52 protein-coding genes (2 of these 52 cut by a window edge) are annotated in these 56,467 nt (G+C 65.7%); 26 read left to right on the forward strand and 26 right to left on the reverse strand.

Going from position 1 to position 56,467, the window contains the following annotated elements:
• From ACODTW_RS12275 to ACODTW_RS12290, 4 genes are all read left to right on the forward strand, one after another.
• Positions 1-681: the final stretch of a tryptophan halogenase family protein gene (locus tag ACODTW_RS12275; RefSeq protein WP_488946303.1), read on the forward strand. The gene continues 831 nt to the left of window position 1, outside the view; 681 of the gene's 1,512 nt are visible here — the last part of the coding sequence; the start codon falls outside the window, past its left edge; its stop codon occupies positions 679-681.
• Between the two features lie 25 nt (positions 682-706).
• Positions 707-2,335, forward strand: a complete 1,629-nt coding sequence (locus ACODTW_RS12280) for a DUF5597 domain-containing protein (protein ID WP_488946304.1) — start codon at positions 707-709, stop codon at positions 2,333-2,335.
• A 112-nt stretch (positions 2,336-2,447) separates the two neighbouring features.
• Entirely contained in the window at positions 2,448-5,351 is a 2,904-nt protein-coding gene (locus tag ACODTW_RS12285) for a glycoside hydrolase family 31 protein (RefSeq protein ID WP_488946305.1), read from the forward strand.
• A gap of 228 nt (positions 5,352-5,579) precedes the next feature.
• The gene (locus ACODTW_RS12290; RefSeq protein ID WP_488946306.1) at positions 5,580-6,266 is read left to right on the forward strand and encodes a GDSL-type esterase/lipase family protein; all 687 of its coding nucleotides are present in this window, start codon (positions 5,580-5,582) and stop codon (positions 6,264-6,266) included.
• A 36-nt stretch (positions 6,267-6,302) separates the two neighbouring features.
• Here ACODTW_RS12290 and ACODTW_RS12295 read toward each other — a convergent pair whose 3' ends face one another.
• Positions 6,303-8,321, reverse strand: coding sequence for a heavy metal translocating P-type ATPase (locus tag ACODTW_RS12295; protein WP_488946307.1), 2,019 nt, complete (start codon positions 8,319-8,321; stop codon positions 6,303-6,305).
• A gap of 65 nt (positions 8,322-8,386) precedes the next feature.
• Positions 8,387-9,439 (reverse strand): nitrilase-related carbon-nitrogen hydrolase, encoded by a 1,053-nt coding sequence (locus ACODTW_RS12300; protein WP_488946308.1) that lies wholly within the window; start codon positions 9,437-9,439, stop codon positions 8,387-8,389.
• A gap of 101 nt (positions 9,440-9,540) precedes the next feature.
• On the opposite strand from ACODTW_RS12300, the gene ACODTW_RS12305 reads away from it, so the two are divergent.
• From ACODTW_RS12305 to ACODTW_RS12325, 5 genes are all read left to right on the forward strand, one after another.
• Positions 9,541-10,953 (forward strand): aldehyde dehydrogenase family protein, encoded by a 1,413-nt coding sequence (locus ACODTW_RS12305; protein WP_488946309.1) that lies wholly within the window; start codon positions 9,541-9,543, stop codon positions 10,951-10,953.
• A gap of 129 nt (positions 10,954-11,082) precedes the next feature.
• Positions 11,083-12,504 (forward strand): 3-isopropylmalate dehydratase large subunit, encoded by a 1,422-nt coding sequence (gene leuC / locus ACODTW_RS12310; protein WP_488946310.1) that lies wholly within the window; start codon positions 11,083-11,085, stop codon positions 12,502-12,504.
• Positions 12,505-12,508: 4 nt separating this feature from the next.
• On the forward strand, positions 12,509-13,117 hold the full coding sequence (gene leuD, locus ACODTW_RS12315; protein WP_488946311.1) for a 3-isopropylmalate dehydratase small subunit: 609 nt from the start codon (positions 12,509-12,511) through the stop codon (positions 13,115-13,117).
• Between the two features lie 23 nt (positions 13,118-13,140).
• On the forward strand, positions 13,141-14,349 hold the full coding sequence (locus tag ACODTW_RS12320) for a CaiB/BaiF CoA transferase family protein (protein ID WP_488946312.1): 1,209 nt from the start codon (positions 13,141-13,143) through the stop codon (positions 14,347-14,349).
• A 3-nt stretch (positions 14,350-14,352) separates the two neighbouring features.
• Complete coding sequence (locus tag ACODTW_RS12325) at positions 14,353-15,291, forward strand: hydroxymethylglutaryl-CoA lyase (RefSeq protein WP_488946313.1); 939 nt, start codon at positions 14,353-14,355, stop codon at positions 15,289-15,291.
• Between the two features lie 123 nt (positions 15,292-15,414).
• Here the strand turns inward: ACODTW_RS12325 and ACODTW_RS12330 are convergent, their stop codons facing one another.
• Positions 15,415-16,008, reverse strand: coding sequence for a phenylacetic acid degradation protein PaaY (locus ACODTW_RS12330; protein WP_488946314.1), 594 nt, complete (start codon positions 16,006-16,008; stop codon positions 15,415-15,417).
• Positions 16,009-16,098: 90 nt separating this feature from the next.
• Here ACODTW_RS12330 and ACODTW_RS12335 point away from each other — a divergent pair, with 90 nt between their 5' ends.
• Positions 16,099-16,695: a TetR/AcrR family transcriptional regulator gene (locus tag ACODTW_RS12335; protein WP_488946315.1), complete on the forward strand. Its 597-nt coding sequence runs from the start codon at positions 16,099-16,101 to the stop codon at positions 16,693-16,695.
• A gap of 20 nt (positions 16,696-16,715) precedes the next feature.
• Here ACODTW_RS12335 and ACODTW_RS12340 read toward each other — a convergent pair whose 3' ends face one another.
• Positions 16,716-17,372: a fumarylacetoacetate hydrolase family protein gene (locus ACODTW_RS12340; RefSeq protein WP_488946316.1), complete on the reverse strand. Its 657-nt coding sequence runs from the start codon at positions 17,370-17,372 to the stop codon at positions 16,716-16,718.
• Between the two features lie 219 nt (positions 17,373-17,591).
• Here ACODTW_RS12340 and ACODTW_RS12345 point away from each other — a divergent pair, with 219 nt between their 5' ends.
• From ACODTW_RS12345 to ACODTW_RS12365, 5 genes are all read left to right on the forward strand, one after another.
• Positions 17,592-18,056: an ArsI/CadI family heavy metal resistance metalloenzyme gene (locus ACODTW_RS12345; protein ID WP_488946317.1), complete on the forward strand. Its 465-nt coding sequence runs from the start codon at positions 17,592-17,594 to the stop codon at positions 18,054-18,056.
• A 200-nt stretch (positions 18,057-18,256) separates the two neighbouring features.
• Positions 18,257-18,445, forward strand: coding sequence for a hypothetical protein (locus ACODTW_RS12350; RefSeq protein WP_488946318.1), 189 nt, complete (start codon positions 18,257-18,259; stop codon positions 18,443-18,445).
• Between the two features lies 1 nt (position 18,446).
• Positions 18,447-19,505, forward strand: coding sequence for a hypothetical protein (locus ACODTW_RS12355; protein WP_488946319.1), 1,059 nt, complete (start codon positions 18,447-18,449; stop codon positions 19,503-19,505).
• A 17-nt stretch (positions 19,506-19,522) separates the two neighbouring features.
• Positions 19,523-20,518, forward strand: a complete 996-nt coding sequence (locus tag ACODTW_RS12360; protein ID WP_488946320.1) for a hypothetical protein — start codon at positions 19,523-19,525, stop codon at positions 20,516-20,518.
• Positions 20,515-21,606 carry a hypothetical protein gene (locus ACODTW_RS12365; RefSeq protein ID WP_488946321.1) on the forward strand — a complete coding sequence of 364 codons (1,092 nt, stop codon included), beginning with the start codon at positions 20,515-20,517 and terminating at the stop codon, positions 21,604-21,606. Before ACODTW_RS12360 ends, ACODTW_RS12365 begins: the two co-directional genes overlap by 4 nt.
• Here the strand turns inward: ACODTW_RS12365 and ACODTW_RS12370 are convergent.
• The 4 genes from ACODTW_RS12370 to ACODTW_RS12385 form a co-directional block, all read right to left on the reverse strand.
• The gene (locus tag ACODTW_RS12370; RefSeq protein ID WP_488946322.1) at positions 21,567-22,982 is read right to left on the reverse strand and encodes an alpha/beta fold hydrolase; all 1,416 of its coding nucleotides are present in this window, start codon (positions 22,980-22,982) and stop codon (positions 21,567-21,569) included. The two genes, ACODTW_RS12365 and ACODTW_RS12370, sit on opposite strands and share 40 nt — an antisense overlap.
• Before the next feature lie 88 nt (positions 22,983-23,070).
• Positions 23,071-23,967 (reverse strand): LysR family transcriptional regulator, encoded by an 897-nt coding sequence (locus ACODTW_RS12375; protein WP_488946323.1) that lies wholly within the window; start codon positions 23,965-23,967, stop codon positions 23,071-23,073.
• A gap of 68 nt (positions 23,968-24,035) precedes the next feature.
• Positions 24,036-26,270 carry a TonB-dependent receptor gene (locus tag ACODTW_RS12380; RefSeq protein ID WP_488946324.1) on the reverse strand — a complete coding sequence of 745 codons (2,235 nt, stop codon included), beginning with the start codon at positions 26,268-26,270 and terminating at the stop codon, positions 24,036-24,038.
• Between the two features lie 362 nt (positions 26,271-26,632).
• On the reverse strand, positions 26,633-27,319 hold the full coding sequence (locus ACODTW_RS12385; RefSeq protein WP_488946325.1) for a hypothetical protein: 687 nt from the start codon (positions 27,317-27,319) through the stop codon (positions 26,633-26,635).
• 436 nt (positions 27,320-27,755) lie between these two features.
• On the opposite strand from ACODTW_RS12385, the gene ACODTW_RS12390 reads away from it, so the two are divergent.
• From ACODTW_RS12390 to ACODTW_RS12400, 3 genes are read left to right on the forward strand one after another with little or no spacing between them, the layout of a single operon-like run.
• Positions 27,756-28,985, forward strand: a complete 1,230-nt coding sequence (locus ACODTW_RS12390; protein ID WP_488946326.1) for a class I SAM-dependent methyltransferase — start codon at positions 27,756-27,758, stop codon at positions 28,983-28,985.
• Positions 28,985-29,338, forward strand: coding sequence for a hypothetical protein (locus tag ACODTW_RS12395; RefSeq protein WP_488946327.1), 354 nt, complete (start codon positions 28,985-28,987; stop codon positions 29,336-29,338). Before ACODTW_RS12390 ends, ACODTW_RS12395 begins: the two co-directional genes overlap by 1 nt.
• Complete coding sequence (locus ACODTW_RS12400; RefSeq protein WP_488946328.1) at positions 29,335-30,219, forward strand: hypothetical protein; 885 nt, start codon at positions 29,335-29,337, stop codon at positions 30,217-30,219. Before ACODTW_RS12395 ends, ACODTW_RS12400 begins: the two co-directional genes overlap by 4 nt.
• A gap of 70 nt (positions 30,220-30,289) precedes the next feature.
• On the opposite strand, the gene ACODTW_RS12405 is transcribed toward ACODTW_RS12400, so the two are convergent.
• The 10 genes from ACODTW_RS12405 to ACODTW_RS12450 all read right to left on the reverse strand — a co-directional run bounded on the left by ACODTW_RS12405 (position 30,290) and on the right by ACODTW_RS12450 (position 37,235).
• Positions 30,290-30,592, reverse strand: a complete 303-nt coding sequence (locus ACODTW_RS12405) for an EthD family reductase (RefSeq protein WP_488946329.1) — start codon at positions 30,590-30,592, stop codon at positions 30,290-30,292.
• Positions 30,593-30,604: 12 nt separating this feature from the next.
• Complete coding sequence (locus ACODTW_RS12410) at positions 30,605-31,393, reverse strand: enoyl-CoA hydratase-related protein (protein ID WP_488946330.1); 789 nt, start codon at positions 31,391-31,393, stop codon at positions 30,605-30,607.
• Complete coding sequence (gene paaE / locus ACODTW_RS12415; protein ID WP_488946331.1) at positions 31,383-32,462, reverse strand: 1,2-phenylacetyl-CoA epoxidase subunit PaaE; 1,080 nt, start codon at positions 32,460-32,462, stop codon at positions 31,383-31,385. The genes ACODTW_RS12410 and paaE overlap by 11 nt, the downstream gene beginning before the upstream one ends.
• Positions 32,463-32,509: 47 nt before the next feature.
• Positions 32,510-32,995, reverse strand: coding sequence for a 1,2-phenylacetyl-CoA epoxidase subunit PaaD (paaD, locus tag ACODTW_RS12420; protein ID WP_488946332.1), 486 nt, complete (start codon positions 32,993-32,995; stop codon positions 32,510-32,512).
• A 4-nt stretch (positions 32,996-32,999) separates the two neighbouring features.
• The gene (gene paaC, locus ACODTW_RS12425; protein WP_488946333.1) at positions 33,000-33,755 is read right to left on the reverse strand and encodes a 1,2-phenylacetyl-CoA epoxidase subunit PaaC; all 756 of its coding nucleotides are present in this window, start codon (positions 33,753-33,755) and stop codon (positions 33,000-33,002) included.
• Between the two features lie 39 nt (positions 33,756-33,794).
• Entirely contained in the window at positions 33,795-34,079 is a 285-nt protein-coding gene (paaB, locus tag ACODTW_RS12430; protein WP_488946334.1) for a 1,2-phenylacetyl-CoA epoxidase subunit PaaB, read from the reverse strand.
• A 223-nt stretch (positions 34,080-34,302) separates the two neighbouring features.
• Positions 34,303-35,283, reverse strand: coding sequence for a 1,2-phenylacetyl-CoA epoxidase subunit PaaA (paaA, locus tag ACODTW_RS12435; protein WP_488946335.1), 981 nt, complete (start codon positions 35,281-35,283; stop codon positions 34,303-34,305).
• 138 nt (positions 35,284-35,421) lie between these two features.
• Positions 35,422-36,105 carry a DUF4386 family protein gene (locus ACODTW_RS12440; protein WP_488946336.1) on the reverse strand — a complete coding sequence of 228 codons (684 nt, stop codon included), beginning with the start codon at positions 36,103-36,105 and terminating at the stop codon, positions 35,422-35,424.
• Positions 36,102-36,839 (reverse strand): hypothetical protein, encoded by a 738-nt coding sequence (locus tag ACODTW_RS12445; RefSeq protein WP_488946337.1) that lies wholly within the window; start codon positions 36,837-36,839, stop codon positions 36,102-36,104. The genes ACODTW_RS12440 and ACODTW_RS12445 overlap by 4 nt, the downstream gene beginning before the upstream one ends.
• Positions 36,840-36,842: 3 nt before the next feature.
• The gene (locus ACODTW_RS12450) at positions 36,843-37,235 is read right to left on the reverse strand and encodes a hypothetical protein (protein WP_488946338.1); all 393 of its coding nucleotides are present in this window, start codon (positions 37,233-37,235) and stop codon (positions 36,843-36,845) included.
• A 76-nt stretch (positions 37,236-37,311) separates the two neighbouring features.
• Here ACODTW_RS12450 and ACODTW_RS12455 point away from each other — a divergent pair, with 76 nt between their 5' ends.
• Positions 37,312-37,890, forward strand: a complete 579-nt coding sequence (locus tag ACODTW_RS12455) for a TetR/AcrR family transcriptional regulator (RefSeq protein WP_488946339.1) — start codon at positions 37,312-37,314, stop codon at positions 37,888-37,890.
• A gap of 9 nt (positions 37,891-37,899) precedes the next feature.
• Here ACODTW_RS12455 and ACODTW_RS12460 read toward each other — a convergent pair whose 3' ends face one another.
• Positions 37,900-39,117, reverse strand: a complete 1,218-nt coding sequence (locus ACODTW_RS12460; protein ID WP_488946340.1) for a serine hydrolase domain-containing protein — start codon at positions 39,115-39,117, stop codon at positions 37,900-37,902.
• A 297-nt stretch (positions 39,118-39,414) separates the two neighbouring features.
• Between ACODTW_RS12460 and ACODTW_RS12465 the strand changes: the two genes are divergently transcribed.
• From ACODTW_RS12465 to ACODTW_RS12480, 4 genes are all read left to right on the forward strand, one after another.
• Positions 39,415-39,834: a c-type cytochrome gene (locus tag ACODTW_RS12465; protein WP_488946341.1), complete on the forward strand. Its 420-nt coding sequence runs from the start codon at positions 39,415-39,417 to the stop codon at positions 39,832-39,834.
• Between the two features lie 35 nt (positions 39,835-39,869).
• Positions 39,870-41,063, forward strand: coding sequence for an FAD-dependent oxidoreductase (locus ACODTW_RS12470; RefSeq protein ID WP_488946342.1), 1,194 nt, complete (start codon positions 39,870-39,872; stop codon positions 41,061-41,063).
• A 421-nt stretch (positions 41,064-41,484) separates the two neighbouring features.
• Positions 41,485-42,243 (forward strand): maleate cis-trans isomerase family protein, encoded by a 759-nt coding sequence (locus ACODTW_RS12475; protein ID WP_488946343.1) that lies wholly within the window; start codon positions 41,485-41,487, stop codon positions 42,241-42,243.
• Between the two features lie 3 nt (positions 42,244-42,246).
• Positions 42,247-43,155 (forward strand): polysaccharide deacetylase family protein, encoded by a 909-nt coding sequence (locus ACODTW_RS12480; protein WP_488946344.1) that lies wholly within the window; start codon positions 42,247-42,249, stop codon positions 43,153-43,155.
• Between the two features lie 369 nt (positions 43,156-43,524).
• Here ACODTW_RS12480 and ACODTW_RS12485 read toward each other — a convergent pair whose 3' ends face one another.
• Positions 43,525-43,917, reverse strand: a complete 393-nt coding sequence (locus ACODTW_RS12485; protein WP_488946345.1) for a type II toxin-antitoxin system death-on-curing family toxin — start codon at positions 43,915-43,917, stop codon at positions 43,525-43,527.
• Positions 43,914-44,147: an AbrB/MazE/SpoVT family DNA-binding domain-containing protein gene (locus ACODTW_RS12490; RefSeq protein WP_488946346.1), complete on the reverse strand. Its 234-nt coding sequence runs from the start codon at positions 44,145-44,147 to the stop codon at positions 43,914-43,916. The genes ACODTW_RS12485 and ACODTW_RS12490 overlap by 4 nt, the downstream gene beginning before the upstream one ends.
• 392 nt (positions 44,148-44,539) lie before the next feature.
• Here ACODTW_RS12490 and ACODTW_RS12495 point away from each other — a divergent pair, with 392 nt between their 5' ends.
• The gene (locus ACODTW_RS12495) at positions 44,540-45,832 is read left to right on the forward strand and encodes an HD-GYP domain-containing protein (RefSeq protein WP_488946347.1); all 1,293 of its coding nucleotides are present in this window, start codon (positions 44,540-44,542) and stop codon (positions 45,830-45,832) included.
• An 88-nt stretch (positions 45,833-45,920) separates the two neighbouring features.
• Here ACODTW_RS12495 and ACODTW_RS12500 read toward each other — a convergent pair whose 3' ends face one another.
• From ACODTW_RS12500 to ACODTW_RS12515, 4 genes are all read right to left on the reverse strand, one after another.
• Entirely contained in the window at positions 45,921-48,122 is a 2,202-nt protein-coding gene (locus ACODTW_RS12500; RefSeq protein WP_488946348.1) for a TonB-dependent receptor, read from the reverse strand.
• A 332-nt stretch (positions 48,123-48,454) separates the two neighbouring features.
• Positions 48,455-49,969 carry an aldehyde dehydrogenase family protein gene (locus ACODTW_RS12505; RefSeq protein ID WP_488946349.1) on the reverse strand — a complete coding sequence of 505 codons (1,515 nt, stop codon included), beginning with the start codon at positions 49,967-49,969 and terminating at the stop codon, positions 48,455-48,457.
• Between the two features lie 569 nt (positions 49,970-50,538).
• Positions 50,539-50,976: a hypothetical protein gene (locus ACODTW_RS12510; RefSeq protein WP_488946350.1), complete on the reverse strand. Its 438-nt coding sequence runs from the start codon at positions 50,974-50,976 to the stop codon at positions 50,539-50,541.
• Positions 50,977-51,296: 320 nt separating this feature from the next.
• The gene (locus ACODTW_RS12515) at positions 51,297-51,581 is read right to left on the reverse strand and encodes an RHS repeat-associated core domain-containing protein (RefSeq protein ID WP_488946351.1); all 285 of its coding nucleotides are present in this window, start codon (positions 51,579-51,581) and stop codon (positions 51,297-51,299) included.
• A gap of 54 nt (positions 51,582-51,635) precedes the next feature.
• Between ACODTW_RS12515 and ACODTW_RS12520 the strand changes: the two genes are divergently transcribed.
• Together ACODTW_RS12520 and ACODTW_RS12525 are read left to right on the forward strand one after the other, a co-directional pair.
• Positions 51,636-53,843 carry a beta-glucosidase gene (locus ACODTW_RS12520; RefSeq protein WP_488946352.1) on the forward strand — a complete coding sequence of 736 codons (2,208 nt, stop codon included), beginning with the start codon at positions 51,636-51,638 and terminating at the stop codon, positions 53,841-53,843.
• Positions 53,844-53,926: 83 nt separating this feature from the next.
• Positions 53,927-55,870, forward strand: coding sequence for a glycoside hydrolase family 3 protein (locus ACODTW_RS12525; RefSeq protein WP_488946353.1), 1,944 nt, complete (start codon positions 53,927-53,929; stop codon positions 55,868-55,870).
• 9 nt (positions 55,871-55,879) lie between these two features.
• Here ACODTW_RS12525 and ACODTW_RS12530 read toward each other — a convergent pair whose 3' ends face one another.
• A protein-coding gene (locus tag ACODTW_RS12530; RefSeq protein WP_488946354.1) for an asparaginase crosses the window boundary here: on the reverse strand, positions 55,880-56,467 show its 3' portion. Its footprint extends 423 nt past the window's final position; 588 of the gene's 1,011 nt are visible here — the last part of the coding sequence; its start codon lies off the right edge, out of view; the stop codon is at positions 55,880-55,882.

Genomic DNA, 56,467 nt, shown 5'->3' on the forward strand with positions numbered 1-56,467 from the left:
CGCATCGGCAACGGCCATGTCTATTCATCCGCCTTCATGGGGGATGAAGAGGCGGCGGGCCTGCTGCTGGGCCATCTGGATGGCAAGGCGCTGGCCGATCCGCGGCCCCTGCGCTTCACGGCCGGGCGGCGGGAACGGGCGTGGGAACGCAATGTCGTGGCCGTGGGCCTGTCCAGCGGCTTCCTGGAACCGCTGGAAAGCACGTCGATCCATCTGATCCAGATGGCCCTGTTCCGCCTGCTGGCCCTGATGCCCACCGATATTCGCGACCAGGCGACGCGCGATGAGTTCAACCGCCTGACTGAACAGGAATATGAACATATCCGCGACTTCCTGATCCTGCATTACCACGCCACGCAGCGGGATGATTCCGACTTCTGGAATTACTGCCGGACCATGGGCGTACCCGACAGCCTGCGCCACAAGATGGACCTGTTCCGGTCGCGCGGCCGCGTGGCCCGCTTCGACGGGCAGCTGTTCGCCGAAGCGTCCTGGGTGGCGGTGTTCCTGGGCCAGGGGGTGGACCCCGTCGCCTATGACCCCATGGCCGATGTGCTGCCGGAGGTGGATCTGCGCCGGCGCCTGCAGCAGAACCTGGATTATGTGCGCGCGTCCGTTGCCGCCATGCCGACCCACCGTGACTTCCTGAACCGCCATTGCAAGGCGCCGATGGCGGCCTGATCCGCCCTTCACCCAAGGAGCCGAGATGCCGTTTCCCCGATTTTCCCCGCTGCTGGCAGCATCCGCCATCGGCCTGGTCCTGATTGCCGGCCCCGTGCGCGCCGCCGACGCGCCCATGCCCCGGATGGTGACGGAGGACGGGCGCCATGCCCTGCTGGTCGATGGCAAGCCCTTCCTGCTGCTGGGGGCGCAGGTCAACAACTCCTCCAACTATCCGTCGGCCCTGCCCCAGGTCTGGCCGGCGGTGGCGGAGGTGGGGGCCAATACGGTCATGGTGCCCATCGCCTGGGAACAGGTGGAGCCGGTGGAAGGCCGTTTCGATTTTTCCTTTGTCGATACGCTGCTGGAACAGGCCCGCGCCAACAAGGTGCGGCTGGTGCTGCTGTGGTTTGCGACCTGGAAGAATAACGGCCCGTCCTACGCCCCTTCTTGGGTGAAGCTGGACAATGACCGGTTCCCGCGCGTGGTGGAGGGCAAGGGCATTGTCCGCAATTCCCTGTCGCCACATGCCAAGGCCACGCTGGAAGCCGACAAGAAGGCCTTTGTCGCCTTCATGCGCCATCTGAAGCAGGCCGACCCGCAGCGCACCGTGATCATGGTGCAGGTGGAGAACGAGGTCGGCACCTATGGTGCCGTGCGCGACCATGGGGCCGAGGCGGAGAAGCTGTTCCGCGGCCCCGTGCCGGCCGATCTGGTCAAGGCCATGAAGAAGCAGCCCGGCACCTGGGCGCAGGTCTTCGGCAAGGATGCGGACGAGTTCTTCCATGCCTGGCATATCGGCCGCTATGTCGATCAGGTGGCCGAAGCCGGGCGGCGTGAATATGACCTGCCCCTGTATGTGAACGCGGCGCTGCGCGACGTGTTCAACGACCAGGACCCCTATACCTATTCATCGGGCGGGCCCACCTGGAACGTGCTGGACATCTGGAAGGCGGCGGCCCCGCATATCGACCTGCTGGCGCCTGACATCTATCAGGATGCCTATCCCAACTATACCAAAACGCTGGAGCAATATGGCCGGCGCGACAATCCGCTGCTGGTGGCGGAGATGGGCAGCAAGGCGCTGTATGCCCGTTACCTGTTCGCCACGCTGGGGCAGCAGGGCATCGGGTTCAGCCCCTTCGGCTTCGATTATACGGGCTATTCCAACGGGCCGCTGGGGGCGGACAAGGTGACGCCGGAAACGCTGGCCCTGTTCCGGCTGGCCTATCGCGCCGTCACCCCCATCGCGGGTCTGATCGCGCAGCAAAGTCTGAAGGGCAAGGTCTGGGGCGCGTCGGAGCCCGACAGCGAACATAGCCAGACCCTGACCCTGGGCAAGGCCCCGTGGAAGGTCGAAATCTCCTACGGCATGCCGCAGTTCGGCACGGGCAAGCCCCCCGGCAACCCGTCGCCCATGGGCGGGGCCGTCATCGTGGAGATGGGGGAGAATGAATATCTGGTCACCGGTATGCATGCGCGGGTGGATTTCCACACCACGCTGGACGGCCGCGCCACCCAGTTCGAAACCGTGCAGGAAGGCCGCTTCGTCGATGGCGTCTTTGTGGCCGACCGGGTGTGGAACGGCGACCAGATCGATTACGGCCTGAACCTGACCGACCGCACGCCCCTGCTGCGCGTGAAGCTGGCGACGTACAAGGCGCGGGTGCGGTGAGGAATATTTCCGCTTTTCTTCCGTCATCCCGGCCTTCGCCGGGGTGACGGAAATAGGTTCAAGACAGCACATCCGGGTGCCGACAGCATCCGCGTAAGGGAGACCAAAACACATGACTTTCCGTTCCATGATGCTGGCCCGCGCGGCGTTGCTGCCTTTGCTGCTGATGGCGGGCTGTGACGGTGGCGGCAAGGCCACGACCGGCACGACCGTCACCGCCCAGGCCCCCGCCACCGTGACCCCGACGGAAGATGGTCTGGTCGCCACCCTGGCGTCGGGCCCGGCCCGGAAGCTGCGCCTGCAACTCATCAATGACCGTACCATCCGTGTCACGGCCGTGCCCACCGACAGCCTGGACATCCCGGCCAGCCTGATGACCCTGGCGCAGCCGGCCAAGAGTGGCTTCACCGTGGAAGTGGTGGATGGCAAGGTCGCCCGGCTGAAGGCCCCGCGCATCAGTGCCGAACTGGACCTGTTGCGCGGCACGGTGCGGTTCCTGGACAAGGACGGCAAGGAGCTGCTGGCCGAAAAGGACCGCGGCAGCCTGAAGCCGGTGAAGGTGCTGGACCAGGATTACTGGGAAGTGGTGCAGAGCTTCAATCCCGGCACGGACGAGGCCTTTTACGGCCTGGGCCAGCACCAGAACGGGGTGCTGAACTGGAATGGCGAGGATGTGCGTCTGGCCCAGCACAATATGGACATTGCCGTCCCCTTCCTGATTTCCAGCCGCAATTACGGCGTGCTGTGGGACAATAATTCCATCACCCGCTTCGGCGTGCCGCATGATTATGCCGACCTGAATGCGTCCTTCAAGCTGACCGATGCCGAGGGCAAGGAAGGGGCGCTGACCGCCACCTATGCCAAGGATGGTGCTGTTAAGCTGACAAGGCGCGAAGCCGCCATCAACTGGCGCAACCTGGATGACCTGCAGAACTGGCCGGCGGAAGTGGGTGGCAACCGCCGTCCCGACAAGGCGCGCGACACGCCGGGCCAGAAAGTGATCTGGGAAGGCAAGATCAGCACGGACAAGCCCGGCATCCACAAGTTCCAGCTTTATTCGTCGGGCTATGCCACCGTCTTTGTCGATGGCAAGGAGGTGATCCAGCGCTGGCGCCAGAACTGGAACCCCTGGTTCCATAATTTCGAATTGGAGCTGACGGCGGGCACGGCCCATGACATCCGCGTGGAATGGACGCCTGATGGCGGCTATATCGGCCTGCTGCATCAGGACCCGCTGCCGGCCGACGAACGCCACGCCCTGACCCTGTCGGCCGAAGCCACCAAGGCCCAGGATTATTATGTCGTCGCCGGCAGCAGCACCGACGATGTCATCAAGGGCTATCGTGAGTTGACGGGCAAGTCGGTGATCCTGCCGCGCTGGGCCTATGGTTTCTGGCAAAGCCGGGAGCGGTACAAGACCCAGGACGAAATTGTCGATACGGTGAAGGAATTCCGCAAGCGCGGCATCCCGCTGGATAATATCGTGCTGGACTGGAACTACTGGCCCGAGGATAGCTGGGGCAGCCATGATTTCGACAAGGCGCGTTTCCCCGACCCCAAGGGCATGGTGGATCAGGTCCACAAGCTGAACGCCCGCTTCATGATCTCCGTCTGGCCGAAATTCTATCCGACGACGGCCCATTACAAGGAGCTGGACGCCAAGGGCTATATCTATCGCCGTAATGTCGAGAAGGGGGAGCGCGACTGGATCGGCGACGGCTATCTGAACGCCCATTACGATCCCTATGCCAAGGAGGCGAAGGAGATCTATTGGCGGCAGATGCGTGACAAGCTGAATGTGCTGGGCGTGGATGCCTGGTGGCTGGACAATTCCGAACCGGATGTCCATTCCAACCTGCCCATGGACGAGCTGAAGCTGCGCATCGGGCCGACGGTGCTGGGGCCGGGGGCGGCGTACTTCAATTCCTATCCGCTGGCCCACACGACCGCCGTCTATGAGGGCGAGCGGCGCGACGATGGGGCCAAGCGCGCCTTCATCCTGACCCGGTCGGCCTTTGCCGGGCAGCAGCGCAACGCCATGGCCGTCTGGTCGGGCGATGTGGTGTCGCGCTTCGTCGATCTGGAACATCAGATCGCGGCCGGCATCAATACCAGCCTGTCGGGCCTGCCCAACTGGACCACTGATATTGGCGGCTTCGCCCTGGAAAAGCGGTTCGAGGCCACGCCCATGGCCGCGGCCGATCAGGCCGAATGGCGGGAGCTGAACCTGCGCTGGTTCCAGTTCGGCGCCTTCAGCCCGCTGTTCCGCAGCCATGGCCAGTTCCCGCTGCGCGAGATCTGGAACATCGCCCCGGAAGGGTCGGACATCTATAATTCCATGGTCTGGTACACGAAGCTGCGGTACCGGCTGCTGCCCTATATCTACACTTTGGCCGGCGATACCTGGCACAAGGACGGCACCATCATGCGCGCCTTGGTCCAGGATTTCCCCGCCGATCCCAAGGTGAAGGATCTGGGCACCGAATATCTGTTCGGTCCGTCCATCCTGGTGGCACCCGTCTATAGCCAGGGTGCCACCACCAAGGAAGTCTATCTGCCGGCTGGCGCCAACTGGGTGGATTTTTACACGGGTGAGAAGCGGCCGGGCGGGCAGGAAGTGACGGTCGACGCACCCCTGACCCGTATCCCGCTGTTCGTGCGCGAAGGCAGCATCATCCCCACCGGGGCGGCGCTGCAATCCACGGCGGACAAGGATGACGGCACCTTGTTGATCAATGTCTATGCCGGGGCCGACGGGACCTTCGAGCTGTACGAGGATGAAGGCACCACCTATGGCTATGAACAGGGCCAGTTCACCCGCATTCCCTTCACCTGGAACCAGGCCGCCGGCACCCTGACCATCGGCACCCGCCAGGGGAATTTCCCCGGCATGGTGGAGAAACGCGCCATCCAGGTCCGCTGGATCGACGGCAAGAATGACAAGGCCGCCGATTTCGGCGTGAAGGGGGACAAGAGCGTTGTCTATGAGGGCAAGGAAGTCGTGGTGAAGCGGTGAGGGCAGGGGGGAGGGGGGGCGTCGGCATCATCCGAAACGCCCTCTCTCCCGTCATCCCGGCGAAAGCCGGGACCCAGGGGCCAGTTGCCCTACCTCTCAGCAGCTTCCAGCGACGCAGCGTTGAGGTTTGATCCCGTGGCCCCTGGGTCCCGGCTTTCGCCGGGATGACGGGAAAAGAAATTTCAATTAATGAGAATACTCCCCCTCCCATCCCTGCCAGGACCCCCCATGCACCCCACCCGCCGCACCCTTTTCGCCGCCGCCACCCTGCCGCTGCTGCCCGCCCTGCCGGCGCTGGCCGCCGATTGGGCGAACCGGGGGAAATATGCGGAAGCCAACAAGGCCGATGCGGCATTGCCGGCGAAGCAGCGCCGGGTGGTGTTCATGGGCGACAGCATCACGGAAAACTGGGCGCGGCCGGAATATGATGGCGCGTTCTTTCCGGAAAACGGCTTCATCGGCCGGGGCATTTCCGGGCAGGTGACGGCGCAGATGCTGCTGCGCTTTTCCGATGAGGTGCTGGCCCTGAAGCCCAGGGCCGTCCATATCCTGGGCGGCACCAATGACCTGTGTGAGAATGACGGGCCCTATGACCCGGACTTCACCCATGACAACCTGACCGCCATGGCCACGCTGGCCAAGGCCGCCAGGATCAAGGTCTATATCGGCTCCGTCCCGCCCGCCAATCAGGTGCCCTGGCGCCTGAGCGTGGGCGATCCTACCCCGCGCATCCTGGCACTGAATGAATGGATCGCCGGCTTCTGCAAGGCCCAGGGCCACACCTATATCGATTACTGGCCCGTGCTGGCCGGGGCCGACAAGGCGCTGAAGCCTGAACTGGGCGTGGACCCCGTCCATCCCAACCGCGCCGGCTATCTGGCCATGAAGCCGGTGACGCTGCGCCATCTGGGCTAGAGCGGCTTTCCTTTGACTGGAAAACCGCTTCGGCGGCTATTCCTCCCGCCAGGCCAGCAGCCGCAGGGCGTTGAAGACGACCAGCAGGGTCGAGCCTTCATGCAGGGCCACGGCGGGGCCGATGCCCAGACCGAATATCGTGGCGGGCACCAGGAAGGTCACCATACCCAGGCTGACGAGCAGGTTCTGGCGGATGATGGCGCCGGTCTGACGACTGAGCCCCACGGCAAAGGGCAGGCGCGACAGGTCGTCGGCCATCAGGGCCACATCGGCCGCTTCCAGCGCCACATCCGACCCGGCGGCCCCCATGGCGATGCCGATGCTGGCCGCAGCCATGGCCGGCGCATCGTTGACACCGTCGCCCACCATGGCCACGGGGGCATGGTCGCGCAGATTGCGGATGGCGGCCACCTTGTCATCGGGCAGAAGGTCGCCCCAGGCCTCTGTCACGCCGACCTGGGCGGCGACCGCTTCGGCCACGCGCCGGCTGTCGCCGGAAATCATCACGATACGGTCCACCCCCAGGGCGCGTAGCCGGGCCAGGGTCGGGGCGGCTTCGGCGCGCGGGCTGTCCATGACGCCGATGACGCCCAGATCGCGGTCCCCCCTGCGCACGGCCATGGCGGTGCGGCCGGCGGCCCGCAGCTCGTCTGCCGCCTCACGCATGGCGGCAGACAGGGGCGCGATGCCGTCGGTGCCGAACAGTTCCGGCTTGCCGATCAGCACAGGCTCGTCATCGACGCGGGCCATCAGCCCCTTGCCCGTCAGGCTGACCAGATCGCTGGCCGGGGGTGGGGCGGCACCCAGCATGGCGGTGGCGTCGCGGGTGATGGCGCGGGCCAGGGGATGGTCGCTCAACCCTTCCACCGCGGCGGCCGTGGCCAGCAACTCCGCCTCCGTCCCGCCGGGGGCGGCCCACAGGTCGGTCAGGCGCGGCCGGCCCGCTGTCAGGGTGCCCGTCTTGTCAAAGGCGAAGGTGCGGATGCCGCCCAGCAGTTCCAGCGGCCCCCCGCCCTTGACCAGCACCCCGCCGCGCGCGGCCCGCGCGATGCCCGACAGCACTGCACTGGGTGTGGCGATGGCCAGGGCACAGGGGCTGGCTGCCACCAGCACGGCCATGGCGCGGTAGAAACTGTCGCGGAACGGCTCGTCAATGACAGTCCAGGCGAACAGCAGCAGCGTGACCAGGGCCAGCACGGCCGGCACGAACCAGCGCTGAAAGGCTTGCGTGAAATTCTGGGTGTCCGACGTGCGGGTCTGGGCCGCTGCCACCATGCGGATGATGCGCGACAGGGTGCTGTCGGCCGCCGTCCGCGTCACCTCGATCTCCAGCAGGGTGGAGCCGTTGATGGTGCCGGCATAGGCGCGGTGGTGCTGGTCCAGCCGCGACGGGTCGGCCCGTGCCGCTTGCGCATCGGGGACCGGTTCCTTGTCGGCGGGCAGGCTTTCGCCCGTCACCGGCGCCTGATCAATGCTGCCGTTCCCGGCCAGGATGAAGCCGTCGGCGGGCAGGCGGCTGTCGGGCTTCACGATGACGTGATCGCCGATGGCCAGCGCCTCCACCGGCACTTCCTCCACCCCGTCGCTGCCCCGGCGCAGGGCCGTGCGCGGGGCCAGCTCTGCCAGCGCCCGGATGGCCTGTTTGGCCCGGCCCAGCGCATGATGTTCCAGGGCATGGCCCAGACTGAACAGGAACAGCAGCAGCGCCCCCTCGGCCCAGGCGCCCAGGCTGGCGGCACCGGCGGCGGCGACCAGCATCAGCGTATCGATCTCAAACCGCCGCTGCCGCAGATTCTCCCACGCTTCGCCAAGGGTAAAGAAGCTGCCCTGCCCGAAGGCGGCGACATACAAGGTGGTGGACAGCCAGACCGGCGCCGCCGGCAGCAGATGTTCCACGCCATAGCCCGCTGCCATCGTCACGCCGCAACCAATGGCCACCATCAGTTCGGTTTGGGGCCCGCCCATGCCGCCATGATCATGATGGTCATGATGGCCGTGGTCATGATGGTCATGCCCGCCATGGTCGTGGTGACCGTGGGCCGAGGGAGAGGTCAAGGGCCGGCTCCTGCGCTGTGCATCAGCCCGCACTATGGCCCCCCGACGGCTGGGCGCAAAGTGCGTCAGATCACGCCGGCCGCATCCAGGGCCGCAATCACGCGGGCCTGACGTTCGCGGTAGAAGGCGGGACCGTCGGGCGGCAGCACCGACCCATCCGGCCCCAGCATGCCGTTGCGACGCTGCGCCTGCCCCGACCCATAGGCATCGGCGAACAGGGCCAGGGGCAGGCGGGCCGGCATGTTGCCCATGCCCGGCCGCCGGCGCCAGGCGCGCAGGGCGGCGATGTCGATGCTGGCCACGGCCGTCATGCTTTCGCCATAGCCGGCTTCGGCCAGGACCAGCCCCCGGTGATCGATGATCTTCGACCCGGCATCGGTGGAGGCGGCGGGAATGGCGATATCATCGATGCCGGCCGAATTGGCGGAGACGACATAGGCCAGATTCTCGATGGCGCGGGCCTGCTTGGCGATATTCTTGGGCGTGGGCAGGGGGCTGCCGGCCTCGGACGAGGAATGCACAAAGATCTCCGCCCCGCGCAGCGCATGGGCCCGCGCGATTTCCGGATAAAGGATCTCCTCCGACGCGATGGCGGATATCCGCCCGATCTCCGTATCGGCCACGGGGAAGATGGCGTCCCGGCCATAGATATCGATATAGCGGTCCCAGACATCATAGGGGCTGGGCGCGAACATGGAGATCAGGCGGCGATAGCGCAGGACCAGCGCCCCGTCCGGTCCCAGCACGAAACTGGTCTGGAAATAGAGGCCGGGGAAATGCGGGTCGCGTTCATAGGCACTGCCGGCTAGGAACAGGTCGGCCGCCCGTGCCGCCGCACCCAAGGCCGCATATTCCGGCCCGTCCATTTCCAGCGCCGCCTTTTCCGCCCAGACGGAGGGCGGCTCCCCCATGGGAAAGCCCGTCAGGAAATATTCCGGCAGCACCACCAGCCGCACATCCGGCCCGATGAAGCGCTTGGACGCCAGGATCTGATCCTGGATGCGGACGATGGATGCCTTCATCCGCGCCCGCGCCGAAGCGGTGTCCGGGCAGCGGTTGACGGCGTGGCAGGCCACCTGCAGCGCCAACGCCATGTAGGGGGAGGGGGAAAAGGTCACCGAAGCCTCCGTGCTTTTGGCTGGGCGCGGCCGTTTGGCATCTCGCCAGCAACAGTTTAATGATATACCTTTATATCAAACAGAGGCCAGGAGAAACGCCGATGCCCATCGCCGTCCGCAATCCCCGCACCGGTCTGACCGATCATTGGATCGAACCGGCGGATGCGGCGCAGGTCGCGACCCTGGCGGCCCGGCTGCGCGCGGGGCAGACGGCCTGGGCGTCGCTGCCGCTGGACGGCCGGGCCGGGGCGCTGCGCCGGCTGGCGGCGGTACTAGGCGACCATGCCGACGCCATTGTGCAGGCGCTGGAGACCGATACGGGGCGGCGGCGCATTGCGCGGCTGGAACTGGACGGCGTGCGCGGATCGATCCTGGGCTGGTGCGCGGCCACGCCGGGCCTGCTGCCCGATGGCTGGGTGCCGGGGCGGACCAATCCCGCCATCCGGCATGCGCCGCACTGGGTGCCCTATGGGCTGGTGGGCGTGATCAGCCCCTGGAACTTCCCGCTGACCCTGTCGCTGATCGATGCCATCCCGGCGCTGCTGGCCGGCTGTGCCGTGCTGATCAAGCCGTCGGAGGTGACGCCGCGCTTTGCTGAACCGCTGGCGGCGGCCATCCGTGCTGCGGGCCTGTCCGATGTCATCACCCTGGTCCAGGGCGATGGGCAGACGGGGCAGGCCGTCATCGATGTTGCCGACTGCATCTGCTTCACAGGGTCGGTGGCGACAGGGCGCAAGGTGGCGGTGCGCGCGGCCGGCCGTCTGATCCCCGCCTTTCTGGAACTGGGCGGCAAGGACCCGCTGATCGTGCTGGCCGATGCCGATCTGGATGCCGCGGTCACGGCGGCCCTGCGCGGATCGGTGCAGGCGACGGGGCAGGCCTGTCAGTCCATCGAACGTATCTATGTCGCCCGCCCGCTGTTCGATGAATTCGTGAGTCGGCTGGTTCGGCAGGCGGAAAAGGTCCGTCTGAACCATCCGGACATCACCCAGGGGGAGATCGGCCCCATCATTTTTGCCCGACAGGCGGAGATATTGGCAGATCAGATCGCCGACGCCGTGGCCCGGGGAGCCCGGGTGCTGACGGGGGGAACGGTGGAGGATCATGGCGGCCTGTGGCTGCGCCCGACCGTGCTGGTCGATGTCACGCACGACATGGCGGTGATGCGGGAGGAAAGTTTCGGCCCCCTGCTGCCGGTCATGCCGTTCGACAGCGAGGAACAGGCCATCACCCTGGCCAATGACAGCGAATATGGCCTTTCCGCTGCGGTTTTCGCCGGCTCGCTGGACCATGCGGCGTCGGTGGCGCGGCGTCTGGTGGCCGGTGCCGTCAGCCTGAACGACGCGGCCCTGACGGCCCTTTTCCATGAGGCACCCAAGCAGAGCTTCCGTGACAGCGGCGTGGGACCGTCGCGCATGGGGATGGACGGGTTCACCCGCTTCTTCCGCCGTCAGGCCCTGATCGCCCAGACGGGCCGCCCGTCACCTTTGTCAGCGGTGTCGGAAGATGCGTGAAGCGGGTGACAAGCTCGAAACTGCATGCTAATGGTATAACAATAGATCATTTCATGGGCGATATCGGCGGCCGGAGGGGTTCCGGGGCCGCAAGGGTCGGTTGTCGCCCGAGCGAAAGGAATGTGGGGAATGGGGCTGTCACTGGTCGAGAAATTGTGGGACCGGCATCGCGTCGCCGATCTGGGCGACGGGACGGACCTGCTTTATATCGACCGCGTGCTGCTGCATGAGCGCACGGGTTCCATGGCGCTGAAGGGGCTGAAGGAACAGGGCCGCGCCGTGCGCCATCCCGACCGCGCCTTTGTCTGCATGGACCATATTGTCGACACGCTGCCCGGCCGCACGGATGAGACGACGATGCCGGGCGGCACGGCCTTCATCCGCGAAACCCGCGCGGCGGCGACAGAGGCTGGCATCCGCATCTTCGATATCGGCGACAACCGTCAGGGCATCGTGCATGTCGTGTCGCCCGAACAGGGTATCGCCTTGCCCGGCGCCACCCTGGTCTGCCCCGACAGCCATACCTGCACGCAAGGCGGCCTGGGTGCCTTGGCCTGGGGCATCGGGTCGACGGAGGCCGCCCATGCGCTGGCCACGCAGACGCTGGTGGTGAAGCGGCCGCGCACCATGCGTGTGCGGTTTGAGGGGGCTCTGGCCCCCGGTGTGGGCGCCAAGGACATGATCCTGCACCTGATCGCGGCCTATGGGGCCGGCGGCGGGGCCGGCTATGCCATTGAATTCGCAGGCTCCACCGTGGCGGCCTTGTCGATCGAAGCGCGCATGACCTTGTGCAACATGGCGGTGGAGTTTGCCGCCTGGACGGGGCTGGTGGCGCCCGATGCCAAGACCATCGACTGGGTCCATGGCCGCCCCTTTGCGCCGACGGGCGATCTCTGGGACAAGGCTGTCGCCGACTGGCAGGGGCTGGTCAGCGACGAAGATGCGGTCTTCGACAAGGAGATCATCATCGATGCGGCTGCCATCGCCCCCACCGTCACCTGGGGCACCAGCCCGCAGCACGCGCTGCCGGTGACGGGCACCGTGCCCGACCCGGCCCAGGCTGCCGATCCGGCATTGGCCCAGGCGCAGCGCCGGGCGCTGGATTATATGGGCCTGACGCCGGGTACGAAGCTGATCGGCCTGCCCATCGATGGCGCCTTCATCGGCAGCTGCACCAACAGCCGCCTGTCCGACCTGCGCGCCGCGGCCGCCGTGCTGAACGGCCGGCGGGTGGCCAAGGGTGTGCGCGCCATCTGCGTGCCCGGTTCCATGCAGGTGAAGGCGGCGGCAGAGGCCGAGGGCCTGCACCTGATCTTCATGGCCGCCGGCTTTGAATGGCGCGAAAGCGGCTGTTCCATGTGCTTCTTCGCGGGCGGGGAACATTTCGGCAAGGGGGAGCGTGTCGTCACCTCCACCAACCGCAATTTCGAAAACCGCCAGGGTCCGGGCACCCGCTCGCATCTGGCCAGCCCCGTGACCGTCGCGGCCTCGGCCATTGCCGGCCATATCGCCGATGTCCGCGCCTTGTTCCGCCAGGAAGGGGAGGGTTGATCCCATGGAAAAGTTCACCCGCCTGACGGGCGTCGCCGCCCCGCTGTTCCGGCCCAATATCGACACCGACGCCATCATCCCGTCGCGCGAAATGAAGCGCGTGTCCAAGGAAGGGCTGGGGGAGGGCATGTTCGCCGACTGGCGCTACAGCGATGTGGCCGCCCGCGTGGAAAACCCGGATTTCGTGCTGAACCGCCCCGGTTTCCGCAAGGCACCGATCCTGCTGGCCGGGCCCAATTTCGGCTGTGGCTCAAGCCGCGAACATGCCGTCTGGGCGCTGCAGGACTATGGCGTGCGCTGCGTCATCGCCCCCAGCTTCGGCGCCATCTTCCAGGGCAATTGCGTGCGCAACGGCATCCTGCCGCTGGTCCTGCCGGAACCGGCCGTGGCGGCGTTGGCGAAAGTGACCGATCCGCAGGTGCTGACCATCGATCTGGCCGCGCAGAGTGTGCGTGTGCCCGACGGCACGGAACTGCCCTTCACCATTCCCCCGGCGGACAAGGAAATGCTGCTGGAAGGGCTGGACGCCATCGGCATGACGCTGAAACGCCTGCCCGCCATCCAATCATTCGAGGGCGCCTATCGCGCCCGGCAGCCCTGGCTGTTTTTCTGAACCCGATCTTCGAGGTTGTCGACATGTCGCAGGACGACAAGACCCAAGCCCTGCCGCTGGCCGGATTGAAGGTGGTGGAATTCACCCACATGGTCATGGGCCCCACCGTGGGCATGGTGCTGGGCGACCTGGGCGCCGATGTGGTGAAGGTGGAACCGATCGGGGGCGACAATACCCGCCGCCTGCTGGGATCGGGCGCCGGTTACTTCCCCATGTATGGCCGCAACAAGCGCAGCCTGTCGGTCGATCTGAAATCGCCGGAAGGCAAGCAGATCGCCCTGGAGCTGATCGACAAGGCCGATGTCCTGATCGAGAATTTCCGCCCCGGCGCCATGGATGCCCTGGGTTTCGGCGAAGAAGCGCTGAAGGCGCGCAATCCCGGCCTGATCTATTGTTCGGCCAAGGGCTTCCTGTCCGGCCCCTATGAACATCGCGCGGCCCTGGATGAGGTGGCGCAGATGATGGGGGGCTTGGCCTATATGACGGGGCCGCCGGGCCGCCCCTTGCGTGCTGGCGCCTCGGTCATCGACGTGATCGGCGGGCTGTTCGGCGTCATCGGCGTGCTGGCAGCGCTGATCCAGCGCGGAACGCTGGGCCGCGGCCAGACCGTGAAGTCTGCCTTGTTCGAAAATTGCGTGTTCCTGGTCGGCCAGCATATGGCCCAGTATGTGGTGACGGGCACGGCCGCCCGGCCCATGCCCGTGCGCATTTCCGCCTGGGCCATCTATGACCAGTTCCAGACCAAGGATGAACAGACGGTCTTTGCCGGCGTCGTCACCGACGGGCAATGGGTCGGTTTCTGCAAGGCCTTCGGCCTGGATGATTTCGCGGCGGATGAGACGCTGGCCAAGAATAATGGCCGCGTTCAGGCCCGCGACCGCATCATCCCGGTGGTGCAGGACCTGTTCCGGACCTTCACCAAGGCCGAATTGCTGGCCAAACTGGAAGAAATCGGCCTGCCGTTCGCGCCCATCAACCGGCCGGAAGATTTGTTCGAAGATACGCATCTGGAGGCATCGGGCGGGTTGCTGGAACTGCATCTGCCTTCCGATCAGCGGCCCATCCGCCTGCCGGCCCTGCCGGTGGAAATCGATGGGCAGCGCCCCGCCATCATCCATGATCTGGCCAAGCCCGGCCAGCATACGAGCCAGATTCTGGCCGAACTGGGCTACGACCATGCCCGCATCGCCGATCTGCTGGCGCGCGGTCTGGTCGCACAGGCGGAGGATTGAGCGATGGCCGGTACGTTCATCGAAATTTCCGAGGTCGGCCCCCGCGACGGGCTGCAGAGCATCAGCCCGATCATGCCGACCGAGGCCAAGAAGGCCTGGATCGCCGCCGAAGCGGCGGCGGGTGTGCGGGAGATTGAGGTCGGGTCCTTCGTTCCGGCCAAGATCCTGCCGCAACTGGCCGACACGGCCGAGCTTGTGGCCTATGCCCGCACCATCCCCGGTCTGACCGTGGCCGTGCTGGTGCCCAATCTGAAGGGCGCAGAGGCTGCCATTGCGGCCGGCGCCCACAAGATCACCATCCCCCTGTCAGTCAGCGAAACGCACAGCCTGCGCAATGTCCGCCGCACCCATGCCCAGATGCTGGACGAAACGGCCGCCATCGCGGCTTTGATCAAGGCCCAGCCGGAAGGCAACCGGCCGAAATTCGAAGGCGGGTTGTCGACCGCGTTTGGCTGCACCCTGGAAGGGGTGGTGCCGGAATCCAAGGTGCTGGAAATCGCCGAGGCGCTGATGAAGGCCGGCTGTGACGAGGTCGGCCTGTCCGACACCACCGGCTATGCCAACCCGGCCCAGGTCAAGCGCCTGATCCGTGCGGTACGCGGCGTGGTCGGCGACCATGCCTGTTCGGGCGTGCATCTGCACAACACACGCGGCCTGGGCCTGGCCAATGCCCTGGCGGCGCTCGACGAAGGCATCACCACCCTGGACAGCTCCCTGGGCGGCATCGGCGGCTGCCCGTTTGCCCCTGGTGCGTCCGGCAATATCGTGACCGAGGATCTGGCCTTCATGCTGGCCGCCATGGGCTACGAGACGGGCATCGACCTGGAAAAGCTGCTGGCGGTCCGCCAGGTCGTCAAGGACGCGCTGCCCGACACGGAATTGTATGGTTTCACGCCCGACGCGGGGCTGCCGAAGGGGTTTTCCGGCGCCTGGGGGGTGTAATACCAGGGCCGGAAAGTGCCGACCACAGGTCGGAACTTTCCGGTATCGGTATAAGGCACCGGGGCCCGTCGGCGCCAGCCGATGGGGGGAGGGGGAGGGCGACCCGCATCAACGCCGCCCCCCTTACCTCGCCTTGTCCAGGGTGACATGGCCGCCACCCAGCCGGGGGCGGCCTTCTTCTTCGGCGCCGAGCGGCGCCACCTCCACCAGCGTGGCATGGCAGCGGCGGGTCAGGTCCTGATATTCGGCCGTGCCCTGTGACTTCCAGGCGATTTCCTTGTCGCTCAGTTCGCGCACCACGCGGGCCGGCTGTCCGGCGACCAGCGTGCGCGGCGGCACCTGCATGCCGGCCTTCACGAAGGACATGGCGGCCACCAGCGCATCTTCGCCGATATCGGCATTGTCCATGACCACGGCATTCATCCCCACCAGCGCATTGCGCCCGATACGGCAGCCATGCAGCACGGCCCCGTGCCCGATATGCCCGTCCTTTTCCACCACGGCGGCCGCGTCGGGAAAGCTGTGCATGACGCAATTATCCTGCACATTGGCCCCTTCCTTGACGATGATGCGGCCGAAGTCCCCGCGCAGCGCCGCACCCGGCCCGATATAGCAGCCGGGGCCGATGACCACATCGCCGATCAGCACGGCCGTGGGATGGACGAAGGCGGTGGGATCGACCACGGGCGTCAACCCGTCAAAACGATAGCAGGGCAAGGCACTTACTCCTGTTTTGGGGCTCGTCCGGCCGGTCTTCTGTGATAAACCGGTTCCAGCGGATTTTCAAAAACGGGGCATCGGGCGGGCATGGCGCGCAAGCAGGCAGCCGATTATGAGCAGCGGCGGGAAGCCATCATCGACCGGGCGGCGGAACTGTTCGCGGCCAAGGGCTTCCTGGGCAGTTCCGTCGCCGATCTGGCGGACGCGTGTAACACCTCCAAGTCCCTCATATATCACTATTATCCGTCGAAGGAGGACATCCTTCACGCGGTCATGGCCTCACATATCGAGCAATTGACATCGGCCGCGGCGGAGGTGTCGGACAGCAAGGGTCCGGCGCCGGACCGCATCCGTCATCTGGCCCTGACCTTCATGCGGCTTTATGTCGGGGCGGCGTCACGGCAGAAGGTGCTGCTGAATGACCTGTCCTATCTGCCCGACGCGGCCCGGGCGGAAATCGTGGCCGGTCAGCGCCGGCTGATCGCCATGGTGGAAGCCATCCTGGCCGACCTGCACCCGCCCCTGGCCTGCGACGGCGCGCGGCGCAAGGCGGCGGCGATGCTGTTCTTCGGCATGATCAACTGGACCCACACCTGGTTCCGGCCCGATGGCGTGCTGTCGGCCGATCAGGTGGCCGACATGGCGGTCACCCTGCTGCTGGACGGGATCAAGGGGCTGGGCTGAGATGGGGGATCACCCCACCGTCACCCCACTGTCACCGCCAGTTCCCCCACGCCGTCGACCGTGCCCAGCAGCCGGTCGCCGCGCTGGATGGGGCCGACGCCGGACGGTGTGCCGGTAAAGATCAGGTCGCCGGGCAGCAGGGTCAGGTGGCGCGACAGTTCGGCGATGATCTCCGGCACGGTCCAGATCATCTCCGACAGGTCGCCTTCCTGCCGGACCTCTCCATTGACCGTCAGCACGATGCGGCCGCGGTCGATGTCGGGCACGGCGGCGGCCGGCACCAGCGTGCCGACCGGGGCGGCATGGTCGAAGACCTTGCCCATCTCCCACGGCTTGCCGTCCTTCTTGGCCGCTGCCTGGATGTCGCGGCGCGTCAGGTCCAGCCCGACCGCATAGCCGAAGACCGACCCGCCCTCACCCAACGCCACAACCAGTTCCACCTCGTGATGCAGGTCGCTGGTCAGGGGCGGATAATCCATGGAACCGCCGCCCGGCAGCACGGCGCTGGCCGGCTTCATGAAGAAGAAGGGCGGTTCGCGCCCGCTGGCCCCCATCTCCCGCGCATGGGCTGCATAATTGCGCCCGACACAGAACAGCCGGCCCACAGGAAAGCGCGCCTGCGTACCGGCCACGGCCAGGGTCACGGGGGCAGGCGGGGTGATGACATAGGCGGACATGGGGCAGGACGGCTCCGGTCGGGAAGATTGCGTCAGGGTGCCGCCGATCCGGGGGGCTGTGCAAGTCCCGATACATTTCGAAATCCATAGAAATGTCTATTGACGCCCCGTTTCATTTCGATCATTCTCGAATCATGGAAAATAAACATGCCGTTGACGCGTCGGCCGCGGATCTGCGGCCCCGGACGGACGGCGCGTCGGCATACCCGGAGAATGAAGATGAAACGTCTGCACCTGCATGTTGCCGTTGACGATATCGCCACGGCCACCCGCTTCTATTCCACGCTGTTCGCCGCTGAACCAACGGTGGCCAAGGCCGACTACGCCAAATGGATGCTGGAGGACCCGCGCGTGAACTTCGCCATCAGCGCGCGCGGCCGGGCCGCCGGCGTCGAACATCTGGGCATCCAGGTCGACAGCGGCGAAGAACTGAGTGAGGTCTATGCCCGCCTGCGCCGGGCCGACGCCCCGGTGCTGGAGGAAGGGCACACGACCTGCTGCTATGCCCGGTCGCAGAAGTCCTGGATCACCGATCCGGCCGGTGTGCCGTGGGAGGTTTTCCATACCTATGGCGGCAGTGCTGTCTATGGCGGCGGCGAATCGGCTGTCGACCCACGCCTGGCTTCCACGGCCAGATCCCCAGATCCGGCCCCCGCCCGCGCCTGCTGCGGGCCGGCCGCCTGAACCGTCGCCCGGCATCGGCGCGACGGATTGGAAACAGCAGGAAAGACGGGAACAGACCGTCTTTCCTGCCACCGTAAGTGATGCGCACGCCGCCGATAGGCGCCGATGCCGACGGTGACGGAAGAATACTCCTGTTGTCAGTGATACTTTAGGTAGCGTAATATGAGTGCTTAAATATTCACCATCAGTGAAAGTGTAACATGGGCAATAAGGACAGCAGGATACCGCCCCCGTCGGTCCTGGGTGAGGCACCGGAACTGACCGCGCAGGAGCAGAGGGAGCGGCGCGAGGCGCTTCTGGCCCTGGCCAAGGCGACAGGTGTTGCCGGGTTGGCAACGGCGGCGCTGCTGACGTCACGCCGGGTCCGTGCAGCATCCAGCGAAACCTGAAATGGACACCATCACGCCGGATCTGGTTCGGGACGGGCATCCCTATTGTCTGATGCTGGCCGCCACGCGCCTGGGCATCCGCTGGGACATGGTCCCGTCCCGGCACCGGTACCGGCGGCGCCCCGCCCCGCCGCCCTGGCTGCGGCTTTATATCGGGGGGGAGCGGTTCTGGATGCGCCGGCAGGAGATTCTGCGCCAGCGCCATCTGGAAGGACCGGCCGTGCTGCTGAACGGGCCGGAGCCGCACCGCATCGTCGATGACAAGCAGCTGACCAAGGATCTGCTGGCGGCGGTGGATGTGCCCACGCCCGCCGGCCGCGTCTTTACCCGCGATCAGGTGACGGAAGCCCTGATCTATGCGGCCGACCAGACGGTCGAACTGTGCGTGAAGCCCAACCAGGGCCGCCAGGGCGATCTGGTCTTTCCCGGCCTGCGCAGCGCGCACGACGTGGCCACCGCCATCGCCGCCGTCATCCGCGACTATGATGATGTGCTGATCGAACGGTCGGTGCCGGGTCAGGTCTGGCGCTTCATCTATGTCGACGGGCAGATCGTGGGCGTGAAGATGTCGCGACCCGCCAGCGTCCTGGGCGACGGCCAGTCCAATGTCACGCAGCTGATCGCCGCGCACCGCGCCGAACGGCTGCGCCGGCAGGTGGTGGGCCATCACGACCTGCGCGTCGGGCACGCGGCGGACTTCATGCTGGCCCGCCAGGGCATGACCTATGACAGCGTGCCGGCGGCGGGTCAGCGCGTCTATCTGCACCCGGCATCGAACGGCGCCATGGGGGCGGACAGCATCTCCATCCCCGGCCTGCTGCATGAAAGCTACCTGGACAGCGCCATGCGCGGCTTCAAGGCCATCCCCGGCCTGCTGGCCGGCTCCATCGACATGGTGGTGGGCGATGCCACGGTACCGGCCACGGCGGACAATCATGCCGTGCTGGAAGTCAACGGGCGCCCCGGCCTTCTGCCCTATCACTACCCCTGGGAGGGCCCGCCGCAGGATGTGACGACGCCCATCGTCCATCTGATGATGCGTCTGGTCGATGAAGGGTGAGCGGGGACGCCGCCGCCATGGGTAGCGGCAGCGCAGTGTCCGTCCCGCTGCAGGGTGGGCGGTTGCTGCGGCATGGACGTGACCTGCTGATCCTGACCGATGGCGAACAGCTGGCAACACCGCCCCTGAGCGCATATCCGGCCGCGGGGCGGACGCCGCCGGTGATGGCGGACGCCCCCGTCCGCTGGCGTCTGCGGGTCGCCTGCGGTGACCGGCGGATCGCCCTGGTCTGCCATGTGCCGGGGCTGCGCTGGCTGCGCCCGCGGCTGCTGCCCCTGCGGCCGGCGGACAAGGGCCGCCGCCAGCATCTGCTGGAACTGAGACCCCATCCCGACGGCGTCGCGCTTTACAGCGACGGCGCGCTGGTGGAGGTGGCGGAAAGCCCGTTGCATGTCGCCGGTCTGGTCTATGCGCGTCTGGTCGAACTGGCCATGCTGCCCGACCGCCCGCTGCTGGTGGCCCATGCGGCGGGCCTGATTATCGGCGGGCGGCCGATGCTGCTGGCTGCCGCGTCGGGCGGGGGCAAAAGCTGTCTGGCGACGGCCCTGACGCTGCGCGGCGCCACCCTGCTCAGCGACGACACGGTGGGCATCGCGCGCGGGGGCGACCTGTTCGGCCTGCCGGTGACGGTGCGGCTGCGGTCGGGGGGATGGGACCTGCTGCGGTCGCTGCTGCCGGCAGGCCTGCCCGAACCGGCATACCGGCGCGGCGGCACGACCGGCCTTGCCCCGCAGACCCTGGGTCCCGTATCGGACCGCGCGGGGCCGCCCGCCGCCATCATCCTGCTGCGCCGCCGGACCGGCCAGGCACCGACCCTGACACGCCTGACCTCCGCCCTGGGTCTGCAGGCGCTGGCCGGGGCCGGGGCCACGCTGGCCGGGCAGGGCGATACCGGCATGGCCCGCGCCCTGGCCGCCTGGGCCGATGCCACGCCGTTTCTGATGCTGGATTATGACGGGCTGGCCGCGGGCGCGGCGACGCTGGAGGCCCTGGCCATGGAGCTGCCGGCATGATCCCTGTCCGTGGTGTGACGCTGGAATCCGATCGCTGCCTGATCCGCCGGCTGGATGCCGACAATATCGCCTGGCGGCCTCATGCCGCGCGGCGCTGGCCGGGCGGGCGTCCGCAACAGCCCTGGCTGACCTTTGTGCTGGACGGCCACACCTTCGCCTACAACGCCCACGCCTTCTTTCTTCTGCCCGCCGGGGCGACCGCGCCCGTTCCCATCAACCGGCACACGGTGCCCACGGCCCGCAAGCAGCTGGTGCGCGAGCTGTTCCAGGCGGCAGGACTGCCGATACCGGCGGGCGCCGCCTTCCACCGCGACCGACGGCAGGATGCGCTGATCTTCGCCGCCGACCTGCCGGGCCTGGTCTGTGTGAAGCCGGAGGCGGGCTCGCTGGGGGATCTGACCTTTCCCGGCCTGCGCCGGGCTGGCGATATCGCGGCCGCCATCGATGCGGTCCTGACCCATTATCCAAAGGTGCTGGTGGAGGAAACGGCACCCGGCGATGCCTACCGCTTCTTCCTGGTCGATCCGGATATTGCGGGCGTGAAGGTCAGCCGCCGCCCCCATGTCACCGGCAATGGCCGGGACAGCATCAGCCGCCTGCTGCGGGCGGAAAATGAACGGCGTACGGCGCTGGATCAGCCGGGCCTGGACCCGATACCGGACCAGTTCGGCCTGGATTTCATGCTGTCGGCGGCGGGGCTGACGCGCGACAGCGTGCCGGCGCCGGGACAGATGGTGGAGGTGGGGGCCGTCTCCAACACCCAGTTCGGCGGGGTCAGCCGATGCGGCTTCGATCTGGTCCATCCGGCCTATCTGACGCTGATGCACCGGGCCTTCGCCGCGGTGCCGGGGCTGCGCATCGCCGCCCTGGACGTGATGCTGTCTGCCCCCCTGTCCCCGCCGGCGCCCGGCACTTGTCATATCCTGGAAGTGAACGCGCGACCGGGCTTCGCCACCTTCCTGCATCCCCATGACGGGCCGGCCGTGGATATCATCGGCCGGGTGTTTGACCTGCTGCGGCGGGAAGCAGCGCTCCCCGCCGCAGCAGGTCAATCCAGGCCCGACAGGCTGGACGCGCCCATCGGATAGGATGAAGCGGCCTGCCAGGCCCGGTCCAGGATGGGGGCCGCGCGCAGCCAGTAGAAGGTTTCCAGCTGCAGGCGCGCCGCATCCGGCGGCACCCCGCCACCGGGGGCGAACAGGTATCGGTCCCGGGCCTGCTGCCACGCTGCCAGCAGATGCCCCCCGCCTTCCACCACGGCCAGCGACAGTGGGCGCGGCATCAGCGTCCGGTCACCGGCCAGCCCTGCCACCAGTTCGGGATGCCGACGCAGCATCAGCAGCGCCACACTCGCACCATAGCCGTTGCCCCGGATCGTCACGCCCGACAGGCCCCGGGCCCGCAGCAGGCCGGCCACGGCGTCGGCCACGGCCGGGATATCGGCCGGGTCCACATCGCTGTCGCTGTCGCCCATTCCGGGCAGGTCGGGGATCAGCCAGGCGCCTTCGGCCGGCGGGTCCAGCAGCACCCCCGCCCCGCCCAGATCATGCAGCAGCAGCAAGGGCGTCCCTTGCCCGCCCGCACGCCAGGCAATCCCGTTGGTGACGCCGCGCGCCGCGAAAGCCGGGGCCGCCGGGGCCAGGGTCTGCGGCAGGTGCCGGCGCAGGAAGTCGGTGATGACGGGCCAGGCCGCCGTGCGGTCGGCCGCCGTGCCCGCCTGCACCCCGTCGGGCAGGGGCGGCAGCTTGGCCAGATAGACCTTCAGCACATCATCCTGGGCGCAGAACAGCAGCGCCGGCACGCGCAGCGCCGCGAAGTCGGGCTTCTTGTCATAGCCCAGGGCCGCGCCATAGGCGCCGCGATGGGCATCGCCCGACCGCAGGAATTCCATGATCTGCAGATGCACGCGATCGGGATCGGGCGGCGGGCGGTGCAGATGGGCCGATGCGTCCCGCCGGTACCAGGGGAAATAGATGCCCTGGTCGCGGATGCGGTGCCAGGCGAAGGCCAGATGTGCCGCGTCCCAGGCGGCAACGAAGGGCGGCAGGTAATGGGCCAGCAGGTCCGCCCGCTCCGCCGGTTCCGACAGGACGAACCCGTCCACGACCAGACCGCTGACCCGCGCCGGATACAGGCTGGCGAACCGGGTGGCGATGGCCCCGCCCGTATGCAGCCCGTACAGGGCCGCCTGCTCCACGCCCAGGGCCACCAGCAGCCGTTCCATGGCATGGGCATAGGAGTCCATGTCCGTGGGCAGGCCCGGCAGCGCATCGGACAGGCCGAAACCCGGATTGTCGGGCGCGATGATGGTGGCGAACGGGGCCATGGCCCGCATCAGCGGTTCCATCTCCGACCCGTCGCGCGGCGACTGGTGCAGGGCCACCAGGACCGGGCCGGAACCGGCCCGCCGGTAATGCACCAGACGTCCGTCGACCTGCACGAAATGGCGTTGGATTTGGGTCATGATCGAAGCCTCACAATGCGGGTTCTGGCATCTGTCCACAGCCTGGACAGACCCCAACCGACAGACCCTTTCCCACAACCCGCCTTTGTCACCAGACGGTGTCCGGGCGCCTTGCCTCGTCGGTCAGGATCTCGATCAGGCTGGTCTCGAAGGTGGAAGCGGAGGCGCGGCGGCGGCGCATGACCATCAGGGGCGTCGTCCAGGCCCCGTCGGCCAGATCCCGGCCCATCAATCCTGGCGCATCCACCACCATGGACCGGGGCAGGATGGCCAGAAGATTGCTGCTGGTCAGGATGGACAGGCCGAACAGGATGGAGGAGGAGGTGATGCGCGGCCGGATCGGGTCCATGCCCAGCCCCTGGAAATGCCGATCGACGCGAATTTCCAGCCCGTCCGGCATGGGGCCGTGGATCCAGTCGGCGCCGGCCAGATCGGGCAGGGATGTCGCCGCCATCAGCAGCGGATGTTCCTTGCGCCCCGCCACCACCCAGCGTTCCTGGCCCAGCACGGTGCAGGAAATCTGCGGGTCGCTGGCGGCCGCACTGGTGGCCAGCGCCAGATCGATATCGCCGGCCAGCAGCATGCGCACGAAGGTGGGTTCCACACCCGCTTCCACCCGCAGATGCAGACGCGGGAAGATGCGCTGCAACCGCGGGATGGCCTGCCGCGCGATGCCAGCGGCGGCCGCCGGACTGACACCCAGCGCCAGTTGCGTGCTGCTGCGGCCCAGCGCCACGTCCAGGTCGCGGCGGAACTGCCCCATCTCCCCCATGATCGACCGCGCATGGGTCAGCAGGGATTCGCCCATGCGGGTGACGCGCACGCCCTTGGGCGTGCGTTCCAGCAGCATGACGCCCAGTTCCGTCTCCAGCCGGGCCAGGCTTTTCGACAGGGCCTGCTGGCTCAGCCCCTTCTGCCGGGCTGCCAGCGTCAGGCTGCCCGTATCGACGACGGCCAGGAAATATTCCAGATCGCGCAGTTCCATCCGATCAAGCCCCGTTCAAGCGGCCGTCACCGCCCCCCGGCATGGGAAGGCGGTGACGGCTTCCTTGATCAGAACTTGTACTTCAACCGGGCGTTCCAGGTGACTGGACGGTTGTAGTAGGTCGCGATCAGGTACGACGTCTTGTAGGCCACATTGGTGCAGTTGGAGCAGTCGACGCTGGCCGACCAGGGACCGTCCGTCGGGCCGAAGGTCAGACCGCCGCTATAGACCGTGTAGCCGTTCTCATAGGTGACCGGCAGGTTGCTGGTCTGGACCCAGTGATTGCCGACATGGGTCAGGCTGGCGGACGGCGTCAGGACATAGTCGCCGATGTCGAAATCATACGATGCCGACAGGTTCAGCGTGATGTCCGGGCTGCGCACCGGTTCGGCGATATCGCCGGTCGGCGTCACGATGCCCTGGCCGCAACGGGCCGTGACACCGGACTTGCACTGCGCCTGCTGCGTCAGAACCGACGCGGCCGGGCTCTTGTACTTGCTGTCCTGCAGACCCAGGGCGGCATTCAGATGCAGGCCGGCGACCGGCACGAAGGTGAATTCGGCTTCCAGGCCCTTCACTTCCATGTCGGCATAGTTGCCGGTGATGAAGGCGATGGCGCCGCTGGCCTGCTGGAAGGCCGAGGGGATCTGGAAGTCGGAAACGTCGGTATAGAAGGCGTTCAGGTTGGCGCGCAGACGGCCATTCAGCCATTCCGACCGCACACCGCCTTCATAGGACCAGACCTTTTCCGGGCTGAAGGCCTGCATCAGTTCGGCGGAGGTGCCGCGGGCGTTCCAGCCACCGGACTTGAAGCCGCGCGTGGCGGATGCGAACAGCATCACATCCTCGTCGATCTTGTAGTCCAGGGCAAAGCGCGGGGTCCAGACGGTCGAGACCAGATCGGTGGGGATGCCCAGGGCAGCCATGTCGGCGACACTGAACTTCGACGCGGTCCGGGGATTGCCGTTGGGATAGATGTTGATTTCCTTCTTTTCCTCCGTAAAGCGGATGCCGGCCGTGGCCGTCAGCTTGTCGGTGGCATGGAAATCGAACTGGCTGTAGACGGCCTTGGCCATGGCCGTGTTCTTCAGCGTGCGGTCGGCCGTGACGGTCGGCGCCGTGTAGTTCAGGTAATCGGCGAAATCGCTGTAATTATCCTCATAGAGGAAATAGGCGCCGACCACATAATCCAGCTTGTCCGCGAACAGCGAGCCGTTGGCCTTGATTTCCTGGCTGAACTGGTCGTTGTCGCCTTCATGCGCGATGACATAGCCGCCGGTGGTCTTGGCCATGTTGGCGAAGTCCAGCAGATATTCCTGATGCAGGTCGCGATATCCGGAAATGATGTTGATGGTCGGGCCTTCCGTCTCCACCTGGATGTTCGACGTCAGGGTCCAGGTGCGGACCATGTTGCCCAGGCCGTAATTGGCCTTGTCGCCCTTGAAGATGCCGACGAAGGCGCCGCCGGTGCGGCTGATGCCCGTGCGGGTGACGCGGTCGCCGCCCTCGATCGTGTTCAGCAGGCTGTCATTCTTGCTCTTGATATAGTCGGACGAGATGTCCCAGGTGACATTGTCGCTGACCAGCCAGCGAACGGCACCGCGTACGCCCGTGCTGTCCTCGGCATTATTGTCTTCGCCCGTGGTCAGGTTCTTGGCCCAGCCGTCATTCTTCAGCTTGAAGGCCGACAGCTTGGTCAGCACCGTCTCCGACACAGGCACGTCGATGGAGGCGCGGGCCGTCTTCTCGTCATACTTGCCGTAGCCCAGCTCGACAAAGCCGCCCAGGGCATCCTTGGGCTTGGCCATGATCACGTTGACGGCACCGCCCGTCGTGTTGCGGCCGAACAGCGTGCCCTGCGGCCCGCGCAGAACCTCGATCCGCTCCACATCGAAGAAGGCGAAATTATTGGCGTTCTGGCGGCTGACATAGATGTCGTCGACATAGGTGCCGACCGGCGGATCGAAGGTGGCAATCGATTCCGTGTTGCCAAGGGCGCGCAGATAATACTGGTTGGCCGAACCGACACCGGTATTGTTGGCGCCGATCAGGTTGGGCACGGTATTGACCAGATCCAGCGTCTCCGTGACCTGGCGGCGTTCCAGTTCAGCGGCGGAAAAGGCGCTGATGGCGATCGGCACGTCCTGGACGGCTTCGGAACGGCGCTGGGCCGTGACGATGATTTCTTCCAACAGGGCGCCGCCGGCATCGCCAGCCTTGGCCTTGTCCTGCGCCATGGCCGGCAGGACCGCCGAAAAAGCGACTGTGGCCGCGCACATCATCTTGAATGCGTGCTTTTGCATGTTGTTAGACCTTCCTGTCCAGGACCGCCATTGACGGCGGTCAAGTTATGACTGATGCCAAGTCTGTTCGGCGCCAACCCGATCTGTGCCGGGCTTGGGTCCGCTGGAGATGTCCGCTCCGCGGTCAATGTGATAATGATATAATAATATACCTTTAGAACCTGCAAGAGCGCACTTGCACGGGCAGGCTGAAATAAATCCGTACGATCGGCCGCTGTGATATGGAAACCACACAATCGGTATGCCGCTTTACCGCCGCCTGATCGTCCCGACCCGAAAAGACAAAAGCCGCGACCCCGGCGGGGATCGCGGCTTCTTCATTTCTGCAGTTGGGAAGGCGTATATCCCGCCCCGTCCCTTGGTCAGAACGGCTTCACCACACCCAGGAAGGCGTTGGTGATGATGCCGACCCAGTAGATATAGGCCAGCTTACGCGCGAACGACATGGCCGACTTCAGCTTGCCTTCCAACTCGTCCTTCGGCCCACCGGCTTCCAGCTGTTTGAAGATGACGATCCAGTCGCGCATCACATAGCGCAGCAGCAGGCCGATGATCAGCAGGCCGGAGAAGATGGTCGTCTTGGTGGCGTACCACGCGGCGCTGAACGGCTCCCCATAGATCAGGCTGTAGACGCTGACGCAGAACAGGGCCGGGATGACGACGTAGCGGATGCTCTCATCCACTTTGGTCAGCAGCATGTAGTGCGGCGACTTGCGGCTGAAGAAGGCCGTGATCACCAGCGCCACCCAGAAGGCGACGAAGATCCACATGCCCACCAGCCAGGCGCCACCCAGCGGCTGCACGCCCATATTGTGGCCCAGATGCAGACCCAGCGGCAGCAGGAAGACGATGCCCGTGCGCGGCAGGATGTCGATACGATAGGCCGATTCCATATGCCGCTTGCGTTCCGCCAGCGACAGGTTGCTGTCGACCAGAACACGCGAAGAATTGAACACGCCCCATTCGCCACCCAGCCAATAGGCCATGGCGATGATGTGCAGCCAGCGCAGCACCAGGTGTTCGTCAAGATACATACCAAGAAGTTCCATGACCGCTCATGCCTCCCGTTGCTGAGGGGTCGCACCCGCGAAAGGGCCCGCCCGCCATCACACGACACCACCGGTTCCCATGAAAACCGGTCATGTCGCCCCTGTCAATATGTCCGGACAAATAAATCCGACCCGCGGCCTGATCGCCCGTGCGGGCCCGTTGGATAGAAGGTCCGGGCGGCAGCTTCTTTCATGGCGGACGGTGTGGCACGGGTCCGGATGGGGCATGTCCACCCCATGGTCAGCCCCCATCACCGGATTGGCGAAAGGCACAAATCCGGATTGTGAATATCCACAAATGATCTTTGTGCCGAATGACAACTGGATGTGGGACGGGCGGGGCCGACCGACCCTACAGTCGAACTCGAAAAGACGGGGCGGACCGCACCGGCAAGCCCCGCCGGAGACTTCACGAGACAGCCCCCAGGAGGACGAGATGGATGGTTCAGGTAAGCCCGTGACCGACCACAGCGCGGCGATCAGCGCCGCCTATGACGGCCCGCCCGACTATCGCGTCGTGGCCCGTCACGGCATGTTCCCCGAGCTGACGCATGACGAGGTGGAGCGCTATAATTTCGTGGCGCAGATGAACCGCCACCTGTCGACCCGCGTCCTGCCGCATGTGAAGACGGCGTTCGAGAGCCGCGTGGCCCCGGGAGCACATTTCACCAACCGCCATCAGGTCCGCCGGGCCCTGGCCAAGGACCCGTTCTGGCAGCTCTGGTCGGCCTTGCGCCGCAACACCATGGAGATCCGTCAGCAGGCCGGCCGCTGGGTCACCCTGCGTCAGGCCGAGGAACTGGCTGCCCGTGCCGCCGCCCTGACCGAAGGCGATCCGCGCCTGAAGCTGGACCCCAAGATGAAGCTGCCCCGCTATATCGAGGGCATCGACCATCACTGCATGCCCGGTTCCTATCACACCGAATATTTCCCCGGCGATGTGGCCAATGCCGCGAACTATGACAGCGGCCTGTTCGCCACCACCGGTGGCCAGATCGGCCGTCTGTCGGACGGTGGCGGCCAGGCTGTGGCCAAGTGGGTCAAGACCAACTTGCCCGATTTCAAGCCCAAGCGCATCATCGACCTGGGCTGCGGCCTCGGTCACAATGTCCTGCCCATCGCCCAGGCCTTCCCGGATGCCGAAGTGGTGGCGGTCGATGTCGGCGCACCCATGCTGCGCTACGGTCTGGCCCGCGCCAAGGCCCTGGGGGTGAACAATGTCACCTTCGTCCAGGCCAATGTCGAAAGCCTGCCGCAATTCGCCGATGGCAGCTTCGACTGGGTGCAGACCACCATGTTCCTGCACGAAACCAGCTACAGCTCCATGAAGAACATCTTCAAGGAAAGCCATCGCCTGCTGGCGCCCGGTGGTTTCGTGCTGCATGTCGAACAGCCCCAGTACACGCCCGACATGCCGCTGTACGAACAGGCCATGCGCGACTGGGACGCGTTCTACAACGCCGAGCCCTTCTGGACGAAGATGCACGAGGCCGACCTGGATGCCTGGATGGACGAGGCGGGCTTTGACAAGGCCAAGCTGATCCATGGCGGCGTGACGGCCGTGGTCGACAAGGAGGTGTTCCCCGACGCCGCCGAGGAAAGTGGCGAGGATTACGGCCGCAAGGCCGCCTGGCATGTGATTGGTGCCCGCAAGGAGGTGGTGTGATGACAATCCAAAAGGCTCTGGCTGCTGCGTCGGCCAAACCCACGGGCAAGCGCCCGCACTTCCTGGAAAGCTGGGAGGCCGAGCGCGCCATGGCCATCGCCATGACGCTGGCCGGCGAGCTGGTGGTGACCCGCCAGCGCCTGGACACGCTGGAACGGCTGCTGGAAAGCAAGGGCATCGTGGGCAAGGCCGATATCGAAGCCTTCGCCCCCACCAAGGTGGAAGCGGCCGAGCGCAACCTGTGGACCCAGGAATTCATCGCCCGCGTGCTGCGCGTCGTGCAGCAGGAGGCCGAGGCCCTGAACGCCACCGATGACAGTTCCGAGGATATCGCGGAGGAACTGGCGCAATGAAGCTGCTGCGCGCGGCGACCCTGGTGGTCGCCGATCCGACGGCGACGGCCGCCCGCTACAGGGAGTGGCTGGATTACAGCGACGTGGAAAGCGGGCGATTGCCCGCCGACCTCGCCGCCGCCTGGGGATGCCCCGCCAGTGCAGGAAAGACCTATGTGGTTCTACGGCCGTCCTCCGGGGCGGCCGTTTTCCTGCGTTTTGTCGAAGGCGATCCCGTCCCCGATTACGTGCCGCTGCGCACCTATGGCTGGGCGGCCGCGGAAATCTGTGTCCAGGACGTGCTGACGGTGAATGAGCGGATGCTGAAAAGCCCGTTCGAGATCATCGGCCCGCCCAAGCAGATCCCCGGCCTGCCCACGATATATCCCATGCAGGTGAAGGGCCCGGACCAGGAAATCGTCTATCTGACCCAGATCAACGGCGATCTGCCCGACCAGGATCTGCCGCGCGCGGCCAGCCTGATCGACAAGCTGTTCATTCTGGTGATGGCGGCGTCTGACCTGACACGCAGCCTGGAATGGTTCCGCGACGTGGTGGGTCTGTCGTTTGGCCGCAGCGTGGAGATCCCCTATACGATGATCTCCAAGGCGTTCGGCCAGCCCATGGATACCAAGCACACGCTGTGCACCATGACGGACGAACGCGACATCTTCCTGGAACTGGACCAGTTGCCGGATGAGGCCACGGTCCGGCCCCGCCATGAAGGACAATTGCCGCCGGGCATCGCGCTCTGCACCCTGCTGCACCGCGACCTGTCGGCGATCAAGGGCGACTGGATCACCCCGCCCGTCCGCCGCGACGGCCCCTTCTACGAAGGCCGCCTGACCGGCACGCTGCGCGCCCCGGATGGCACGCTGGTGGAACTGGTGCAGCTTTCGTGACAAAGGCACCCCGACCGGCTGGCGTCAGCCGGTTGGGGGCCGCCGCCAGTGTCAGCGGCAGAAGCAGCCGTCAGTCCACATCCGCTACCAGCAGGGTGACGATGTCGCGGGCGAAGCCCATCAGGTCCTTGCCGGCGGCGCGGTTTTCCGGCGACTTCATGGCCGTATCAAAGCTGTCCTGGTCGGCGAAATACATCTCTGCAATCAGGAAAAAAGGCGGCTCACCCCCCATCGTGGCGGCGGTGACGCGGTTGATCTCTGTCCGCAGCAGGCCCGGCGTCTTCGCCACCAGCGGCAGATGCACGTCGTGATAATGCTTCAGGAAGGCATCGATATCGGCCGGCTGGCGGTAAAGGGCGATCAGCTTCTTCATGGGGCGTGTCCTTCAGTTTCCCTGCCAGTGCGGCGGGCGTTTTTCCAGGAAGGCGGCCAGGCCCTCCGCCTTGTCCTGCGTGCCCAGCAGCGTCAGGAAATGCCGGCGCTCCAGGCGCAGGTGATCGGTATGGGGCAGGTCGAAGGCGGCGCGGATGCTGGCCTTGGCGGCGGCCAGCGCCAGGGGGGCGCGGGTGGCGATGGTGGCGGCCAGGTCCAGGGCGGCATCCAGCGCCACGCCATCGGGCACCATCTCCCCCACCAGCCCGGCATCGACGGCGCGGGCGCTGTCGATCGGTTCACCCGTCAGCACCATACGCAGGGCCAGATGCCGGCCCACCAGCCGGGGCAGGGTGGCCGTGCCGCCGGCACCGGGCATGATGCCCAGATTGGTTTCCGGCTGGCCGAATTTGGCACTGCTGCCCGCCACCGACAGGTCGCAGCACATCAGCAGTTCCAGCCCCGCCCCCAGACACCATCCCTCCACCGCCGCGACCAGCGGTTTGGGGAAGGCGCGGATACGGTCCCAGGCCTGTTGCCGGGGTCCGTGCGGCGGGTCGGCGGGGCCGGATGCCGCCAGCTCCTTGATATCGGCACCGGCGGCAAAGACCTTGTCATTGCCGGTCAGCACGACACAGCGCACATCCGCGTCGCCTGCCGCGTCATCCAGTGCGTCGGCAATGGCCAGCAGCAGCGGGGAGGCCAGCGCGTTGCGCCGTTCCGGCCGGTTCAGCCGCAGCAGGCGCACGCCCGGCCGCGGTTCCGCGGTCAGCAGCAAAGGCGGGGCAGCGTCAGGCGTCATAATCCACCACGACATCGGTGCCGGGCACGGGCACGGACTGGCAGGTCAGGATATAGCCGGCGGCCACTTCCGCCTCCGTCAGCCCGTAATTGGTGCCCATCTCCACCTTGCCGCTGACCACCTTGCCCCGGCAGGTGGCGCAGACGCCGGCCTTGCAGGCATAGGGGGCCGGCAGCCCGGCGGCGCGGGCATTTTCCAGGATATTGCCCAGGGCGGGATCAAAGGTGATGGCGCGGCGGCGGCCGTCCAGGATCAGGGTGACCTTGGCGCCCGCCGCCTGTTCGGCGCGCGCGGCCTGTACGGCCTGCACGGCCGCATCCGGCCGGTCGACGGTGAACCGTTCCAGCAGGACCCTGTCGCGCGCCACGCCGCGTTCCAGCAGGGCCTGTTCCACCGCATCCATCATCGGGCCAGGCCCGCAGATGAAAAACGCGGCGACCTGATCGACGGGGATGACGTCATCCAGCAGACGGCGGCACTTGGCCCCGTCCAGCCGCCCGTTGAACAGGTCGATCTCCTCCTCCTCATCCTCCAGCACATGCAGCAGCGACAGCCGGTCCATGTAGCGGTCCTTCAGGCCCGCCAGTTCCTCCAGGAAGATGATGGAGGCGCTGTCGCGGTTGCCGTACAGCAGGGTGAAGCGACTGTCCGGCTCCGTCATCAGGGCGGATTTCAGCAGCGACAGGATGGGCGTGATGCCCGACCCGCCGGCGAAACCGACATAATGGCTGGCGTTGCCGGGTTTGAAATCCCAGGTGAAGGCGCCGTGCGGTGGCATCACCTCCATCGCCATGCCGGCGGCCAGATTGCCATTGGCGAAGGTGGAGAACAGGCCGCCCGCCACCTTCTTGATGGCAACCCGCAGCTCACCTTCCTGCGGGGCGGCGCAGAGCGAGTAGTTGCGGCGCACATCCTGCCCGTCCAGATCGGCGCGCAGCGTCAGATGCTGGCCCGGCCGGAAGGCGAAAGCCGGCTTCAGGGCGTCGGGAACGGCAAAGCGGATGGACACGGCATCGGCCGTTTCCCGCCGCACCTCGGATATGGTCAGGGTATGGAAGCCGGTGGACATGGGGCCTCTCGCGCTGGGGCTGGATGGCGTTGCCGCTTGGGGGCGGCTCAATGGCATTTGAAACGGTCGAACGGTTCCAGGCAGTCCTGGCAGCGCCACAGCGCCTTGCAGGGGGTGGAGCCGAAGCGGCTGACCTCCACTGTGCGGACCGAACCGCAGCGGGGGCAGGGCGTGGGGGCTTCCCAACCGCGCAGGCGGCTGGCGGCGGCCCCCTTGGGCGGCGGGGCAATACCGTATGCGCGCAGCTTTTCCCGGCCGCTGTCGCTGATCCAGTCGGTGGTCCAGGCCGGCGACAGCACGGTCTCCACCTTCAGATCCGGCCAGCCTTGCGCGGCCAGCGCCTGGCGCACCGCTGCCTCGATCGCCAGGGTGGCGGGGCACCCGGTATAGGTGGGCGTCAGGTGTACGGTGCCGCTGTCCGCATCCACCCCGCGCACGATGCCCAGGTCGACGATGGAGACAGCGGGGATTTCCGGGTCCGGCACGGTGGCCAGAACCGCCATCACCTGTTCTGGATCGACACGGGATGGCATGGCATCACCAGGTGGCGTTGGGGTAGGCGCGTTGCAGGAACTGCATCGGCGCCAGCAGATGGCCCAGATGTTCGCTGTGCCGTCCCTGGCGGCCGCCCGTGACGGGGCGATGGGCCGGCAGGGCGGGCAAGGTCGCCTGTTTCAGCACGGGCGCCACAATGGCCTCAAAAGCAGGGCGCAGGGCGGCGCTGTCCACGGCTAGGCCGCGGGCCACCAGCCCCTGTTCCAGATCGTCACTGACGAACAGTTCGTCCACGAAGCGGGCCATCCAGGCCAGCCCGTCCACCATGCGCTGGTGGCTCTCCGCTGTGCCGTCGCCCAGGCGGATCACCCAGCCGGCGGCCAGATCGGCATGATAGGCCACTTCCTTCACCGCCTTGGCGGCGATGGCGGAAAGCTGGGCATCGGGGCTGTTCACCAGACCCTGGAACAGCAGATGCTGATATGTCGAAAACAGGAACTGCCGCGCCATGGTCTGGGCGAAATCGCCATTGGGCTGTTCGACCAGCAGGCAATTGCGGAAATCCCAGCCGTCACGCAGGAAGGCCAGCCGGTCGGCATCGCGCCCGGCGCCTTCCACCTGTCCGGCATGGCCCAGCAGGTACGTGGCCTGCCCGATCAGGTCGAGCGAGACATTGGCCAGCGACAGGTCGATCTCCAGCGTCGGCGCGTGCCCGCACCATTCCCCCAGCCGCTGGCCCAGAACCAGGCTGTCGTCGCCAAGGCGCAGGAGATAGTCGAAAAAGGCTTGATCGGACATGGGGTTGGGCCTTGTCGGTTGGGGGCGGGAAGCCGCGCCTCAGATATGCTTGATATGGTCGGGGACGTGATAGAAGGTCGGGTGGCGATAGACCTTGTCGGCGGCCGGTTCGAACATCGGCCCAGCCTGGGCCGGATCGGACGCGGTGATGGCGGCCGACGGCACCACCCACAGGCTGACGCCTTCCAGGCGGCGGGTATAGGTATCGCGGGCATGGCGCAGCGCCATGTCCGGGTCCGCCCCATGTACCGACCCGACATGCCGGTGCGACAGGCCGTTCTTGGACCGGATGAACACTTCCCACAGGGGCCATTGCTGGGACATTTGGGGTTCCTTTGTTGGGGTATGGGTTGGGGCGTGCTGGCCTATGTTCACCGCTTCCCTTTTTCCGTCATCCCGGCGAAAGCCGGGACCCAGCGCAGAGCGGCGTCAGCCGCGACATGAGTCTTATCGGCGCTGACCGCGCCTCACGCTGGGCCCCGGCTTCCGCCGGGGTGACGGGAAAAGCGAGGAAAACCGAAAAGTGAGCAGATTGTCGTGCCCCTCCTTACGCCGCCTGACGCGCCTGCATCTTTTCCGCGTGTGCCGTGGCCGCGTCGCGGACCCAGGCGCCGTCGTCCCAGGCCTTGCGCCGGGCGGTCATGCGTTCGCGGGCCACGGGGCCTTCGCCGCGCACGACGGCGTAGAATTCTTCCCAGTCGATGGCGCCGAAGCTGTAATGGCCCGTCGCTTCGTTCCATTTCAGGTCCGGGTCGGGCACGGTCAGGCCGATGGCTTCGGCCTGCGGCACTGTGATGTCGACGAATTTCTGGCGCAGCTGGTCATTCGTTTCGCGCTTGATGCGCCAGCGGATGGACTGGGCCGAATTGGGCGAATTGTCGTCGGGCGGCCCGAACATCATCAGCGACGGCCACCACCAGCGGTTCATGGCATCCTGGGCCATGCGCTTCTGTTCGGGCGTGCCGAGCGCCAGCGCCATGATGCTTTCATAGCCCTGGCGCTGGTGGAAGCTTTCTTCCTTGCAGATGCGGACCATGGCGCGGGCATAGGGACCGTAGGAGGTGCGCTGCAGCGGCACCTGATTCATGATGGCCGCCCCATCCACCAGCCAGCCGATGGCGCCGATATCGGCCCAGTTCAGGGTCGGATAATTGAAGATGGTGGAATATTTGGCCCGGCCGCTATGCAGCGCGTCGATCAGATCGTCACGCGCCGCGCCCAGCGTTTCGGTCGCGGAATAAAGATAGAGCGCGTGCCCGCCTTCATCCTGCACCTTGGCCAGCAGCACGGCCTTGCGGCGCAGCGTCGGCGCGCGGGTGATCCAGTTGCCTTCGGGCAGCATGCCGACCACTTCGGAATGGGCATGCTGCGACATCTGCCGGACCAGGGTGCGGCGATAGGCTTCGGGCATCCAGTCCTTGGGTTCAATGAACTCATCCGCCGCCACCCGCGCCTCGAACGCGGCCAGCAGCTCGGCCGGTTCGGTGCTGGTCACGGCTGCCTGCTTCTGAAGCTCGGTCGTGTACATCGGATGGCCCCTTCGCTGTTCGATGGGGCAACGATAAAATAGTCCGACCAGACGGTCAATTAATTAATGCGGGGGGAAACCGCTATCCGGGACAGGCTGGAAATCTGGACCATCGGTTTAGATTTCCAGCCGTCCGTATCAGGCCGGCTGCCGCTCGGCGAAGCCGCGGGCCACCAGCCACAGGCCGGCCAGCAATTGCACCAGCGCCAGCGGGGCCAGAAAGTAGAAGGAGACGTCGACGCCCAGGATGCCGGTGAACACACCGGTCATCTGCGATGCCGTGGCCAGCAGCCCGGCCACGGACAGCAAGCGCGGCACCCAGTTGCTGCGCAGCAGGATGACATACATCAAGAAGGCCCCGGTGCCCCCCAGCAGCATATGGGGATAATGGATGCTGTCGCGCTGTTCCTTGACCAGCACCCAGACCGGCTGTGCCAGTTGCGCCAGCCCGCCATCGGGTGCGGACAGCATGGCCTGCCCGAGGCTGCGGAAAAGCTGGTAGGAGGCCAGTTCCGTTCCGCCCATGCCGAACGACGCGGCCTTCAGCGCCAGCAGCAGGAAGGCCAGCCAGGCGAAGGGCCGGGCCAGCGACAAGTGGCACATCAGCGCCGCCACGGTCAGCGATACCAGGCCGGAGATGATCCCCATCAGCACGATGGTGCCGATCAGGCCCGGCTGGGCGGCCGCGCCGGCAAACAGACCCATCGGCCCTTCGCCGGTGCGGATCATCGGCTGTAAAAAGAAGTTGGAGCCGATGCTGAGCGCATAGTCGGCAAGAATGGCGACGCCGATCCAGCGTCCGGCCTTGGTCAAGTCCATCATGGGGCTTCCTCTTGGGGTTGGGGGGCGTTGCCCCCGGGCTGGTGGGCCGTCCGATGGCCCAGCCAGTTGCGGGTGAAGCGGACGCGGGCCAGCCAGTAGAGCAGGAACAGCAACGTCAGCAGCGAAGGCAGCAGCAGGACCGGGGATCCGGCCATGAAGGGAAAGACATCATCCTGCTGGCCCAGGAACAGCGAGGTGGCAGCCAGGAAATAGGCCATCACCATCCGCCAGAGATGGCGGGTGACGCGCTGGCGCGGCGTGCGACGGGGTGCCCGCAGCCGCAGGTAAAGGTCGGACAGCAGCGACAACAGCGCGGCCGTGCCGAAGACCAGATACCCCGTGGCGGCACTGCCCTGGAATTCTCCGGTCGGGGACGCCTCTGCCATCAGTCCGCCCTGCGCGAACAGAATGAAGGCGGCCAGACCCACCGGCATAAACCAGCGCGCGGCGGGACCGATGGCAACGGTCCGCGCAACCGCAGCGTCGCGGGCGCTATGGACCAGATAGAAGGTCCAGATGGCGGCCCCCAGGCTCAGCCGATCGGGCTCCCAGGCGGTCAGGATCGCGGCCGATGCCGCCATGGAAGACATGGAAAGATAGAAGACATGGCCGGCACGGGCATGCAGCCCCGTGCCGGCCTTGCGGCTGGCCATGGCGCACAGGCCGGACAGAAGGGCGATGGCACCGCTGGCGATGTGAATGACCAGCAGGGGCAGAAACAGCATGTCGGCCATGGTTCAGCCCCCCCGGCTGTTCAGGAGCAGGGCGAGCAGGCCGGTCGTGCCCGCCGCCATGACCACCACCGCCAGATTGATCCCGCCGACCGCCAGTTCCGTGCCGTCACCGTGGCGCATGGTGCCGCCATAGGCCGGCGACAGCAGCACCGCGGCCAGGAAGCTGCCATTGATGGCCAGGCCGATCAGGCTGGCCACACGCAACTGGTCCCGCGACGCCGCCAGCCAGATGGCCAGTGCGGCCAGCATGGCATTGGCCAGCAATTGCCAGACCTCATGCAGGCGGGCATGGCCCGGCCAGTTCGGGTTGAGCACATGCGTGGGCCCGATCTCCAGGATCGGAACCAGAACACCGACGGGCAGCATGAACAGGATCAATGTGCCAAGACGAACCATGATGGCCGGTACCCCCGATCCTTGATATTGACAGTGTCAATTTGCGTTTCATGATTGACGCTGTCAATATGGAATGATGAAACGTGGACATCATCACGGCGCCCTGAAGACGGCGCTGGTCGAAGCGGGGTTGACCCTGCTGGATACCGAGGGGGTGGAGGCGGTCACGATCCGGGCTGTCGCCCGCATCGCCGGCGTGTCGCATGCCGCCCCGGTCAACCATTTTCCCGACCGGCGGGCCCTGCTGACCGCCATCGCGTCGCATGGATTCGGGGAATTGATGCAGGTGGTTGCGGCGGCGGGGCTGGACGGTCTGCCGTCGCCGCGCGAACGCCTATATGCCCTGATCGATGCGTTCCACGCCTATGGCATCGCCCATCCCAACCGCTATCGCCTGATGTGGCGGCAGGATTTGCTGGATGCCTATGATCCGGCGCTGAAGGCGCTGACCGACGGAATCTTCGAACTGGTGACCCGGATACTGGCGGATTTCGACGATCCGCCCAGGGTCAGCGCGATGAGCCGGGTGGTGGCCCTCTGTTCGGCCATCCATGGCTATGTGCTGCTGCGCATCGATGGCAACTTCGACAGTTTCGTGGATGAGCGCACGGGCCAGCCCCGGCATCTTGCCATTGTAGAAGCGCTGCTGCCCTGAACGGCGGATTTACCGCCCCTGCGGCGCCAAGGTCACCGGCTTTTTCAGCCCCCGGATCAACAGGTTGGGCAGGCGGCTATTGTCCCAATCCACGCCCTTGGGCGGGTTGGGGCCCAGGCGCAGGACGATCAGCCCCGTGGCGGGGGAGATCTGGACCGTCTGATTGCCATTGCCGTCGAACATGTAAAGGTCGCGGTCCAGGTAGGGCTCGGCATGCAGCACGGCCGGCCCCGGTGCGCCCGGTGCGCCGAATCCGCGGCGTTCGACATAGGGGCCGGCCACCCAGATGCCCAACCCGTAATGCGGATTTTGCGGCGTGGCCGTGACCATCTGCCGGACATAATCCCGGGGCAGCAGGCGGCGGCCGTTGAATTCCCCCTCCTGCAGCATCAGCAGCGCCAGGCGCAGCCAGACCTGTGCCGGCACCATCATGCAGCAGCCGGAATGGGCCAGCCCGCCCGGCCGGTTGATCCAGACCTCTCCGCCCGGTGCCCCCAGCGGCGCCAGCAGTTCGGCGCCGACAAATTCCGCATAACGCCGGCCCGTGGCGCGTTCAATGACCAGGGCCACCATCTCCGACGTGGCGTTGGAATAGCCGTAGCGTGTGCCCGGTTCATGGGTCAGCGGGTAATCACTGACGATATAGGCGCCATGGTCCAGGCCCAGATAGGCCAGGTTCCAGGGATGGGCCGGATCGGGGCTGAACCCCTGTTCCAGAAAGCCCGTGCGCATGTCCAGCAGATGGCGGATGCGCATGGCTTCCTTGGGCGTGCCCCGCCATTCCGGCACGAAATCGGCGACCGGCTGATCCAGCGAGCGGATCAGACCCATCTGCAAGGCCCGGCCGATGACCAGCGCCGTCATCGGCTTGGACAGGGATTTGGACGCCAGGGGCGTGGCGGCATCGGTGCCGTCGAAATAGCGTTCGGCCTGAATCTTCCCGTCATGCCAGACGATGAAGGCGCTGGCCTTGCTGTCGGCGGCATAGCGTTCGGCCGTACCCAGCGCGTCGTCCTTGATCGACCGCTTTGCCGGGGCGGCCACGGGCAGGGGAGAGACCGTCACCGCCCCCGGCACCGCCTCCCGCGGTTCATAGATCTGTTCCAGCGCCCCGCCACCCATCAGGATGGACAGGCGTTTCTGATAGATCGCCTGGGCATCGTCGGCCAGGGCCGGTGCGGTCAGCAGCAGAAGCGAGGCGGCGGCGGCACGGGCGGGACGGCGCATATCGGTCAATTCCCCTGTCCTGGACCTGAAAACGAAAAGACCGCGGGGTCGGTTACCCGGCCCCGCGGCCAGTTTTCGGGAACTGTAGTGCACGACGCTGCGAGCCGCAGGTCGTAACAAAACGATAGGGTTGGTCCGTCGTCCCCGCCAACCCGCCCGCCCTGTTTATCCACCCTGTGGCCAAATGTGGCGCGACGGGTCGACCAATCGTCCGGCGGGCCGTCAAATAACCCCATAGCATGCCCCGACCTGAAACAGGGGGCGCAACAATACCGGGTACGATGCAGGAGGCTTGCAGTGATCCAGTCCGTTGTCAGGAAGAATAATCGCCGTTCGGTCGGGCGCGCCATCATTCCCCTGGCCTTGGGCGCGATCATGGCGGGCCTGGTGCCGGCGGCATCGGCGCAGGCCGCCCCGGACAAGGGCGAGCGGCTGTTCCTGCGCTGCCGTACCTGCCACGAGGTGGCGGCGGGCAAGCCCAACAAGGTGGGCCCCAACCTGCATGGCGTCTTCGGGCGCAAGGCGGGCCAGGCCGAAGGTTTCAAATATTCCGAAGCGCTGCAGAGCAGCGGCGTCGTCTGGGATGAAAAGACCCTGGATGTGTGGCTGACGCACCCGACCTCTCTGGTCGCCGGCACCACCATGGCGTTCATCGGCCTGCCGGACCAGGCGGACCGCGACGCGCTGATCGCGTACCTGCGCAAAGCCACGAACTGACCTTCACCGATAAGATCATAAAGAAAGGTTCCCCCATGACCCGTACGCAGGTGGTGATCGCCGGCGCCGGCCCCGTTGGCACGGTCGCGGCTTATTATCTGGCCCTTCAAGGTATCGAGGTGGTGGTGCTGGAAGCCGGGCCGGACTGCGCCCATGACCTGCGTGCGTCGACCTTCCATCCGCCGACGCTGGAAATGCTGGACGAGCTGGAGATCACGCCCTTCCTGCTGGACAAGGGTCTGAAGGCCCCCGTCTATCATTACCGCGACCGCCGCACGGGACAGATCGTCGATTTCGACCTGACCGAGTTGGAGGACATGACCCGCTACCCGTTCCGCCTGCAATGCGAACAGTTCCACCTGGCCCGCGCGCTGGCCGCCAAGCTGGAAACGCATCCCAAGGCGACGGTCCGCTTCTCCAACCGGCTGGTCGGGTTCAGCCAGGATGAGAATGGGGTGGAAGTGACGGTGGAAACGCCGTTCGCCATCGAAAAGATCAAGGCCGATTACGTCATTGCCGCCGATGGCGCCAATTCCACGGTCCGCAAATATCTGGGCATCGGGCTGGAAGGCTTCACCTATCCGGAGAAGTTCCTGTGCCTGTCCACGGCCGAACCGCTGGAAGATTACTTCCCCAATCTGGCTTACGTGAATTACGTGGCCGATCCGGAAGAATGGCTGGTGCTGCTGCGCGTGCCGTCGGTCTGGCGCATCCTGCTGCCGGCCACGCCGGAAAGCTCTGACGCCGATCTGGTGTCGGATGAGAACCGCGACCGCGTGTTCCAGCGGCTGATCGGCAAGACCGGGATCAAGACCCATCACCGCACCATCTATCGCATGCATCAGCGCGTGGCGGAAAGCTTCCGCAACGGCCGCGCCTTCCTGGTCGGCGACAGCGCGCATCTGAACAACCCGCTGGGCGGCTTCGGCATGAACAGCGGCATTCACGACGCCATCAACCTGTGCAAGCGCCTGGTGGACGTGGTCAAGAAGGGTGAGAACGAAGGCACCTTCGACCAGTTCAGCCGCCAGCGCCGGGGTGCCGCCCGCAGCTTCGTCCAGGCCCAGACCATCCAGACCATGGAAATGATGAAGGAAGGTCAGGCCGGCGCCCAGGAAAAGCGCCGTGAAGAGCTGCTGGCCATCCGCAACGACCCCGCACAGCGCCGTCAGTTCCTGCTCCGGCAGGCAATGTTCCAGAGCTTGGCCGATGCCGCGGCCATCGAGTGAACAATCCGTAAGCGGTATCGGGTGACAGGGTGGGGGTGTGTTTGTTCGTCGCTTTCCTTGACGCATGCCGCAGCCTCTTCCCGTCATCCCGGCGAAAGCCGACAAGCGCTGAAATATCAGTTTCGTTACGAGGGTTTAGCCATCTCTTCCCGTCATCCCGGCGAAAGCCGGGACCCAGCGTGAGGCGCGGTCAGCGCCGATATGACCCATATCGCGGCAGACGCCGCTCTGCGCCTGGGTCCCGGCTTTCGCCGGGATGACGGGAAAAGGAATGGCGAACGCGGGTCAACGACTTCACTCAGCGCCGATCGGTCTTTCGCCGGGATGACGGGAAAGGGTGGCGGTAAGCGTCATGGGAAGGACGGCCAAGCCCACCCCGCCCCCCGGCACCGCCCGCACCAGCAGCCAAGAGGATGTTCCCATGCAGAGCGAAGCGAAGGATAGCCGCGGTTGGCGTAAATTGTTTGGCGTGTTGGGGCCCAGCACCAACACCTCGGTGCAGCCCGATTACGACGATATGCGTCCGCCGGGGGTGACCAACCATTACAGCCGCATCATCGTGCCCAACGCCCAGGCCATCAGCGACGAGACGTTCCTGGCCGGCACGCAGCAGATCGCGGACAACACCATCGACGCCGTGAAGTCGGTGATGACCTGTGACCCGGATTATCTGGTCATGGGCATGTCGGCCATCACCTTCTATGGTGGTGCCGAGGGTGCGGCCAAGTTCCGCAAGCAGATCCGCGAGATCAGCGGCCTGTACCTGTCGACCGGGTCGGAAGCGCTGGCCGCCGCCATCGCGGCTTACGGCGGGGTGAAGAAGGTGGCCTTCGTGTCGCCCTATTACCCGGTCGCCAACGAGCAGGTCCGCCGTTTCCTGTCCGATTACGGGTATGAGACGGTGCGCGACATCCCGCTGCGCTGCCCGTCCTGGACCTCGATCGCCAAGACCGACACCCCCACCCTGCGCAACGCGCTGAAGCAGCTGGACGGCGACGATGTCGACGCCATCCTGCAGGTGGGCACCAATCTGTCCATGGTGAAGCTGGCGGCGGCTGCCGAAATGTGGCTGGGCAAGCCCGTGATCGCCATCAATACGGCGACCTACTGGCATGCCTTGCGCGCCAACGGCATCCAGGACAAGGTCTATGGCTTTGGCCGGCTGCTGGAGGAATTCTGATCGATGCTGAGCTACGATTACGTGCCCTTGCCCAAGCGGGGGCCCCTGCGCTGGCCGGACGGCAAGAAGGTCGCCCTGATCCTGACCTTCAACCTGGAAACCTGGGATCTGACGAAGGATACCGACAAGCCCTATTATGCGGGCGGCCCGGCCATCCTTCCCGATGTCCTGCCGGGTGACACGCCGGACTTTCCCAATTTCACCTGGCGTGAATATGGGCAGCGCGTGGGCCTGTGGCGGCTTTACGACCTGTTCGACGAGATGGGCGTGAAGGCGAGCTGCACCACCAACGCCGTCACCTTTGAACGCCGCAAGGCCATGGTGGATGCGTGTCTGGAACGCGGCTGGGAACTGCTGGCCCATAATTACGAACAGGGCGAGCTGTTGACCAACTTCGCCAAGGATCCGGCGAAGGAACGGGACGTGATCCTGCGCTCCATCGAGATGTATGAACGCCATGTCGGCCGCCGGCCGCTGGGTTGGCTGTCCTCGTCCTTGCGGGGCACGCTGAACACGGCCGGCATCCTGGCCGAACAGGGCTTCCTGTTCTATTGCGACATCATGAATGACGACCAGCCCTATCCGATCCAGACGGAGAACGGCCCGTTGGTCTCGGTGCCGTATTCCAACGAAATCAACGATTTCACCCTGCTGACCCGCCGCAACCTGACCACCGATGCCTTCCGCGACACGTTGATCGAGGAATTGTCGGTGCTGCATAAGGAAGGGGAGAAGACGGCGCGTCTGATGAATGTGGGTCTGCACCCCCACGTCACCGGCCGCGCCCACCGCATCCGCGGCCTGCGCGAATTCCTGGAATATGCCAAGTCCCTGGACGGTGTCTGGTGGCCGACGCGCGAAGAACTGGCGCGCTGGTACCTGGCCAACAGTGAAGGGCACATGCCGGGGTGAGGGGTCTTCCTTACTACCCATTCCTTGCCCGTCATCCGGGTTTCTGCGCACAGGCGCTGACTTAGTCCCTTGGAATAAGGTGCCTTCCCCGCGAAAGCGGGGATCCAGGGGCCGCCAAGAACCACGCCTCGGTGCCCTTGGCTCCTGGACCCCCGCTTTCGCGGGGGAGGCAGGGAGGGTGCAATGGGTTAACTTAGCGCCTATTCGCGGAAGCCAGGATGACGGAAAGCAACGATGGCCTCAGCGCAAACGCTGAACAACCTTACCAATTCCCACCCCTGCGCGCGGCTCCCCGCCAACAGGGCCGGGGCGGAAAGCCGGGTGCGGATGGGGCACCCGGCTTTTTGCGTTTGGGGGGAGGGGGGGGGCTTAACCCGCGTTCCGGCAGTTCGCGGCGATCCAGGCTTCCAGCGCCGCTTCGTCCATCGTGCCGGCGGCGACGGCCAGCATCACGCGCGTGGCTTCCGCTTCGGCCACGTCCAATTGCCGTCCATGGACCTTCAGGAAGGCGACCATGACGGCAAAGGCGATGCGTTTATTGCCGTCGATGAAGGCACGCGCCTTCGACACACCGACCCCATACAGGGCCGCCAACCGCTCCTTTGTCACCAATTCACCATAGGCGACCAGATTGCGCGGCCGGGCCAACGCCCCTTCCAGCAGGCCGATATCCCGCACCCCCGGCATCCCGCCGAACCGCTCCACCAGCCGCGCGTGCCAATTGACGGCCAGATGCGGCGGAATCCAGGTCCATTCCCTCACTTGGCGAGGTCCCGATAGGTCTCCGGATACCGTTCCAGGCTCCACTCGAACGCCGCATCCAGGGCCGCCTCTCCGGGGGCCGCATGCCGGATTTCAATGACCCCATCATCGCGGACCAGCAACGACAGCTCATCCCCTTGGCTAAGCCCCGCCGCCTCCAGCATGTCCTTGGGAATCGTCACCGCCAGCGAATTGCCGCGCGGGGAGAGCTTTGCGGTGTTCTTTATCATGGGGTGGCTTCCAGGCTTTCCTGTTGTGATAACGTATGTTGTAACGACTAAGATTGCAAGACGGGATGCGGATGGGGCGCCCGCCTTCTTTCGTTTTTTGGGGCGTCTGTCACGCGCGGGTTCCGTGCTGCGGCTTGATAACGCCACGATCCTGCATCCATCACCGGGGCCTTCGGAGCCGCCGACCACGTCACCTTTATCAACCAAAGGCAGCTTGATTGTTGCTTTGTGAAGGCTTCAGTACGATCCTCCCGGGGTGGTCCGGGAGGGGGTGATGTTCGCTGAGTGTGAGCTTCTTTCGATTGTGCGGACCGCTGGCGATGCGGTTGCTGCCTTGGGCGAGCCGGGCGCGGGTGCCCGGTTCCAACTGTCCTTTTCATAAGAGGATGGATATGAGGCTGCCGACCTACCGCTCGATTCTGCTGCGCGTTGCCGTCGCCGCGCTGGTCCTGGCCGTGCTGGCGGGCACTGCGGCCTTTCTTGTTGATGTGGAGATGGCGGACGACCGCGTTTCCGGATTGGCCAAGCTCGAATCTGCGGCGTTCCTTGCCGACGCCCGCAACGCCCTGTCCACAGAAGGCGATGACCAGCGCATCGGCGACCTGCTACAGCAGTTCATGCTCGGTCGGATCGAAACCGGAGGGACGGCGGCAGATGGAGACTTTGTCGTGGCGGAAGTCTATGACAGCACCCGCCGCAAGGTCGCCGAATATGTGGCGCCGGGAGCCGAGTGGGCGGAAGAGCGGCTGCAAGCGGGCCGTCACCAGTTTCCGGATATCGGTGAGTTTCAGTACGAGCGGTTCCACTTGGATGGCAGTATCTTCATCCAGACCTTGGAACCGTTATCCGACCCGAAGGGGCGGCTTCTCGGCTATTTCGAAAGCGTCTACCGCCTGTCGCACGAGCGTTCGGACGAAATCGTCAAGAACACCGTGACGGTTATCGCGGTCTCCACTTTGTCGGTACTGGCAGCGGCGCTGGTGCTGTCACCGATCTTCGTCGCCTTCAACCGTGGCGTCATGGGACTGTCGCACCGGCTTCTCGATGCCAATATCGAGATTCTTACCGTGCTGGGCAGCGCCATCGCCAAGCGCGACAGCGATACCCATGCCCACAATTACCGTGTGACCATCCTCGCCATCCGTCTGGCCGAGGCGATGGATTTCGACGCCAGCGCGATCCGCCGGCTGGTCAAGGGGGCCTTCCTGCACGATGTCGGCAAGATCGCCATCCCCGATCGCATCCTGCTGAAACCCGGCAAGCTGGACGCCGACGAGTTCGCGCTGATGAAGACCCACGTCGCCCATGGGCTGGACATCCTGCGTTCGTCGGAATGGCTGGCTGATGCGGCCGATGTGGTGGGGGGCCACCACGAGAAGTTCGACGGAACCGGCTATCCCGCCGGATTGATTGGCGAAGCGATCCCGGCTGCGGCGCGGGTCTTCGCCATCGCCGATGTGTTCGACGCGCTGACCTCCCGCCGTCCTTATAAGGATCCGATCCCCTTCGACAAGGCGATGACCATTCTGCGCGATGGTGCCGGGCAGCATTTTGATCCGGTGATGCTGTCGCGTTTCTCCGGCATCGCCGAAAACCTGCACGCGCAGCTTACCGCGCTCGGCGACGTTGGTGTGGAGGAGGAACTGCGCCGGCTGGTTGGTGTGTATTTCGTCGGTCACAGTTGAGACCGGCGCGATGACCTGACGGCCCGACGTGGATATCCCCCTCCGCCAGACCGGCGAAGGGGGCCCAACCTCAACCCAACCCCAAACCTCAGAACTTATACCCCGCCGTCAGGGTCCAGGTCAGCGGTTCGCCCACGGCGATGGCGCTGCTGCTGGGGGCGGTGGTGAAATATTCCTTGTCGGTCAGGTTCTTGCCCGAGAGCGTCAGGCTCCAGCTGTCATTTTCCGACAGCAAGGCGACCGAGGCGTTGATCAGGCCGACAGCGTCGGTCTTCAGCAGGTTGGCGACGGTGGAGTAATAATCACCCTGGTGCTGATAGCTGGCGGTCAGGCGCAGCTTGGCCTGGTCCTGCCAGAAGGGCGCCGTGTCATAGGATGCACCCGTCTGCACCGACCAGGGGGCGACCAGGGGCAGATGTTCGGCCCCGGCCACGGCGGCGTCCGACAGCGGGTTCTTGGACAGGAACTTGTCGTCCATCACGCCCAGATTGGCGAACAGGTTCAGCCCGTCCACCGGCACGAAGGTCAGTTCCAGTTCGGCCCCGTTCACCCGCGCCTTGCCGATATTCTTGATGGCGTAGGAGCCGGTGCCCACCTGTTCGGTCTGTTGCAGATCGTTCAGGACATTGCGATAGACGGCGAGATTGGCGCGCAGGCGGCCATCCAGCGCCGTGGCCTTCAACCCGCCTTCATAGGCCCAGACGCTCTGCGGGTCATAGACGGTGCCGAAGACCAGCGGGTTGGCGACCGCCAGCCCGTTGAAGCCGCCGGCCTTGAAGCCCTTGGACACCGTGGCATAGGCAAAGACATCGTCGGTCAGCTTGTAATCCACACCCACCTTGGGCGACCAGCTGTCAAAGCTGGGGTCGCGCTGCACGGAGACGAGCGCAATGGCCGGGCCAGGGGCAAAGGGCAGGTAGTTCTGGATGGTGCCATCCAGTTTCTTCTTGTCCTTGGTATAGCGCAGGCCGCCGGTCAGCGACAGGCGGTCATCGATGTTATAGGTGGCCTGGGCGAAGGCGGCATAGCTGTCGGTGGTGCTGTCGATGGTCTGCGGCAGCACGGACATGGTGAAGAACTGACCCAGCACCAGCTGGTCCTTCATCACCTGCAGGCTTTCCTCGCGGAAATAATAAAGGCCGGTGATCCAGTTCAGCTTGCCGTCAAAGCCGTCGCCCTGGAACTGAAGCTCCTGGCTGTACTGGTCGGTGCTGCTCTGCCCGTCGCGGACGAGGCCGTTGGGGCGATAGGTGCCGTCGGCATTGCGGATGCCGCCCGACAGGTCGAAGGTGAAGCCGTCATCGGTGCCGACAAAGGCGGAAATGGAGCGCACGGTGACGGCGCCCAGCTCCGCGCTGATATCCAGCGAGACGGTGGTCTGTTCGGTATGGCCGTCCGGTTTGGCCGTGGACAGGCTGGTATAGGCCGAGCCGCCGCGCGGAATGGCATCGCTGGTCGACAGGGCATTGGCGGCCAGCGTGGGGTAGGTGACCGGCCAGGTGACGGGGATCAGGTTGGCCGGGCCGTCGTTGTTGTCGTCCGTGCGGGTGACGGACAGGGTGGCCTTCAGCCCCTCATGCCCATAGAAATGCAGCTTGCCGCGGATGGCCTTGTTGGTCTGGCCGAACACATCCTCGTTGCGGGCGACATTGTGGACATAGCCGTCCACATCCTTGTAGAGCACGGAGACCGACGCCCCCAGGCTATCCTCGATCAGGTCGCCGCCCCAGGAGGCGGACGCGTGCTTTTCGCCATAATTGCCGAAGCCGGCGGCGACATTGGCCCATTCATCCTGGCCCGGCGTGCGGGTCACCAGCTTGATGGCGCCGGAGAAGGAATTGCGGCCATAAAGCGTGCCCTGCGGCCCGCGCAGCACTTCCACCCGCTCCACATCCGCCAGTTCCAGGTTGGACCCGGCCAGACGCCCGCGATAGACATCATCGACATAGAAGGCGACGGCCGATTCAGACGTGACCAGCCCGCCTGACTGTTCCGACCCACCGCGCAGGCCCACCTGCAACGTCGACCGGCTGGCCGTCACCGGCATCAGGATCAGGTTGGGCACGACGGCGGTCAGATCTTCGGAACTGGCCACCCCCTGGTCGGTCAGGGCATCGGCCGTCAGGGCGGTGACGGCCACGGGCGTCACCTGCAAGGACTGTTCGCGCCGCTGCGCGGTGACGATGATTTCCTCAATCGCGGGGGCATCGGCGGCCAGCGCCGGCAGGGCCACCCCGGTCAGGGCGGTGGCCAGCAGCAGGGTACGGCGGGTCTTGGTCACAAGGCTCATGGCGTGAAGCATCCTTTTCATCTGTTCTGAATACTCGCTGCGCATTCCCAGGCCATCCCCGATCCATGTCAGGGCAGCCCTTCGGCCAGCGATGCCCGCGGGGCGCGGGTCTTCCTTCGCCGCCGGCGGGTGCCGCGGCGTTGATTGGGGGGAGGGGGGTGTTTCACGCCGCTCTCTTCCGTCATCCCGGCGAAAGCCGGGACCCAGGGGCCAAGCGTCCGACCTATCGGCAGCTTTGATCGATGCCCGCGTCGGCGGTTGGTCCTGTGGCCCCTGGGTCCCGGCTTTCGCCGGGGTGACGGGGAAGGGCGCGAGGGGCGAGGTGCCCCCCGTCACACCACCATGCAGACAGTCTTCAGTTCCAGGTAGTTATCGATGGCCCCGGCCCCGCTTTCGCGGCCCCAGCCCGATTGCTTGAAGCCGCCGATGGGCAGGGCCACGTCCCAGAAGGAATGGCAATTGACCCAGACGGTGCCGGCGCGGATGTCCGACGACAGGCGGTGCGCGGCCGACAGGTCGCGGGTCCAGACACTGGCGGCCAGACCGAATTCCGTGTCATTGGCGGCGGCCACGACCTCTGCCACGTCGTCGAACGGGGCGACGACGACGACGGGGCCGAACACTTCCTCACACACGATGGCCGACTTGGGATCGGCATTGGTGATGATGGTGGGTTCGATGAAGGTGCCCGTCTCGCCCAGTTGCCGGCCGCCGGCCACGATGGTGGCGCCATCGGCCACGGCCCCGTCAATATAGGCCTTCACCCGGTCGGCCTGACGCCGGCTGACCAGCGGGCCCATCTGGGTCTGCGGGTCCAGGCCGTTGCCCAGGCGGATATTGCGGGCGATGTCGGCCAGGCCCGCCACCACCTTGTCAAAGATGGAGCGGTGGACATAGAGGCGCGAGCCCGCCACACAGACCTGCCCGCCATTGAAGAAGATGGCGTTGGCCGCCCCCGGAATGGCGGCATCCAGATCGGCATCGGGCATGATCACCACGGGCGACTTGCCGCCCAGTTCCAGGGTCACCTTCTTCAGATTGCCCTTGGCACCGTCCAGGATGGCGCGGCCCGTGACGGTGGAGCCGGTAAACGCCACCTTGTCCACATCCCGATGCGAAGAGAGCGCGGCGCCCACGACGGACCCCAGGCCAGTCACCACATTGACCACGCCCGCCGGCACGCCGGCCTCGACCAGCAGTTCGGCCAGGCGCAGGGCCGTCAGCGACGTTTCCTCCGCCGGCTTCAGCACCACGGTACAACCGGCGGCCAGGGCCGGGGCCAGCTTCATGGCATGCATGATCAGCGGCGAATTCCACGGCGTGATGGCCGCCACCACCCCCACCGGTTCCTTGCTGGTGAAGGACTGGATGCGGGTGCCCGGCGGCTGATAGGTGATGTTGGACGGGATGGTGCTGCCCGTCACCTTGGTACACATGCCGGCAAAGAAGCGGAACTGCTCCGCCGCCATCGGGATCTCGGCCCAACGACCGACATAGTAGGCCTTGCCCTGGTCGATGGTTTCCAGTTCCGACAGCTCGTCCAGATGCGCGTCGATGACGTCGGCGATGCGCCACAGCAGCTTGGCGCGGGCGGCCGGCACCATATTGCGCCAGGCCGGATCGTTGAAGGCGGCCCGCGCGGCGGCCACGGCGCGGTCAACATCGCCGGCATCAGCCGCCGCGATCTGGGCGATCACCTCCCCCGTCGCCGGGTTGATGGTGGGGATATGGCGGCCGGACGCCGGTTCCACCCATTCCCCGTTGATCAGCAGACGGTGATGGGTGCGCCCCAACCACTGGCGGGTGGCTTCCTGTGCGGGTGCGACCCTGTCGATACCCAATTCCATCCGTACCCCCGTATCGTTCGTGACGCCCTGAACGGCGATAGTTGTTTTGGGAGGCAATAGTGGGCATCGCAGGCAAACCTGTCAGACCCGGTTGTGGATTTATCCGCTGTGTGGGCATGGGCCGCCTATTGGACAATCAGGATTGATCATTTCCTGTTCAGGCGTCTTTACGGCCGGGGATTACGGGATTTCTGTTTAAGGTGCATTGTTCATTTGCGGAATTATCCGGATAGTCATTGTTGACGCCCCCGTCGGAGGGGGTGCCCTCTAGTGAGGGGCATGACATCTTCCCGTCGTCCACCGCCCACCGCTCGATCCGCTTGCGGCCGGCACTGTCATTGACCAGTTCCTACACCCGTGTCCGCCCGATATCGTCATAGAGCCAATCCGTCCGCGACAGGATCGTCTGCGCCGTCTGCGGAGACACGGCCGTGCCACCCGCCCGCGTCCCCTCATACAGTCGCCATGGACGTTATAGGTGAAGCCGGTGGTCAGGTTCTTGTGGCGGGGACGGTCCATCATCCACCACCTGTGTGGCCAGCGTTCAGAAAGGGTCAATAAAATAGCTATCAAGATGCAGCCGTTAAAGACCCAGTTATTTGGATGCAAATGTGAAACGGCTTTTTGTTGTTGTACCAGTGATTAAATTGAATCATCATTGATTCAATAAAGTCAAAAATACCTACATCTAATCTCGACACACTTCCGCCAGCTCGATCAATTATCATTACAACTCCAGAAGATTTATATGACTTCGTGATCATATCGTCTAGAAATCTAACCCATTCATCCTCATTATAAGGAGGATTTTGCAAATTTAATTTCTTTCCAAAAAAATTCATCAGTTCTGTAGTGTTGATATTGTCGTTTCTTGCATCAAAAATGGCGACTTCTATCCCAGACGCAGTTGCTAGTTCAATTTCACTACGAGCATGTTTCAGGTCATGCTCCTCCGAAAAGTGCAGACATGCGCTTGTTGAAGTCGATATGCCAATGTATCCGCGCATTATTCACTCCTGATGATATTTTATGGCGATCCATACGTTGGTGACATCGCGTTTGCGCTGTAATGGTATGGGGAATAGTAATATATATTTTCTGGGATATGTGCAATCCGGCCCGGACCGGGGTCCTCAATGGGCCCAAAAAATATATATCGTATAGTTTATTTACGCCACCAAGTAGATTAATCCGCTTATCATTAGCACTAAGAATCTTCCTGCGGCTAAACTCTCCGCTTCTAGCCGATATAAGTATTATCGTTGTTGAAGCTGCAATTTCATCCTCAGTGCTAAATGCGGCGTGTTCCGCACATAAGCATACCGGTTCAACCCATCCTTGATGCGATGGGATCAAGCCGCATCCACCTCCCGTCCTGCGGATCGTACGCCCGGTTGGGCGTGTGGTACAGGCTCGTTTCCACATCAGACCGCATCCCGGCATAGCGGAAAGCCGGTCCCCGGCGCCTGCCTGCGGGGAATTGCCGTAGGCGTCGTAGCCATAGGCTCCGCCCAGCTTGCCGTCGGGCCGCAGCCAGCCGATGGCGTCGCTGCACCGGAAACATACCCTGACCTGACCGCCAGACGGACAAATGGGTTCCCGTCGGTGACATCGTTGTCCCCTTGCCATCAAGCTGCGGCAAAGGATGTGAAGAACGGGGATAGGAATGAGCATGTCACGCAGCCTGCGCGCGGCCCTGGCGGCCGGTCTTTTCGTTTCGGCCATGGCCCTGGCGGGCATGGCGCGGACGGCGGAGGGGTGGCGCAATCCCGCGCTGTCGCCGGATGAACGGGCGCGGCTGCTGGATGCGGAATTGAGCCTGGATGAACGGGTCGGCCTGCTGCACGGGCCCATGGCGCTGAGCTTTCCCGGTGGCCCGCCGATCCCGGCCGGGTCCGTGGGCGGGGCGGGCTTCATCCCCGGTGTCGCCCGGCTGGGCATCCCCGCCTTGAAGGAAACCGACGCCAGCCTGGGGATCAGCAATCCCGGCGATGTGCGGCCGGGCGACACGGCCACGGCGCTGCCGTCCGGTCTGGCGCTGGCGGCCAGTTTCAATGCCAGGCTGGCGCATGAGGGCGGGGCCATGATCGCGCGGGAGGCGGCGGCCAAGGGCTTCAATGTCCTGCTGGCCGGTGGCGCCAACCTGGCGCGCGACCCGCGCAATGGCCGCAATTTCGAATATTTGGGCGAAGACCCGCTGCTGGCCGGTACGCTGGCCGGGGAAAGCATCAAGGGCATCCAGAGCCAGCACATCATCTCCACGGTCAAGCATTTCAGCCTGAACGGGCAGGAGACGGGCCGGTTCTACGCCAATTCCATCATCAGTGAGGCGGCGCATCGCGAAAGCGACCTGCTGGCCTTTCAGATCGCCATCGAGAAGGGCCAGCCCGGTTCCGTCATGTGCGCCTATAATCTGGTGAATGGCGCCTATTCCTGCGGCAATGACCATCTGCTGAATGGGGTGCTGAAGGGAGATTGGGGCTACAAGGGCTGGGTCATGTCGGACTGGGGTGCCGTGCATGGCACCGACTATGCGGCCAAGGGCCTGGACCAGCAGTCGGGCGAACAGCTGGACCAGCAAATCTGGCTGGGCGAGCCGCTGAAGCAGGCCGTCGCGGCTGGCACCATCCCGGCCGCCCGCCTGTCCGACATGTCGCAGCGTATCCTGCGGTCGATGTTCGCGGCCGGCCTGTTTGACGGAAAGCCCGCAACGCCTGCCATCGATGCCGCCGCCCATGCCGCCATCGCCAAGCAGGTGGCCGATGAAGGCATCGTGCTGCTGTCCAACCCCAGGGGCCTGCTGCCCATCGCGCCCACGGTCAAGCGCATCGCCATCATTGGCGGCCATGCCGATGCCGGCGTGCTGTCGGGCGCGGGATCGTCGCAGGTGACGGGGGTCGGCGGCAATGCGCGGGTCGTGCCCATCGGCGGCGACGGGCCCATGGCCATGTGGGGGCGGCAGATTTTCCACGCCTCCTCACCGCTGAAGGCGCTGCGCGCCGCCCTGCCGGGGGTGGAGGTGATGTTCGGCGACGGGCGTTATCCGGCCGAAGCCGCCGCCCTGGCGGCCAAGGCCGATCTGGTCCTGGTCTTCGCCAATCAATGGATGGCGGAAGCGCTGGACGCCTATGACCTGTCGCTGCCGCAGGGTCAGGACGCGCTGATCCAGGCGGTGGCCGCGGCCAACCCCAACAGCATCGTCGTGCTGCAAACCGGCGGGCCCGTCGCCATGCCCTGGCTGGACAAGGTGGGCGGGGTCGTCGCCGCCTGGTACAGCGGGCAAAAGGGGGGCGAGGCCATTGCTGACGTGCTGACCGGCAAGGTCAACCCGTCCGGCCGCCTGCCCGTGACCTTCCCGGTCAGCCTGGACCAGTATCCGCGCCGCGACCTGCCCGGTTGGGGCCTGCCCAAGAAGCAGCAATTCGATGTGGTCTATGAGGAAGGGGCCGATGTCGGCTATCGCCGGTTCGCGGCCAAGGGCCTGACGCCGCTGTTCCCCTTCGGCCATGGCCTGTCCTACACCAGGTTCGGGTATGAGAACCTGTCGGTGAAGGGTGGCGACACGCTGAGCGTCAGCTTCGACGTGGTCAATCAGGGCGACCGCGCCGGCAAGGACGCGCCCCAGGTCTATCTGGCCGATGCGGGCGGCAAGCCCCTGCTGCGCCTGATCGGCTTCGACAAGGTGGACCTGAAACCCGGCGAGCGAAGCCGCGTGACGGTGAAGGCCGATCCCCGCCTGCTGGCCCATTTCGATGAGGGGGCCCGGCGCTGGCGCATTGATGGCGGCCGCTACACGGTGGTGGTGGGCCCGTCGGCCGCGGTTGCCACGCTGACCGGCAGCGCCAAGGTGACGAAGCGCACGCTGGCACCGTAAGGTGCCTCATCACAAACCGCGCAAACGGAAACGATTCCATTTATGCTGGACGGACCCGAAAGCCCCTGCCCAAGGTCCGTCCCATGCGCGTTCTTGCCCTGTCGTTCCTTGCCCTGTCGCTGTTGTCCGGTACGGCGCTGGCGAACCCCGTCCTGCCGGCGGACGGGCCGAAGCTGACCATCGACGGCCTGAGCTTCCGCGATTTGAACCGCGACGGCACCCTGAACCCTTATGAAGATTGGCGCCTGTCGCCAGAGGTGCGGGCCGCCGATCTGGTGGCGCGGATGCGCCTGGAGGAAAAGGCCGGGGCCGCCACCCATGGCACGGCCCCCGTGCCCGGCGGGGTGATGGCACCGGGCCCCGCCTATGACCTGGATGCCGCGCGCGCCATGATCCTGGGCCGGCATGTCACCAGCATGATCAGCCGCATGGCCATCAAGCCGGCCGATTTCGCGGCGGAAAACAACAAGCTGCAGGCCATCGCGGCCGACGGTCGGCTGGGTATCCCCATGACCATCAGTTCCGATCCGCGCAGCCATTTTCAGGAAACCGAAGGTGCCTCGGTCGCGGTCAGCGGTTTCTCGCAATGGCCGGAGCCCATCGGGCTGGGCGCCATCGACGATCCGGCCCTGACCCGGCAGTTCGCGGCGATTGTGCGGGCGGAATATCGGGCCGTGGGCATTGCCATGGCCCTGTCGCCGCAGGCCGATCTGGCCACCGAGCCGCGCTGGCCGCGCATCAACGGCACCTTTGGCGAGGACCCGGACCGGGTGGCAGCCCAGGTCACGGCCTATGTCCAGGGCATGCAGGGCGCCGACGATCATCTGGCCCCTGACGGCGTGGCCGTGGTCATCAAGCATTGGGCGGGCTATGGCGCGGAGATCGAGGGGTTCGATGCCCACAACTATTATGGCCGCTTCACCGACTTCACAGCCGGGCATTTCGACCTGCATGTGAAGCCCTGGCTGGGCGCCTTCGCGGCCGGGGCGGCGGCGGTCATGCCCACCTATACCATCCAGAAGGGGCTGGTGCTGGACGGCAAGCCCGTGGAACCCGTGGGCGGCGGGTTCAGCAAGGAGTTGCTGACGGGCCTGCTGCGCGGCACGCACGGGTTCAAGGGCATGGTTCTGTCCGACTGGTCCATCACCAGCGACTGTCCGGAAAGCTGCCGCACGGGCAACCCGCCACAGCAGCCGCGCGATATCGGCAATTCCTGGGGCATGGAGGATCGGCCGGCGGCCGAGCGCTATGCCAAGGCGCTGGAGGCCGGCATCGACCAGTTCGGCGGTGTCGATGATGGCACCCCCATCGTTTCGGTGGTTCGTCAGGGGCTGGTGAAGGAGGCGGTGCTGGACCGGGCCGTGGAACGGATCATGGAACTGAAATTCCGCCTGGGCCTGTTTGAAAACCCCTTTGTCGATCCTGTCGCCGCCGGTCGCATCGTGGGGGCTGCTGACAAGCTGGCGGCTGGCCGCGCGGCGCAGGTGCGGTCGCTGGTCGTGCTGGAAAACCGGCTGGGGTCGGCACCGCTGCGGCCGGGGGCGAAGCTGCATCTGTACGGGGTCGATCCGGCTGTGGCGCGGGCGGCGGGGTTCGATGTGGTGGACGGGCCGGGGCCGGGCGTGGTCTCGCTGCTGCGGCTGGTCACGCCCTGGCAGGTGGTCCACCCCAACCATTTCTTCGGCAAAAGCCAGCATGAAGGCGATATCGATTTCAAGCCGGACCATCCGGGGTTGGCGGCCGTGCAGGCAGCAGCGAAGGCCGGCGGGAGCGTGATCGTGCTGGTGCAGATGGACCGGCCGGCCATCGTCACGCCGCTGAAGCCGCTGGCCGGCATGCTGATCGCCGGGTTCGGCATCACCGATGCGGCCCTGTTCGATGCGCTGACGGGCAAGGGGGTGCCTAAGGGGAGGCTTCCCTTCGAGCTGCCGTCCAGCATGGAGGCCGTTCGGGCGCAATCGCCGGCCCTGCCGCATGACAGCCGCGACCCGCTCTATCCCATCGGGTTTGCGGGGGCGGGGCGGTAGGTCAGAGCGTCACATCATCATGCCCAGCCCGGCCCAGGCACCCAGTTCGGTGCGCAACCGGTCACGGTGGGTGGCCAGCAGCACGGTCAGCAGCAGCCGCGCCTTGCGCCCGTCCAGGCTGCCGCCATCGATCAGGCCGCCAGCCAGCAGATGGGCCGCCGTGCCCACTCCTTGATAGGTGCCCTGCGGGTCGGTGTCGCCCTGCGGGCAGCGGCTGACCAGCAGCACGGGCTTGGCCGCGGCCACGGCCAGCAGCGGGGCGGCCAGCGCCTGGGGCACATGGCCCGACCCCAGCGCCTCCACCACCAGCCCGTCCCAGGCCGGGGCCAGGAACGGTTCCACCAGCAGCGGGTCGGCATCCAGGGTCACGGTCAGCAGGCCGACGCGCGGCCCCCGGTCCTTGCCATCGGCCCAGAGATAGGGGCCGGGGGCGGGCAGGGGCTGTTGGGTCAGGCGCACGCGGCCGGTGACGACGGACCCGACGGGACCGAAGCCCGGACTGTCGAAGGCGGCGATGCGGCCGGCATCCATCTTGCGCACCAGCCGGGCGGCGTGCAGTTCGCCGGCCATGCAGACGAAGGTGCCCTGCACGCGGCC

The sequence above is a fragment of the Niveispirillum sp. FG148 genome (assembly GCF_057809655.1).

Bases quoted from the DNA above. Each gene is read 5' to 3' on its own strand.
- paaC (WP_488946333.1), bottom strand. From the start codon at position 33,755: ATGTCCGATCAAGCCTTTTTCGACTATCTCCTGCGCCTTGGCGACGAC.
- ACODTW_RS12395 (WP_488946327.1), top strand. From the start codon at position 28,985: ATGACAATCCAAAAGGCTCTGGCTGCTGCGTCGGCCAAACCCACGGGC.
- ACODTW_RS12290 (WP_488946306.1), top strand. From the start codon at position 5,580: ATGCACCCCACCCGCCGCACCCTTTTCGCCGCCGCCACCCTGCCGCTG.
- ACODTW_RS12480 (WP_488946344.1), top strand. From the start codon at position 42,247: ATGCTGAGCTACGATTACGTGCCCTTGCCCAAGCGGGGGCCCCTGCGC.
- ACODTW_RS12490 (WP_488946346.1), bottom strand. From the start codon at position 44,147: ATGATAAAGAACACCGCAAAGCTCTCCCCGCGCGGCAATTCGCTGGCG.
- ACODTW_RS12475 (WP_488946343.1), top strand. From the start codon at position 41,485: ATGCAGAGCGAAGCGAAGGATAGCCGCGGTTGGCGTAAATTGTTTGGC.
- ACODTW_RS12340 (WP_488946316.1), bottom strand. From the start codon at position 17,372: ATGTCCGCCTATGTCATCACCCCGCCTGCCCCCGTGACCCTGGCCGTG.
- ACODTW_RS12405 (WP_488946329.1), bottom strand. From the start codon at position 30,592: ATGAAGAAGCTGATCGCCCTTTACCGCCAGCCGGCCGATATCGATGCC.
- paaA (WP_488946335.1), bottom strand. From the start codon at position 35,283: ATGTACACGACCGAGCTTCAGAAGCAGGCAGCCGTGACCAGCACCGAA.
- ACODTW_RS12325 (WP_488946313.1), top strand. From the start codon at position 14,353: ATGGCCGGTACGTTCATCGAAATTTCCGAGGTCGGCCCCCGCGACGGG.
- ACODTW_RS12320 (WP_488946312.1), top strand. From the start codon at position 13,141: ATGTCGCAGGACGACAAGACCCAAGCCCTGCCGCTGGCCGGATTGAAG.
- ACODTW_RS12525 (WP_488946353.1), top strand. From the start codon at position 53,927: ATGCGCGTTCTTGCCCTGTCGTTCCTTGCCCTGTCGCTGTTGTCCGGT.
- ACODTW_RS12450 (WP_488946338.1), bottom strand. From the start codon at position 37,235: ATGGTTCGTCTTGGCACATTGATCCTGTTCATGCTGCCCGTCGGTGTT.
- ACODTW_RS12285 (WP_488946305.1), top strand. From the start codon at position 2,448: ATGACTTTCCGTTCCATGATGCTGGCCCGCGCGGCGTTGCTGCCTTTG.
- paaB (WP_488946334.1), bottom strand. From the start codon at position 34,079: ATGTCCCAGCAATGGCCCCTGTGGGAAGTGTTCATCCGGTCCAAGAAC.
- ACODTW_RS12445 (WP_488946337.1), bottom strand. From the start codon at position 36,839: ATGGCCGACATGCTGTTTCTGCCCCTGCTGGTCATTCACATCGCCAGC.
- ACODTW_RS12510 (WP_488946350.1), bottom strand. From the start codon at position 50,976: ATGCGCGGATACATTGGCATATCGACTTCAACAAGCGCATGTCTGCAC.
- ACODTW_RS12305 (WP_488946309.1), top strand. From the start codon at position 9,541: ATGCCCATCGCCGTCCGCAATCCCCGCACCGGTCTGACCGATCATTGG.
- ACODTW_RS12460 (WP_488946340.1), bottom strand. From the start codon at position 39,117: ATGCGCCGTCCCGCCCGTGCCGCCGCCGCCTCGCTTCTGCTGCTGACC.
- ACODTW_RS12520 (WP_488946352.1), top strand. From the start codon at position 51,636: ATGAGCATGTCACGCAGCCTGCGCGCGGCCCTGGCGGCCGGTCTTTTC.
- ACODTW_RS12360 (WP_488946320.1), top strand. From the start codon at position 19,523: ATGGGTAGCGGCAGCGCAGTGTCCGTCCCGCTGCAGGGTGGGCGGTTG.
- ACODTW_RS12280 (WP_488946304.1), top strand. From the start codon at position 707: ATGCCGTTTCCCCGATTTTCCCCGCTGCTGGCAGCATCCGCCATCGGC.
- ACODTW_RS12440 (WP_488946336.1), bottom strand. From the start codon at position 36,105: ATGATGGACTTGACCAAGGCCGGACGCTGGATCGGCGTCGCCATTCTT.
- leuD (WP_488946311.1), top strand. From the start codon at position 12,509: ATGGAAAAGTTCACCCGCCTGACGGGCGTCGCCGCCCCGCTGTTCCGG.
- paaE (WP_488946331.1), bottom strand. From the start codon at position 32,462: ATGTCCACCGGCTTCCATACCCTGACCATATCCGAGGTGCGGCGGGAA.
- ACODTW_RS12505 (WP_488946349.1), bottom strand. From the start codon at position 49,969: ATGGAATTGGGTATCGACAGGGTCGCACCCGCACAGGAAGCCACCCGC.
- ACODTW_RS12370 (WP_488946322.1), bottom strand. From the start codon at position 22,982: ATGACCCAAATCCAACGCCATTTCGTGCAGGTCGACGGACGTCTGGTG.
- ACODTW_RS12390 (WP_488946326.1), top strand. From the start codon at position 27,756: ATGGATGGTTCAGGTAAGCCCGTGACCGACCACAGCGCGGCGATCAGC.
- ACODTW_RS12385 (WP_488946325.1), bottom strand. From the start codon at position 27,319: ATGGAACTTCTTGGTATGTATCTTGACGAACACCTGGTGCTGCGCTGG.
- ACODTW_RS12335 (WP_488946315.1), top strand. From the start codon at position 16,099: ATGGCGCGCAAGCAGGCAGCCGATTATGAGCAGCGGCGGGAAGCCATC.
- ACODTW_RS12400 (WP_488946328.1), top strand. From the start codon at position 29,335: ATGAAGCTGCTGCGCGCGGCGACCCTGGTGGTCGCCGATCCGACGGCG.
- ACODTW_RS12410 (WP_488946330.1), bottom strand. From the start codon at position 31,393: ATGACGCCTGACGCTGCCCCGCCTTTGCTGCTGACCGCGGAACCGCGG.
- paaD (WP_488946332.1), bottom strand. From the start codon at position 32,995: ATGCCATCCCGTGTCGATCCAGAACAGGTGATGGCGGTTCTGGCCACC.
- ACODTW_RS12365 (WP_488946321.1), top strand. From the start codon at position 20,515: ATGATCCCTGTCCGTGGTGTGACGCTGGAATCCGATCGCTGCCTGATC.
- ACODTW_RS12380 (WP_488946324.1), bottom strand. From the start codon at position 26,270: ATGCAAAAGCACGCATTCAAGATGATGTGCGCGGCCACAGTCGCTTTT.
- ACODTW_RS12470 (WP_488946342.1), top strand. From the start codon at position 39,870: ATGACCCGTACGCAGGTGGTGATCGCCGGCGCCGGCCCCGTTGGCACG.
- ACODTW_RS12500 (WP_488946348.1), bottom strand. From the start codon at position 48,122: ATGAGCCTTGTGACCAAGACCCGCCGTACCCTGCTGCTGGCCACCGCC.
- ACODTW_RS12495 (WP_488946347.1), top strand. From the start codon at position 44,540: ATGAGGCTGCCGACCTACCGCTCGATTCTGCTGCGCGTTGCCGTCGCC.
- ACODTW_RS12515 (WP_488946351.1), bottom strand. From the start codon at position 51,581: ATGTCACCGACGGGAACCCATTTGTCCGTCTGGCGGTCAGGTCAGGGT.
- ACODTW_RS12350 (WP_488946318.1), top strand. From the start codon at position 18,257: ATGGGCAATAAGGACAGCAGGATACCGCCCCCGTCGGTCCTGGGTGAG.
- ACODTW_RS12355 (WP_488946319.1), top strand. From the start codon at position 18,447: ATGGACACCATCACGCCGGATCTGGTTCGGGACGGGCATCCCTATTGT.
- leuC (WP_488946310.1), top strand. From the start codon at position 11,083: ATGGGGCTGTCACTGGTCGAGAAATTGTGGGACCGGCATCGCGTCGCC.
- ACODTW_RS12345 (WP_488946317.1), top strand. From the start codon at position 17,592: ATGAAACGTCTGCACCTGCATGTTGCCGTTGACGATATCGCCACGGCC.
- ACODTW_RS12375 (WP_488946323.1), bottom strand. From the start codon at position 23,967: ATGGAACTGCGCGATCTGGAATATTTCCTGGCCGTCGTCGATACGGGC.
- ACODTW_RS12455 (WP_488946339.1), top strand. From the start codon at position 37,312: ATGAAACGTGGACATCATCACGGCGCCCTGAAGACGGCGCTGGTCGAA.